At 36.7% G+C, this 57,671-nt stretch carries 47 protein-coding genes (2 of these 47 running past the window's edge); 21 read left to right on the plus strand and 26 right to left on the minus strand.

Features of this window, described 5'->3' with window-relative positions:
- The 5 genes from KEM10_RS06465 to KEM10_RS06485 form a co-directional block, all read left to right on the plus strand.
- Window positions 1–400 carry the end of a PD40 domain-containing protein gene (locus KEM10_RS06465; protein ID WP_212215022.1) on the plus strand. Its footprint begins 1,226 nt before the window's first position, so 400 of the gene's 1,626 nt are visible here — the last part of the coding sequence; its start codon lies beyond the left edge, outside the window; it ends in the stop codon at window positions 398–400.
- A gap of 114 nt (window positions 401–514) precedes the next feature.
- A complete protein-coding gene (locus KEM10_RS06470; protein WP_212215024.1) occupies window positions 515–2,425 on the plus strand; it encodes a PD40 domain-containing protein in 1,911 nt (636 codons plus the stop codon).
- Window positions 2,425–2,940, plus strand: a complete 516-nt coding sequence (locus tag KEM10_RS06475) for a GNAT family N-acetyltransferase (RefSeq protein WP_244825597.1) — start codon at window positions 2,425–2,427, stop codon at window positions 2,938–2,940. Before KEM10_RS06470 ends, KEM10_RS06475 begins: the two co-directional genes overlap by 1 nt.
- Window positions 2,941–3,146: 206 nt before the next feature.
- Window positions 3,147–3,590, plus strand: a complete 444-nt coding sequence (locus tag KEM10_RS06480; RefSeq protein ID WP_212215026.1) for a GNAT family N-acetyltransferase — start codon at window positions 3,147–3,149, stop codon at window positions 3,588–3,590.
- A 2-nt stretch (window positions 3,591–3,592) separates the two neighbouring features.
- Window positions 3,593–4,672 (plus strand): alanine racemase, encoded by a 1,080-nt coding sequence (locus KEM10_RS06485; protein ID WP_212215028.1) that lies wholly within the window; start codon window positions 3,593–3,595, stop codon window positions 4,670–4,672.
- A gap of 66 nt (window positions 4,673–4,738) precedes the next feature.
- On the opposite strand, the gene alaS is transcribed toward KEM10_RS06485, so the two are convergent.
- The gene (alaS, locus tag KEM10_RS06490) at window positions 4,739–7,378 is read right to left on the minus strand and encodes an alanine--tRNA ligase (protein WP_244825599.1); all 2,640 of its coding nucleotides are present in this window, start codon (window positions 7,376–7,378) and stop codon (window positions 4,739–4,741) included.
- A gap of 211 nt (window positions 7,379–7,589) precedes the next feature.
- Between alaS and KEM10_RS06495 the strand changes: the two genes are divergently transcribed.
- On the plus strand, window positions 7,590–8,564 hold the full coding sequence (locus KEM10_RS06495) for a M23 family metallopeptidase (protein ID WP_212215030.1): 975 nt from the start codon (window positions 7,590–7,592) through the stop codon (window positions 8,562–8,564).
- 54 nt (window positions 8,565–8,618) lie between these two features.
- Here the strand turns inward: KEM10_RS06495 and KEM10_RS06500 are convergent, their stop codons facing one another.
- Window positions 8,619–9,803, minus strand: coding sequence for a CapA family protein (locus KEM10_RS06500; RefSeq protein WP_212215032.1), 1,185 nt, complete (start codon window positions 9,801–9,803; stop codon window positions 8,619–8,621).
- A gap of 206 nt (window positions 9,804–10,009) precedes the next feature.
- Here KEM10_RS06500 and KEM10_RS06505 point away from each other — a divergent pair, with 206 nt between their 5' ends.
- The 5 genes from KEM10_RS06505 (at window position 10,010) to KEM10_RS06525 (ending at window position 15,446) form a co-directional block, all read left to right on the plus strand.
- Window positions 10,010–10,354 (plus strand): MerR family transcriptional regulator, encoded by a 345-nt coding sequence (locus tag KEM10_RS06505; RefSeq protein WP_212215034.1) that lies wholly within the window; start codon window positions 10,010–10,012, stop codon window positions 10,352–10,354.
- Window positions 10,354–11,451, plus strand: coding sequence for a Nif3-like dinuclear metal center hexameric protein (locus tag KEM10_RS06510; RefSeq protein WP_212215044.1), 1,098 nt, complete (start codon window positions 10,354–10,356; stop codon window positions 11,449–11,451). Before KEM10_RS06505 ends, KEM10_RS06510 begins: the two co-directional genes overlap by 1 nt.
- 3 nt (window positions 11,452–11,454) lie before the next feature.
- Complete coding sequence (locus KEM10_RS06515; RefSeq protein WP_212215046.1) at window positions 11,455–12,231, plus strand: zinc ribbon domain-containing protein; 777 nt, start codon at window positions 11,455–11,457, stop codon at window positions 12,229–12,231.
- A gap of 77 nt (window positions 12,232–12,308) precedes the next feature.
- Entirely contained in the window at window positions 12,309–13,736 is a 1,428-nt protein-coding gene (locus KEM10_RS06520; RefSeq protein WP_212215048.1) for a tetratricopeptide repeat protein, read from the plus strand.
- 156 nt (window positions 13,737–13,892) lie between these two features.
- Window positions 13,893–15,446, plus strand: coding sequence for a T9SS-dependent choice-of-anchor J family protein (locus tag KEM10_RS06525; RefSeq protein ID WP_212215050.1), 1,554 nt, complete (start codon window positions 13,893–13,895; stop codon window positions 15,444–15,446).
- Window positions 15,447–15,726: 280 nt separating this feature from the next.
- Here KEM10_RS06525 and KEM10_RS06530 read toward each other — a convergent pair whose 3' ends face one another.
- From KEM10_RS06530 to KEM10_RS06545, 4 genes are all read right to left on the minus strand, one after another.
- On the minus strand, window positions 15,727–17,736 hold the full coding sequence (locus tag KEM10_RS06530) for a urocanate hydratase (protein ID WP_212215051.1): 2,010 nt from the start codon (window positions 17,734–17,736) through the stop codon (window positions 15,727–15,729).
- Between the two features lie 114 nt (window positions 17,737–17,850).
- The gene (locus KEM10_RS06535) at window positions 17,851–18,471 is read right to left on the minus strand and encodes a DUF4294 domain-containing protein (protein WP_212215053.1); all 621 of its coding nucleotides are present in this window, start codon (window positions 18,469–18,471) and stop codon (window positions 17,851–17,853) included.
- 111 nt (window positions 18,472–18,582) lie between these two features.
- The gene (locus KEM10_RS06540) at window positions 18,583–21,393 is read right to left on the minus strand and encodes a M16 family metallopeptidase (protein ID WP_212215055.1); all 2,811 of its coding nucleotides are present in this window, start codon (window positions 21,391–21,393) and stop codon (window positions 18,583–18,585) included.
- A 102-nt stretch (window positions 21,394–21,495) separates the two neighbouring features.
- Window positions 21,496–22,221 (minus strand): DUF2490 domain-containing protein, encoded by a 726-nt coding sequence (locus KEM10_RS06545; RefSeq protein ID WP_212215057.1) that lies wholly within the window; start codon window positions 22,219–22,221, stop codon window positions 21,496–21,498.
- 70 nt (window positions 22,222–22,291) lie between these two features.
- Between KEM10_RS06545 and KEM10_RS06550 the strand changes: the two genes are divergently transcribed.
- Entirely contained in the window at window positions 22,292–23,512 is a 1,221-nt protein-coding gene (locus tag KEM10_RS06550; protein WP_212215059.1) for an NAD(P)/FAD-dependent oxidoreductase, read from the plus strand.
- A 104-nt stretch (window positions 23,513–23,616) separates the two neighbouring features.
- A complete protein-coding gene (locus tag KEM10_RS06555; RefSeq protein WP_212215061.1) occupies window positions 23,617–24,879 on the plus strand; it encodes an arginine deiminase in 1,263 nt (420 codons plus the stop codon).
- Between the two features lie 94 nt (window positions 24,880–24,973).
- Here KEM10_RS06555 and sucC read toward each other — a convergent pair whose 3' ends face one another.
- Window positions 24,974–26,164, minus strand: a complete 1,191-nt coding sequence (gene sucC, locus KEM10_RS06560; RefSeq protein WP_212215063.1) for an ADP-forming succinate--CoA ligase subunit beta — start codon at window positions 26,162–26,164, stop codon at window positions 24,974–24,976.
- Window positions 26,165–26,274: 110 nt separating this feature from the next.
- Between sucC and KEM10_RS06565 the strand changes: the two genes are divergently transcribed.
- Complete coding sequence (locus KEM10_RS06565) at window positions 26,275–26,805, plus strand: RNA methyltransferase (RefSeq protein WP_212215064.1); 531 nt, start codon at window positions 26,275–26,277, stop codon at window positions 26,803–26,805.
- A gap of 106 nt (window positions 26,806–26,911) precedes the next feature.
- Here the strand turns inward: KEM10_RS06565 and KEM10_RS06570 are convergent, their stop codons facing one another.
- From KEM10_RS06570 to KEM10_RS06605, 8 genes are all read right to left on the minus strand, one after another.
- Complete coding sequence (locus tag KEM10_RS06570) at window positions 26,912–28,636, minus strand: tetratricopeptide repeat protein (RefSeq protein WP_212215065.1); 1,725 nt, start codon at window positions 28,634–28,636, stop codon at window positions 26,912–26,914.
- Between the two features lie 195 nt (window positions 28,637–28,831).
- Entirely contained in the window at window positions 28,832–29,488 is a 657-nt protein-coding gene (locus KEM10_RS06575) for a deoxynucleoside kinase (protein WP_212215066.1), read from the minus strand.
- 136 nt (window positions 29,489–29,624) lie between these two features.
- Complete coding sequence (locus tag KEM10_RS06580; RefSeq protein ID WP_212215067.1) at window positions 29,625–30,101, minus strand: hypothetical protein; 477 nt, start codon at window positions 30,099–30,101, stop codon at window positions 29,625–29,627.
- 107 nt (window positions 30,102–30,208) lie between these two features.
- Window positions 30,209–32,353 (minus strand): polyribonucleotide nucleotidyltransferase, encoded by a 2,145-nt coding sequence (pnp, locus tag KEM10_RS06585; RefSeq protein WP_212215068.1) that lies wholly within the window; start codon window positions 32,351–32,353, stop codon window positions 30,209–30,211.
- A 207-nt stretch (window positions 32,354–32,560) separates the two neighbouring features.
- Entirely contained in the window at window positions 32,561–32,830 is a 270-nt protein-coding gene (rpsO, locus tag KEM10_RS06590) for a 30S ribosomal protein S15 (protein ID WP_212215069.1), read from the minus strand.
- Between the two features lie 158 nt (window positions 32,831–32,988).
- On the minus strand, window positions 32,989–33,576 hold the full coding sequence (locus KEM10_RS06595) for a hypothetical protein (RefSeq protein ID WP_212215070.1): 588 nt from the start codon (window positions 33,574–33,576) through the stop codon (window positions 32,989–32,991).
- Between the two features lie 161 nt (window positions 33,577–33,737).
- Complete coding sequence (locus tag KEM10_RS06600) at window positions 33,738–34,805, minus strand: potassium channel family protein (RefSeq protein WP_212215076.1); 1,068 nt, start codon at window positions 34,803–34,805, stop codon at window positions 33,738–33,740.
- Window positions 34,802–36,076, minus strand: a complete 1,275-nt coding sequence (locus KEM10_RS06605) for a DUF2851 family protein (RefSeq protein WP_212215078.1) — start codon at window positions 36,074–36,076, stop codon at window positions 34,802–34,804. The genes KEM10_RS06600 and KEM10_RS06605 overlap by 4 nt, the downstream gene beginning before the upstream one ends.
- Before the next feature lie 138 nt (window positions 36,077–36,214).
- Between KEM10_RS06605 and KEM10_RS06610 the strand changes: the two genes are divergently transcribed.
- Window positions 36,215–37,459, plus strand: coding sequence for an ABC transporter permease (locus tag KEM10_RS06610; RefSeq protein ID WP_212215080.1), 1,245 nt, complete (start codon window positions 36,215–36,217; stop codon window positions 37,457–37,459).
- A 340-nt stretch (window positions 37,460–37,799) separates the two neighbouring features.
- The gene (locus tag KEM10_RS06615) at window positions 37,800–38,474 is read left to right on the plus strand and encodes an NUDIX hydrolase (RefSeq protein WP_212215082.1); all 675 of its coding nucleotides are present in this window, start codon (window positions 37,800–37,802) and stop codon (window positions 38,472–38,474) included.
- On the opposite strand, the gene KEM10_RS06620 is transcribed toward KEM10_RS06615, so the two are convergent.
- From KEM10_RS06620 to era, 4 genes are all read right to left on the minus strand, one after another.
- Window positions 38,422–39,846: an MltF family protein gene (locus KEM10_RS06620; RefSeq protein WP_212215084.1), complete on the minus strand. Its 1,425-nt coding sequence runs from the start codon at window positions 39,844–39,846 to the stop codon at window positions 38,422–38,424. The genes KEM10_RS06615 and KEM10_RS06620 overlap by 53 nt on opposite strands.
- A gap of 69 nt (window positions 39,847–39,915) precedes the next feature.
- Complete coding sequence (locus KEM10_RS06625) at window positions 39,916–41,937, minus strand: putative porin (protein WP_212215085.1); 2,022 nt, start codon at window positions 41,935–41,937, stop codon at window positions 39,916–39,918.
- Between the two features lie 128 nt (window positions 41,938–42,065).
- Window positions 42,066–43,373, minus strand: a complete 1,308-nt coding sequence (gene der, locus KEM10_RS06630; RefSeq protein WP_212215087.1) for a ribosome biogenesis GTPase Der — start codon at window positions 43,371–43,373, stop codon at window positions 42,066–42,068.
- An 89-nt stretch (window positions 43,374–43,462) separates the two neighbouring features.
- Window positions 43,463–44,347 (minus strand): GTPase Era, encoded by an 885-nt coding sequence (gene era / locus KEM10_RS06635; RefSeq protein WP_212215089.1) that lies wholly within the window; start codon window positions 44,345–44,347, stop codon window positions 43,463–43,465.
- Window positions 44,348–44,489: 142 nt separating this feature from the next.
- On the opposite strand from era, the gene KEM10_RS06640 reads away from it, so the two are divergent.
- Window positions 44,490–46,769 carry a family 20 glycosylhydrolase gene (locus KEM10_RS06640; protein WP_212215091.1) on the plus strand — a complete coding sequence of 760 codons (2,280 nt, stop codon included), beginning with the start codon at window positions 44,490–44,492 and terminating at the stop codon, window positions 46,767–46,769.
- On the opposite strand, the gene KEM10_RS06645 is transcribed toward KEM10_RS06640, so the two are convergent.
- Both KEM10_RS06645 and KEM10_RS06650 read right to left on the minus strand, forming a co-directional pair.
- A complete protein-coding gene (locus tag KEM10_RS06645) occupies window positions 46,770–47,054 on the minus strand; it encodes a hypothetical protein (RefSeq protein ID WP_212215093.1) in 285 nt (94 codons plus the stop codon).
- A 225-nt stretch (window positions 47,055–47,279) separates the two neighbouring features.
- Entirely contained in the window at window positions 47,280–48,884 is a 1,605-nt protein-coding gene (locus KEM10_RS06650) for a MutS-related protein (RefSeq protein WP_212215095.1), read from the minus strand.
- 296 nt (window positions 48,885–49,180) lie between these two features.
- Between KEM10_RS06650 and KEM10_RS06655 the strand changes: the two genes are divergently transcribed.
- From KEM10_RS06655 to KEM10_RS06665, 3 genes are all read left to right on the plus strand, one after another.
- Complete coding sequence (locus KEM10_RS06655; protein ID WP_212215097.1) at window positions 49,181–49,765, plus strand: FKBP-type peptidyl-prolyl cis-trans isomerase; 585 nt, start codon at window positions 49,181–49,183, stop codon at window positions 49,763–49,765.
- Between the two features lie 69 nt (window positions 49,766–49,834).
- Window positions 49,835–50,659 (plus strand): FKBP-type peptidyl-prolyl cis-trans isomerase, encoded by an 825-nt coding sequence (locus tag KEM10_RS06660; RefSeq protein ID WP_212215099.1) that lies wholly within the window; start codon window positions 49,835–49,837, stop codon window positions 50,657–50,659.
- Window positions 50,660–50,807: 148 nt separating this feature from the next.
- Window positions 50,808–51,539, plus strand: coding sequence for a hypothetical protein (locus KEM10_RS06665; protein ID WP_212215101.1), 732 nt, complete (start codon window positions 50,808–50,810; stop codon window positions 51,537–51,539).
- Between the two features lie 487 nt (window positions 51,540–52,026).
- Here the strand turns inward: KEM10_RS06665 and mnmD are convergent, their stop codons facing one another.
- Together mnmD and KEM10_RS06675 are read right to left on the minus strand one after the other, a co-directional pair.
- Window positions 52,027–52,689 (minus strand): tRNA (5-methylaminomethyl-2-thiouridine)(34)-methyltransferase MnmD, encoded by a 663-nt coding sequence (gene mnmD, locus KEM10_RS06670; protein ID WP_212215103.1) that lies wholly within the window; start codon window positions 52,687–52,689, stop codon window positions 52,027–52,029.
- Window positions 52,676–54,118, minus strand: a complete 1,443-nt coding sequence (locus KEM10_RS06675; RefSeq protein WP_212215105.1) for an MATE family efflux transporter — start codon at window positions 54,116–54,118, stop codon at window positions 52,676–52,678. Before KEM10_RS06675 ends, mnmD begins: the two co-directional genes overlap by 14 nt.
- 244 nt (window positions 54,119–54,362) lie before the next feature.
- Here KEM10_RS06675 and dinB point away from each other — a divergent pair, with 244 nt between their 5' ends.
- Window positions 54,363–55,436 (plus strand): DNA polymerase IV, encoded by a 1,074-nt coding sequence (dinB, locus tag KEM10_RS06680; protein ID WP_212215107.1) that lies wholly within the window; start codon window positions 54,363–54,365, stop codon window positions 55,434–55,436.
- On the opposite strand, the gene KEM10_RS06685 is transcribed toward dinB, so the two are convergent.
- The 3 genes from KEM10_RS06685 to KEM10_RS06695 form a co-directional block, all read right to left on the minus strand.
- Window positions 55,423–55,995 carry an FMN-binding protein gene (locus tag KEM10_RS06685; protein WP_212215113.1) on the minus strand — a complete coding sequence of 191 codons (573 nt, stop codon included), beginning with the start codon at window positions 55,993–55,995 and terminating at the stop codon, window positions 55,423–55,425. The two genes, dinB and KEM10_RS06685, sit on opposite strands and share 14 nt — an antisense overlap.
- Before the next feature lie 10 nt (window positions 55,996–56,005).
- On the minus strand, window positions 56,006–57,211 hold the full coding sequence (locus KEM10_RS06690; protein WP_212215115.1) for a hypothetical protein: 1,206 nt from the start codon (window positions 57,209–57,211) through the stop codon (window positions 56,006–56,008).
- A gap of 240 nt (window positions 57,212–57,451) precedes the next feature.
- Window positions 57,452–57,671 carry the 3' portion of a hypothetical protein gene (locus KEM10_RS06695; RefSeq protein WP_212215117.1) on the minus strand. The gene runs 59 nt beyond the window's last position, so 220 of the gene's 279 nt are visible here — the last part of the coding sequence; its start codon lies off the right edge, out of view; its stop codon occupies window positions 57,452–57,454.

A 57,671-nucleotide genomic window follows, 5' to 3' on the forward strand; every position in this document is an offset into this window, starting at 1 on the left:
GATTGATGGCCAGAGGGTTTATTATGCATCAGAGAGGCCCGGTGGTTTAGGGCGATCGGACATATGGTTGATTGAATATCCGGAAACTCATGAAAAAGCCATGGCTGTGGTAGGTGGTTTTATTTTTACTGAAGATGGATTACCCTCATACGAATCATTGGTAACTGTTACAAAGAAAGATACTGGTGAAGAAATGGGTGAATATAGACCGCATCCGCAAACGGGGAAATACATTATGATTTTACCAACAGGAGTAGAGTTTACAATGACTGTGCGCACCTTCGGTAAAACAACCGTTGAGAAAAATTTTAGCCTTAAAGGGAGACAAGATTTTTCAACACGTGGAAATGCATCTTACCTGGATCCAATAGTAGTTGAAGACATAAAACAAGCACAATAAGGAGTTATTTAGACCATTAGTCAAAATAAATGCCTACAAATATATGTCAACAGGTGTTAATTTGTTATTTTGCACTAGATTAATTTAATAGGTTAAAATTAAGCCAACCCAAATATGATACAACGATTTCTTTTGGTAACTATTACCATTGTACTATCAGCTTCGTTTCTGAGTGCTCAAACTCGTGATAATAAAAAATTCAAAGATGCCGTCTATCTGATGGATAATGAAGCTTATGAAGAAGCGAAAGACCTTTTTGCGGAGTTATTGAATGAAGATGAGAATGATGTTGAGGTTTTGTATAATTTAGGTTATTGCGAAATGAGCCTGGGTGCTCATGAAAAATCAATCGCACATTTTGAGAAATTATACTCGGTATTGCCACCTGAAGAATTAACAGGATCGGTAGGGATTGATGTGCAAAGCTTTATTGGTATGAATTATCAATTGATGTTAAAGCCTGAAAAAGCAATTGATTTGTACGTAAAGGTGTTGGAAGATGTAGATCCTTCAAATGAAATTGTTGTTAATAATTTGCGTCGCCAGATAGAACATTGCGAAAATGCTATAGAATTGATGGCTAAGCCGGTTAAATTGGAGGTTACTAATTTAGGGCCTGAAGTGAATTCGAAGTACGATGATCACAGTCCGCTTATTTCAGCTGATGAATCATTGTTGTTTCTTACTTCACGTCGTGCATCAAGTTATAGTGATTTATTGCCTGATGGACAATATGCTGAAAGAATATATTTTTCAGATAAAGAAGAAGATGGTAAATGGGATAAAGCAAAATCACTAAAAGAGCTTTTTCGTAAAAAAGGACACGAAGCTGGGGTGTGTTTGTCAATTGATGGTACCGAACTTTATATCTTCCGAAATGATATTGGTGGATCAAATTTATACCATAGTACATTTGATGGTGAAGACTGGACGGAACCGGTTAAGTTACCTGAACCAATCAATTCACGCTATAATGAGACTCATGCTTCTATCTCTCCCGATAACTCAACCCTGTATTTTACAAGTAATCGTGAAGGTGGAGTAGGAGGATTGGATATTTACCGTGTGCGTAGATTGCCAAATGGGGAGTGGGCCAAGCCAGAGAATATGTCCGTTTTAAATACTCCTTACGATGAAGAAACTCCTATGATACACCCTGATGGGAAAACTTTGTATTTTAGTTCCGAAGGGCATAATAGTATGGGTAAGTTTGATATTTTTTATTCTCAACTACAGGAGGATGGTGAGTGGAGTGCTCCTCAGAATATTGGTTACCCAATTAATACTCCTGATGATGATTTCTTTTTTGTACCCACTGCAACCCAAAATATTGCCTATTATGCTTCTTCAAAATACGAAGGAAGCCTAGGTGGATCTGATATTTACCTGGTTGAATATGAAGAGCCGGAAATCAATCGTTTGGCTGTTTTTAAGGGTACGATACAAACAGGTGATGGTCCTCTTGAAAATGTACGTATTTACGTTAGTGATGCCGAAACAAACGCTGAAGTGGGAGCTTATAAGCCACATCCGGGAACAGGTAAATATGTTTTAATTCTTGAAGCTGAGAAGAAATATAAAATTTTGTATGCAGGAGAAGGATACGAAGAAGAACAAGCTTTAGTTGATGTTGAGCGAGAGATGGCATACAAAAAAAGTACTCAAACAATGACATTGAACGATACCCAAATGAAATATATAGTGCCAGTTGCGACAGAAAGCGAAATGGCAGCAGTTCAAATGGATGAATCAGATGGAATACCCTATTACACTATTCAGTTTGTATCGTTGAAAGAGCCTTTGAAATCGTATGACAAGTTTGTTGAAAATGGACTTGATACGGAGTTGATCAAAGTGTATGAGTGTAAAGATGGTTGGTTCCGTTATGCCTATGGTGCATTTAAAGGATACAAGGCTACACTAAAGGCTAAAAGTACTACCTTTGGCAATATTAAAATCTGGGATGATGCGTTTGTTCGCGAAATCAAGCAGTATGATAATTTAGTCAAAGAAAAAACAGAATAATGGAAAAAGAAGAGCTGATATTAAGAGCTCTGGAACCCACAGATGTTGATTTACTTTATAAGTGGGAAAATGATATGAAGATATGGGAGGTGAGCAATACGCTCACCCCTTTTTCTAGGCACCAATTGAAGCTATATGTCGAGCAGGCTCAACTAGATATTTATCAAACCAAACAATTGCGTTTGATTATCGAGCTTGAACCATCACAGACCCCTGTAGGGATGATTGATCTTTTCGACTTTGATGGCTTTCATCAGCGCGGAGGCATTGGTATAATAATTCATGAAGACTACAGAAAACTAGGATATGCTTCCGAAGCATTGGATATGTTTGCAGAATACTGTTTCGGTACTTTGGGATTAAAGCAGCTGTATGCAAATATCACTATTAATAATACCGGAAGTATAAATTTGTTTGAAAAGGCTGGTTTTAATATAATAGGAACTAAAAAAGCCTGGATTAAAACAAAAGATGGCTTTGTTGATGAGTTAATGTATCAGAAATTGAATAGATAACCAGTAATCCTACTTATTTAATATTTTTTATTTCAGAACAATAATTACTTCTGTTTGTGTTCTATATGTAATCTTATTCACATCAATCATTCTAAGCAATTTTTAATAGATAAACACATCGGATAATTGTGTCTAATGTGTCTATTTTTTCTATGAGTTAGTTTGTGTGATGTGAAAATATATTCATAAAAGGAGAACACATATTTATGTTTGAAACAAAAGTATTTGACGCTAAAAACAAACCAAGTTTAGAAGAGAAAAACAGAATTATTGATTTTTTATTTACCCATCTTGATGAATATGGAGACCCAAAGTCTGATATTGAAAAGTCAATTCAATATGCGCTGAAAGAAACAGAATCGTTTGGGGGCTTTGTATTATGTGCAGAAAAAAATAACACATTAATTGGAGCTGTGGTTGTAAACCAAACAGGCATGAAAGATTATATTCCTGAAAATATCCTGGTTTACATTGCTATTCATAATAAAGAAAGGGGTAATGGTTATGGAAAAGAATTGCTTGAAGAGGCCCTTAAGATAGCAGAAGGTAATGTTGCTCTTCATGTTGAACCAGATAACCCGGCCCGATTTTTATATCAGAAAGTGGGATTTAGTAGTAAATATGTTGAAATGAGATATTTGAAGAATTAGACATGGCTTTTATTACTTTAGATTCCCAAAAGCTGAAAACAAACTTCGATTATCTGTATAAGCTTTTTAAAAAGAAAAACATCGATTGGGCAGTCGTTACTAAAATGTTGAGTGGAAATAGACTCTTTTTAAATGAGTTGCTTAAGCTAGATATTAAGCAGGTGGCTGATTCAAGAGTGTCTAACCTGAAGACTATAAAGTCGATTAATCCGAATGTTGAAACAATTTATATTAAACCTCCGGCAAAAAGATCCATTTCCAGTATCGTAAAATATGCTGATATCAGTTTAAATACTGAAATAGAAACCATTAAACGATTATCGGAAGAGGCACAAAAGCAAAATAAAACACACAAGGTTATTATAATGATTGAACTTGGTGAGTTGCGCGAAGGTGTAATGGGAGATGACTTTATGTCGTTTTACGAACGTGTATTTAAACTGAATAATATCAAAGTGGTTGGTGTTGGTACCAACCTAACATGTTTATACGGTGTTTTACCTAATCAGGATAAACTTATTCAGCTTTGTTTGTATGAGCAATTAGTTGAGTCAAGGTTCAACCAACAGATATCCTATGTATCGGGAGGAACATCAGTAACGATCCCACTTATTTTTCAGAATATGTTACCAAAGGGAATTAATCATTTTAGAGTGGGAGAAACCTTGTTTTTAGGCACTGATGTGTATAGTGATGGAAAGATTAATGAAATGCAAAACGATGCTTTTAGTTTGTATTCTGAAATTATTGAACTGATAGAGAAACCGATTGTTCCGAATGGTGATTTGGGAACGAATCTGGAAGGACATAGTCTTGATTTTGATGAAGAGAATATAGGTAAAACTTCTTATCGGGCAATAATTGATTTAGGATTATTGGATGCCGATGTGAATCATTTATCATTAAAAGATAAGTCGCTTAAGATTTCGGGGGCCAGTTCAGATGTAACTGTATTGGATCTGGGGGATAACCGAAACAACTATAAGGTTGGTGATTTGGTGGAATTTGAGATGGATTACATGGGGACATTAAGAATAATGAACTCCAATTATATTGATAAAAAAGTGATTAACGAATTATAATGAATGCAAATAAATAGCCCGGTCATTTACGAATGTACCTGGCTATTTATTTAAGGTTAATTTCTTTTATGCTTCTATCTTACTTTTAATAATAGCAACAGCCTCTTCAATGGCAGTATCTAATCCATCCAGGTTTTTACCACCGGCAGTAGCAAAAAATGGTTGACCGCCACCTCCGCCTTGCATGCGTTTAGCAGCTTCTCTCACAATATTGCCTGCATTCAAATCGAATTCTTTTATAATTTTCTCTGAAAAAAGAATAGCTAGCTGTGGTTTGCCATTTACTTCACCACCAAGCACTAATGCAATATCCTGATCAGTTTCGTTATTGATGCTATGAGCTAAGTCCTTAAGTTGGTCAGCAATAACTGGTTTTACTCTGCATGCCATCAAACTAATTCCATTTAAATCTTTAGCCGAGTCCATGATGTTTCTTTTTTCGATGGTTAAAGCACTTTTCTTCATGCCTTGAACTTCCTTGCTCATCATGATATTCTCTTCCATCAAATGCTCGATGTTTTTCTTAAGGTTGGCAGGGTTTTTAAACATATTCTGCAATTCCTTAATCAAGCCAAATTGTTGGTTGATGAATTCTTCTGCTTTGGGGCCGGTTACAGCTTCAATGCGTCTGATTCCGGCTGCAATAGATGATTCGCTAATAATTCTGAAAATACCTATTTCACCTGTTGCCTGTACGTGTGTACCACCACAAAGCTCAACTGAGTCGTTGAATTTAATGGTTCGTACCAAATCACCGTATTTTTCGCCAAACAATGCCATAGCACCCATTTCAAGAGCTTTCGGATATGGAATCTCGCGATTCTCTTCAAGGCCGATATTTTGACGTATTTTACTGTTAACAATAGAGGAAACTTTATCTAATTCTTCATTAGTTAACTTTTGAAAATGGGCAAAGTCGAAGCGTAAATATTCCGGGTGTACCAATGAACCTTTTTGCTCAACATGATCACCCAATACTTCGCGTAAGGCATGATGTAAAAGGTGAGTGGCAGTATGATTATTAGCTGTATTTTGTCGTGAAACAGTATTAACAACAGCTTTAAAATTGCCGTTTAGGTTTTGAGGTAGCTTTTTAGTAAGGTGAACAATCAGGTTATTCTCCTTCTTGGTGTCGATAATTGAAATTTTCTCATCGCCTTGCTGAATATAACCCGTATCACCTACCTGACCACCGCTTTCGGCATAAAACGGAGTGATATTAAACACCAATTGATAAAGCTCTTTGTTTTTAGCTTTAATTTTTCTGTATCGTGTAATGAAAATTTCAGTTTCTAAATAATCGTAACCAATAAATTCTTCTCTGTCGTCTTGTTGAAGAATTTGCCAGTCATCAGTTTCAATGGCGGTAGCGTTACGAGCACGTTGCTTTTGTTTTTCCATCTCAGCCTGAAACTCTTCCCGGTTTACAACCAAATCATTCTCTTTAAGAATAAGTTCGGTAAGATCAAGAGGAAAACCAAAGGTATCGTAAAGTTCGAAGGCTACAGCGCCATGTACAACGTTAAAGTTCTTTGATTTAGTATCAGCAATAATCTTATCAAGCATGCTGATGCCGGTAGATAAAGTTCTTAAGAATGATTCTTCTTCTTCTTTAATTACTTTTCCAACCAGTGTTTTCTGAGCTTCTAATTCAGGATATGCATCACCCATGGTCTCAATCAATGCATCAATAAGTTGGTACATGAAAGCTTCCTTGGCATTTAGGAATGTATAGCTGTAACGAACAGCACGACGTAAAATACGACGTATTACATAGCCTGCTTTGTTGTTTGATGGAAGTTGGCCATCAGTGATTGAAAATGCAATAGTTCTTACATGGTCGGCAACCACACGCATGGCGATATCTACCTCTTCTGTATTTCCATAGCTAAAGCCTGTTAGTTCAGCTATTTTATTTAAGATAGGTTGAAAAATATCGGTATCGTAGTTGGAAGTTTTTCCTTGTAAAGCACGGCAAAGACGTTCAAAACCCATTCCCGTATCAACGTGTTTTTTCGGAAGAGGTACTAATTCTCCGTTGGCTTTGCGATTAAACTGAATGAATACCAAGTTCCAGATTTCAATTACCTGTGGATGATCCTGATTTACCAACGATTTGCCATCTACCTTGGCTCTTTCTTCGTCCGGGCGCATGTCGATATGGATTTCAGAACAGGGACCACAAGGACCTGTATCACCCATTTCCCAGAAGTTATCTTTTTTATTGCCGTTTATAATGCGATCTTCTGCAATCCACTTTTTCCAATTGTCTGCAGCTTCATTATCACGGTCAACGTTATCTTCTTTGTTTCCTTCAAAAACGGTTACATACAATCGGTCTTTATCTATTTTTAAAACCTCAGTCAGGTATTCCCATGCCCAATCAATTACTTCTTTTTTAAAGTAATCGCCAAAAGACCAGTTACCTAACATTTCAAACATAGTATGATGGTAGGTGTCGTGTCCAACTTCTTCCAGATCGTTGTGCTTACCTGATACTCTAAGGCATTTTTGCGAATTAGCCACGCGAGGTGCTACCGGATTATTGTTTCCTAGGAAAATATCCTTAAACTGATTCATTCCAGCGTTGGTAAACATCAATGTAGGATCGTTTTTTACTACCATTGGGGCAGATGGAACGATTTTGTGCTGTTTTGATCTGAAAAATTCCCAATAACTCTTTCTGATTTCAGATGCCGTCATCATATTATGCTACTTTTATTGTCTGTTACTTGAATTAAAATTGAAGCTCAACCTGATAATTGAGCTAGTTTTTTGATTTTTCGGAGAATAAAATACTTAATAGTATCTATCCGTCTTAATCAAACAAAAAAATTTCTTGCAAAGTTAGATTATTTACCTAATTTTGGGCGATTCACGGATAAATTTTTAATTTTAAAATAAAACTGAGCTAGACATGTCTAAGGTTAAATACAGATACAATCCTGAAACACTTAGTTATGATCGTATTCAGAAAGGATTTAATTACTATTTTACCCGAGTTTCAATCTATCTTACCTCTTTACTTTTATTGGGTTTTGTATTGTATTTTATCTATCCTTATGTTTTCGAGAGTCCTAAAGAAAAACGTCAGGCAAGAGAAATTCAACAATTATTATCTCAATATGATATAATGAACAAAAAACTGGCTCAGGTAGAGTCGGTGTTGGAAGATATTGAACTGAGGGATGAAAATATTTACCGCACCATTTTTCAGGCCGACAGTATACCCAAAAGTATCCGACGTGCAGGTTTTGGTGGAGTAAACCGCTATCAGCACCTTGAGGATATGAATAATAAGGAGTTAGTGGTTGAAACTGCTCGCAGGCTGGATATTGTAATGAAACAATTATACGTTCAGTCAACTTCTTTTGATGAGGTTGTTGAATTAGCAAAACGAAAAGACGAAATGCTTCGTTCAGTGCCAGCTATAATGCCTATTTCTAATAAAGATCTGCGAAGAACCGCTTCCGGTTGGGGGTATCGAATTCATCCGATTCATAAAATTCGTAAGTTTCATTATGGTATGGATTTTACTGCTACTGAAGGAACCGAGATTTATGCAACTGGTGAAGGAGTAGTATCGCGAATTACAAATGAAGTTAGGGGTTACGGTAAACGAATAGAAATTGATCATGGATTTGGTTATAAAACATTATATGCTCATATGAGTAAGTTTAATGTGAAAAAAGGCCAAAAAGTGAAAAGGGGTGATGTAATTGGTTTTGTTGGTAATACTGGAACAAGTACCGCGCCACATTTGCATTACGAAGTAATAGAAAAAGGTAGGAAAGTAAATCCTCAACACTATTATTTTAAAGAAGAATTAACGGCTGAGCAATATGATAAGATGATTCAGATTTCGTCTAATTCAAACCAGACTTTTGATTAAAAGATATAAGATGAAATAAAAATGGCTGTCTTCGCAAAGGCAGCCATTTTTATTTTATTTCCTTTTTCTCCGTTTCTTTTCCTGCTTTTGAACGATAGGAGCTTCTATAGGAGTTAAATAATTGGGGGTAGTAATTCTGCTGTTGCTTGAATATATTCCTTTACTCTTAAGTGGGTTTTCGAATGGCATAAAAAAGTTACCACTGTCGTCAATTATTAATCGATCATTCAACTCCGGAAAATCAATATGCGTTAAGTCTTTCATTTTATACAAAACTTGATTGGATGGATCGGGAAAAGTACCAGCACCTTTAATTTGATGGAACGAGTGTATTTTACCCTTTACGAATGTGCCATCAGGGTTTGTCCAAATTTGTATAACAGGAGTAAGTCCATTGGCTCCGGAAAGGTTAAAACGGCTGTATGTACAGAAGTTACCCAGGCTATATGCAATAAAGCGGTTGTTGTATATTTCAATAGATCTTGGTACGTGAGGCCCATGACCAAAAATAATATCTGCACCCGCATCTACCATTGCATGTGCAAATTCATAAACATTACCTCGGTTTTCACCATAAAATATCTCTGTTTCCCGGGTTACATGCTGATGTTTTTTACCTTCTGCTCCACCGTGAAAAGAAACAACCACATAATCGCATTTTTCCTTCAGCTCTTTTACTATCCGAATGGCATTATCTATATCGCCTATTTGTACAGTTCCGGAGTTGGGAGCAAAGCCGCATAATCCAATTTTTAATCCATCGTATTCTAAAATATCAGTCGGTTTGGTTATGAGACCAGCATAAGGGATTTCAAGGCTATCTAAAATGTGTGTTGTCGATCTTAAACCATCCGGGCCAAAATCGCGAATGTGGTTATTGGCAATGTTAAGTAGGTTAAATCCCACTTTTTTAAGAGCAGGAGCATAAGATGTTGGTGTTTTAAAGGCATAACATTTAGTTGTGTCTTTGCAACGCTTAAATACAGCCCCTTCATCCAAAAAAGCCCCTTCCAGATTGCCAAATACAATATCAGCTTCAGCAAATACAGGTTGAACCTCTTTTAGCAAAGGCCATGGATCATTATTTGGAGGAAGATATTGAGGAGAAGGGAAGTGGGTGCCCAGCATCATATCTCCAACACCTATAAAGGATAAACCGCTAGGAGTATCTTGTGTTTGCGCAGAAAAGGGAGTTATATAAGCAATTATCAAAGCAAAAAGTAAAACTACTTTCTTCATATTAAGATGTTTTGTTCAAAGATAATACTATTCAAACAGTGTTTTGTGTTCATTGTTAATTTTGTAATGGTCGATATTACGGATAGTTCTGGTTTGGCATTTAGTTAAAATACCACTATTATTGTATTACTATCGTTTACTTGATTAAAAGGTATAGGTGAAGTATTGATAAATCAGGGCTTCAGCTAATTAACAAACAGATAAACATGCCTTATAAAGAAAAGAAGGTCGAGAAGTTATATTACTCAATCGGCGAAGTTGCTGAAATGTTTGATGTAAACACTTCCCTTATTCGATTTTGGGAGAAGGAGTTTGATGTGATAAAGCCGCATAAAAACAAAAAGGGAAACCGTATGTTTACTCCCAAAGACATCGAAAACTTTCATTTAATCTATCATTTGGTGAAAGAAAAAGGGATGACTTTGAAAGGAGCTCAAAAAAAACTGAAGGAGAACAGAGATGATACTATTCATGATTTTGAGGTTGTTTCGAAATTAAAAGAGATTAGAGGATTATTGATTGAAGTGAGAGATAATATCGATAGTGAATAATGAGTACTGTTAGGGATGTAATGAATGAGATGGAGCGGTTTGCACCATCGGCCTTGAAAGAAGATTTTGATAATGTTGGGCTGCTATTAGGAGATGCTAATGCTGAAGTTAAAGGGGTTTTAGTAACGCTTGATATTACCGAAAAAGTAATTGATGAGGCTATTCAGAATGAATGTAATATGATTGTTTCACATCATCCTATTATGCTTTCCGGGCTAAAAAAAATAACCGGAAAGAATGATATGGAGCGAGTAGTGTTAAAATCAATCAAAAATGATATAGCTATTTACGCCTCACATACGAATGCCGATTCTGTAATGAATGGTGTAAGTGGGAGAATGTGCAAAAAGCTGAAATTAAAAAAATGTAAAATTTTATCTCCTAAAAAAGAAAGCCTGGTTAAGTTGGTTGTTTTTGTACCGGTTAATCATGCTGAAGAATTAAGAAAAGCCATTTTTGAGGCCGGAGCCGGAGTAATTGGAGAATATGATTCTTGTAGTTTTAATGTAATAGGGCAAGGGACCTTTAAGGCTGGAGAGACGACTGATCCCTTTGTAGGTAAAAAGGGGGAGTTACATCGCGAGGAGGAAGTGCGAATTGAAACAATAATGCCTTCGTTTATTGAAAAAAAGGTAGTAGGGGAGATGATAAAAGCACATCCATACGAAGAGGTTGCCTATGATATTTACCCGTTAAGGAATCAGTGGGCTACTGCAGGAATTGGAATGATTGGTGAATTAGAATATCCTGTTGATGAGCTTGATTTTCTAAATAAAGTAAAAGAAGAGTTTAAAGTTGGATGTATACGACATACCAATTTATTAAATAAAAAAGTAAAGAAAGTCGCGGTGTGTGGTGGTTCTGGTAGCTTTTTACTAGGTGCCGCAATAGCTCAAAACGCCGATGTATTCATTACCGGAGACTTTAAATATCACCAGTTTTTTGATGCCGAAGAGCAAATTATTATAGCCGATATTGGACATTTTGAGAGTGAACAATACACTAAAGAAGTTTTTTTTGAGTTACTTACAAAAAAATTCTCTAATTTTGCAGTCCGTTTATCGAAAGAGAATACCAATCCAGTAAATTATTTATAAAGAATGGCAACAATAGATCCGAAAGCAAAAGAAAAAGAGATGTCAGTAGAAGAAAGACTGAAAGCTCTTTACGACCTTCAAACTGTGGAATCGTCGATTGATAAGATTCGTACGCTTAGAGGAGAGCTTCCATTGGAGGTTCAGGATTTGGAAGATGAGATTGAAGGGTTGGAAACCCGAATGGGTAACCTTGACGGGGAAATTAAAAGTTTGAACGACGCCATCCTGGGTAAAAAGAACGAAATTAAGGAAGCTGGTTTGCTTATTAAGAAATACGAAGCACAGCAAAATAATGTGCGTAACAATCGTGAGTTCGATTCTTTATCAAAGGAGATTGAGTTTCAGAAACTTGAAATTGAGTTGTGCGAGAAACGCATTAAAGAGTTTACTGCTGAATTAAAAAGCAAGAAGGAAGTTGGTGAATCTTCAAAACAATTGTTGGAAGACCGTAAAGCTGATTTAGCAGCTAAGAAAAAGGAACTTGATGAGATTGTTGGAGAAACACAGGTTGAAGAAGGAAGAATGATTGAGAAATCAGAAGAGATTGCTCAAAGTGTTCCTGAGCGTTTGTTAACAGCTTTTAGACGAATTCGTAAAAATGCTCGCAACGGTTTAGCAGTGGTTACTGTAGAGCGTGATGCATGTGGAGGTTGTTTTAACAAAATTCCACCTCAGCGTCAGTTGGATATTGCTTCTCATAAAAAAGTAATTGTATGTGAGTACTGTGGACGTATTTTAGTTGACAGAGCGATTGGTGGTGAAGAAGCAGCTGCAGAATAAATTCTGCTAATAAAAAATATTAAATTGCAGCCGGACATATTGTCCGGCTGTTTTTGTTTATGAACTTTTCCTTTTTCATGAAAGCTTATCTATCGGTATTAATACTCTTATTTCCTACCATCATTTATTCGCAAAGTAAGAAGTGGTTGAGCGATGAGGCACAAAGCTGCCTTAGCAACGAATATCAATACGGTAATTCTATTCTCAGATCCCTTGATGAAGACGAAGTATATTACTTAAGTGCTTACAGATACTTTTTGCAATACATAAAAAATGAGAATAAGGAACAATTAAAAGACTTTGAGAAAGAAAAGGGGCGATTAGAAAGAATAGCTAAGACAAATAACCTTAAAATATCTATGATGCTTATCAATCTAGATATTCAATATGGGTTGATGAAATTAATAAGAGGTGATGAAATAAGCGGGATATATTCTATTTACACTGCATATAAAGCCTTTTTGTCCCTGGATAAGGATAAGTGTCATAACTTGGAATATCAGAAGCTAAATGGCTTGTTTTTGATATTTGCAGATCAGGTGCAAGCTCAAAATAGTTTTGTGTCGTGGTTGTTTGGAATCGAAGGGGATGAGCAATTGGGATTTCAATTGTTACGATCCTACCTGACTCAGACTAAATATCAATCAGGCCTGCATAAGGAAGGCCTTTTGATATTGGCATATTGTGGACTTCAGTTTTCAGAGTTGGATCAAAATGAATTGCTTCAATTGAAAGAGGAAGCAGAGCGTTATCAATCTCCTTTGTTGAATTTTGTTATTGGGATGAATGCCATTAAAACAAATCAAACAGAATTGCTTTACAACTGTATAAATTCCTGGAACAACGCTCAATTGGATAGCTTCCCCTATTTACGATACGTTAAAGGGCGTTTATTGTTGAATAAACTGGAAGATAGAGGCGAAAAGGAATTAGAGAGTTATATTGAGTTAAGTGAGGCTAATAGTTTTAAGGCAGACGCAATGTTTCGAATAGCTCGTTTTAATCATGCACTAGGTGATTATTCAAGAAGAGATGTGTTTATTAGAAAAGTTCAGAATCAAGATATTTATACAACCAATTTCGATAAGCAGGCATTGGCTGAGGTTGACTACTTAAGAGGTCGTCCAGCAGCTTTATCAAAAGCACGTTTTTTATTCGACGCAGGAGATTACTTAACGACCATAAGTGTTTTAAATACGGATTCGATACATAATTATAGTTCCTTTTATCAAGTAGAATGGTGGTATAGATTGGCAAGAACTGAGCAGAGTCTTAAAAGACCTGATAAGGCAATTTATGCATACAATAAGGTGATTGAATTAGCTGTTGATGATAGTCGTTATTACGGACCTTACTCAGCATTATTTACCGCTCAAATCTATCTGGAAAAAAATAATAAGGAGAAGGTGCTTTATTATTTGAAAAAAGCTGAAAGTTTAAACTCAGGAGAATATAAGAATGATATTTCTTTACGGATAGAGGCTTTGTCACAACAAATGCAATAAGCAATTTGTTGTAATAAACTACTGATTTACCTACCGACCGTACGGTTTAGATAAAATTTACATCTATTTAAAATTTAGATAGTCTAAATGGTTTATTGATTGACTATTTTTGTTTAAATTGTGATTTTAATTATTTATTTACTTAACCGTATTATTATGAAAAAAAGTTTACTTTTTGTTTTTCTTTTATCGTTTGTTGCCTTTGCTGGTGTAAATGGGCAAAATTTAGTTGTCAATCCTGACTTTGAAAATTGGGATGATGCAAATACTCCAACAGGTTGGGAAAAAGCAGAAGATGTGACTCAAGAATCAACAATCGTTCATGCAGGTACTTATTCTGCAATGCATGTTGGAGGAACTAAAGATCTTGCACAAACATTTGATGTAGAATCAGGGAAATCCTATATGTTTTCTATTTGGTATTATGTTGTACCAGGAGATGGGACTGATGCCAGACTTTGGTGCGTGTTACAAGATGAAACTGGCACTGCAGATTATGATAATACTCCAGGTGCTATTAGAGGTCCAGATGGAGGTTATCTTGATAACGGAAATGATGGAGCTGGCGAGGTATGGATGAATTTCACAACAACAGTAACTATTCCTGATGGTTTAAGTAAAGTCTATTTTGAGTTGAGAACCTATTCCGGAGCAACTGTTTATTGGGATGATTTATCAGTTGAGGAATATACACCGTCAGGTAGCCTTGAGCTAACAACACCAAATGGTGGCGAAACTTATTCTGCAGGAGAGACTGTTCAACTGGCATGGAATTCAACAGATGTATCTAATGTTTATTTTGAAGTATTGGATGAAGATGGTACTTGGGAACAGATATCTGACGAAATAGCATCTGTAGATGGTGCCAATACTTATGATTTTACAATACCAGCTAACGCATGGTCGTGGGATGGATATAAGTTAAAAGTGGTTGATGCATCCGCATCTTCAATAAATGATGAGTCTGATGCAACCTTCATTATAAATGGACATGATACCGAATTGCTTTGGGAAGATTTTAGTTCTGGTACCATTAATAACTTTGCAGTTGCATCTTCAGGTACGGTAGCATGGGAAATTGATAATTATGGAGATGATTACTATGCAAAAGCCTCGGGTTACAATGCCGGAGCTAATGAAACCTGGTTAATCTCTCCATCGATTGATCTAGATAACACAACAGATGAAATTTTAGAGTTTATTACAGCCAGTAATTATAGCGGTCCAGATATGGTTGTTAAATACTCTACTGATTATGATGGACTAGGTGATCCATCGACTGCCACTTGGACTGAATTTTCTTCGTACGTATTATCAGCAGGAAATTGGGAGTGGATAAGTTCAGGATACATTGATATGAGTTCTATTAATGGAACTGTTAATATTGCATTTATTTACACAAGTACTGAATCAGAAGCAAAAACCTGGGAGGTGACAGATATTGAATTAACCGGAGTTGGTTCTTCAACTGGTGTGAATAAAACAAAAGAAAACGCTGTAAAAATTATTCCAAATCCATTTACAACAGAGTTTAGAATTGATGGTGATGCTGTTAGTGTAACTCTATACAATGCAGCCGGTCAGTTAGTGAAAAATGTTCCTGCTGTTTCGGGTGTTGTGTCAACTTCCGATTTGAGTAAAGGAATGTATATCCTTCAGGTAAAATTAGCTGATGGTTCGGTAACTACTCAAAAAGTGATTAAAAAATAAATAGACAACCTAAATAAATATAACCGCAGTTCATTGAGCTGCGGTTTTTTTATTTGGTAATATTTTCACAAGACGAAAAATAAATTTGTTCTAGGAGTAAATTTATTTTCCTCTTGATAAAAAAATATTTTCTCCTTGATACAAATTTATTTACATCAAGAAGAAAATAACCTTTGTATAAGGTTATAGGTTCTGCTTTGGGGAAATAAATAAAAAAGCACCGTGATCAATGATATACCACGGTGCTTGCTATTTGTATTTGTTGATTGGATATGAAGGGTTAACTAAATAATTTATCAATCATATCAGTATTGGTCATATTAGGTATTGTTACTTTTAAGTCAGGGTTAGTTTTCATGGCTCTTTTGATGGCAAAAACAGCCCCTTCGTTGCGAGCCCAGCTTCTTCGGGATATGCCATTGTTTACATCCCAGAAAAGCATATTTTCTAAGCGCTTCTGAGCCTCGTTTGTACCGTCAAGTATCATGCCGAAGCCACCGTTAATTACTTCGCCCCAGCCAACACCTCCACCATTGTGAATGCTTACCCATGAGGCTCCGCGGAAAGAGTCGCCAATTACATTTTGTATGGCCATGTCGGCAGTATAGCGCGATCCGTCGTAAATATTTGAAGTTTCGCGGTAAGGACTATCAGTTCCGGAAACATCGTGGTGATCACGTCCCAGAATTACGGGAGCTGAAATAGTGCCTTCTGCAATAGCTTTATTAAAGGCTTCAGCTATTCGTATCCGCCCTTCGGCATCGGCATATAATATGCGAGCCTGAGAGCCCACAACCAGCTTATTTCGGCCTGCTTCTTTAATCCAGTGTATATTATCAGCCATCTGTTGTTGTATCTCAATAGGAGAATCCTGTCGTAGCTCCTCCAATACTTCAGAAGCGATACGGTCGGTTGTTTGGAGGTCTTTAGGATCGTTACTGGAACATACCCATCGGAATGGACCAAAGCCATAATCAAAACACATTGGCCCCATAATATCCTGTACGTACGAAGGATATTTAAAATCGCCGTTTTCTTTTAATATATCAGCACCGGCACGACTTGATTCCAACAAAAAGGCATTTCCATAATCAAAGAAATACATTCCTTGATCAGCCAGTTGATTTATGGCAGCAACATGTCGGCGTAAACTCTCCTGAACTTTTTCTTTAAATAATTCAGGTTGTTCAGCCATCAGGGTATTGGCTTCTTCAAAACTTACTCCTGCCGGGTAGTATCCTCCGGCCCAAGGATTATGCAATGATGTTTGATCAGAGCCTAAATCGACTTTTATTTTTTCAGTAGCAAATTTTTCCCAAACATCAACTATATTACCATGATAAGCGATAGAAACAACCTCGTTGTGTGCTTTGGCAATTTGAATTCTCTCACATAACTCATCTAAGTCTTCAATAACTTCATCTACCCATCCTTGTGAATGGCGGGTATGAATGGCTTTACCATTTACTTCAGCTATCACACTAATACATCCGGCAATATTTCCTGCTTTGGGTTGAGCACCCGACATGCCACCTAAACCAGCCGAAACAAATAATTTACCCGACAAATCAGCTTTGCCATTTGATATTTTTCTACCGGCATTTAAAACAGTTATGGTGGTTCCGTGCACAATGCCTTGTGGCCCAATGTACATAAATGAACCGGCTGTCATCTGGCCATATTGGGTTACTCCCAATGCATTAAATCGCTCCCAATCATCCGGTTTCGAATAATTAGGAATCATCATACCATTGGTAACAACAACACGAGGTGCATCTTTATGAGATGGATATAATCCCATTGGATGGCCCGAATACATAGACAATGTTTGTTCATCGGTCATCTCAGCCAGATATTTCATGGTAAGACGGTATTGTGCCCAGTTTTGAAAAACGGCTCCATTACCTCCGTATGTAATTAACTCATGAGGATGTTGAGCAACGGCATAATCCAGATTGTTTTGTATCATTAACATGATAGCGGCCGCTTGTTTGGATTGATGCGGAAAATCATCAATATGACGGGCTTTTATCTCGTAATCGGGGCGATAACGGTACATGTATATCCTGCCATACGTATTTAATTCGTACAAAAACTCAGGAGCCAACTCAGTATGTTGTTCTGATGGAAAATAGCGTAAAGCATTCTGTAGTGCTAACTTTTTTTCATCATCACTTAATATATCTTTTCTTTTGGGAGCATGATTAATATTGGGGTCATACTCTTTTTTAGGAGGAATTACAGACGGTATACCTTCCAGTATGGCTGCTTTAAACTGTTCAGAGTTCATGTGTTTTTATTTTGTCAATGCTGTTGTCTGGGTACAAATGTCCGTTTTTTTGGAGAAATGTTTTATGACATTGCGCAATTGACTGCTGGTGAAAAGCTGAGATTCATCAATCGGTCAGATCAAGCCATTATCGATCATTAGGATGATATGCTCAATCATTACATCATCACCTTCGCGGTCGAATTCTGATTTAAGGTTGGAACCAAACAAGCGGGCAATTCCCTGCCAGAAAACGGCAGAAACACCTCCTTTGTATTCTTTTATCAATTGATAGGTAGTGTCGCCTGTTTCGCGATTGATGAGCTTAATTAAAAGTCGCCCCTGCGAAAAAGAAAGCTTTTTTAGTGGTGTTTCAAATTCGGCAAACAGTTCTTTTTCTCTCTTCTTCAAATAGGCTTTCCGTTCCTTGGTATCTGATATTAAAGAGAGATTTGTATTAATATCGTTTATGGTTGCACTGGCTTTTCGGGCATAGGGAAGTGTTACCTTTATGTTACGTACCAATTTTGAGTAACGCCTTTTTTGACGTTTGTTTTTAAATTTGAAAGGAGATAACACCGGTACTTCCTTAAGAGTGATATGTGGTAGTGTGTCGTTTTCTATGATTTGATGCTGAAGTATAATGTCTTGCTTTCTAATGGTGTCGTTTTGAGCAGATATAGCAATGCCAGTGCTTAAAAGAATGATAATAAGCAGAGGTTTTATGTAGTTGATATTTGACTTAATCTGCAACATATTGGTTATACCTAAACAAATAATGGTATGTTTCGTTGATACAAAATTACAAACAAAAAAACGGAGTAGCTATGAACTACTCCGTTTAAAATTTGATAGCATATCTGCTATTTATTCTTTTTCATTTACAAAAACAATCTGCATCTTATCCGCTTTTTTAAAGAAAGATTTAGCAATTTTCTGCACTTTCTTCGATGTCATATTTGTAACAATATCTTCGTAGTTTTCAGGCAAGTCATTATTAATTCCTTGTATATAGTAAGCACGTATAATATTCATCCAATAGTTATTGCTTTCTTTTTGTTCTTTTCTGTTTTTTAAGAAATTTAAGCGTGCTTTATTTAAATCTTCTTCCGTAACGCCATTCTTTATAATTTTCTCAATCTCGGCATATACCAAAGGAATTAAATTTTCATATCGTTCCGGATCGGTATCAAATCCTATCGCTAACGTTGCCTCTTGTTGGGGTATGCGATCATTCGACGCTCGTACTCCCACTCCATAGGTTCCACCTTCTTTTTCTCTGATCTCTTCAGTGTAGCGGAGTTCGAGAATGGATTGGATAAATGACATTCCTATTCTGTTTTCCGGTGTGTACTTCATTTCATTGTCAAAATAGATTTTAACGGTGGCTTTGGGATCAGTAAAGTTGATTGGAATTCGTTTAATGGTTTCTCCTTTAGGAGCTGACACATTATTATCTTTCCAGTTCTCTTTATTCTCATTACTAGAGATTGCGCCCAGATATTTTGCCGAAATGCTTTTAGCTGTTTCTTTATCTATATCACCCACTATAAAGAATGTGAAATCGGAAGCGTTATGAATTCGTTCAGCGTAAACTTCTTTCATTCGATCAAACGATACCCTATGTAAATATTCTTCGCCAAATAATAATGTACGATCACTGTAGTTGGTGCGCAAAAGAGTAAGGCTATCGCTTAATATTTTATTTGGATTATCATTAATGTTGGCTATGTAGGCAAGGTTACGTTCCAAAAAGGTGTTGAAAGCTTCTTTATCAAAACGAGGTTGCTCAAATTGTAAATAGGCCAGTTGCATCATTGTTTCAAAATCCTCAGTACGGCAACCGCCAACAACCGATTCTGATAATTCATTAACCGAGAAACCAACGGATGCAGATTTGCCTGTCAGAGCCTTTTTTAAATCACTGGCACTTAAGCTACCTATTCCAAACAACGACATAAAGTCGGGCATAACTCCAATAGTAGGCAAGTCCTCAGTGTCGTATAACGATGAACCACCTTTACTGTAGCTTTGTAGTGCAACTTTGTTTTTATTGTAGTCGGCAAAACGATAAACTACCTTTGTGTTATTACTTAAGGTCCATTCTACAGCATTCAATTCCGGAATTTCTTTTTCAGCAATTACGGTTCCTTCTGTAGGTAAAGATTCAATAAGATTCGTATTTACTACTTCATCTTCATAGGGTTCAATATCTTTTTGTGCTACCTTATCGATAATGGCAAAGCTTTCTTCTTTACTTAAGTGTTTAATGCCTTCTTTTTCAGGACCGGTAATGATAACTACCCTATTATCCTCAGAATAAGCTTTTCTAAAAAGCTCTGAAAGTTCCTCTGCTGAAATAGTTGGAATAACAGCTTTCGCAAATTCAAATTCATATTCAATGCCTGGCATTGGAGCGTTGTTCAGATAAAGCTCTTTAAACTCGCGACAATAGCTGTCGTGCGATATTTTATCTCGCCCTTTATAGTAATTTTCATAGCTTAAAAGAAATGAAGTTTTAGCACGGTCTAATTCGCTTTCGTTAAACCCATATCGTTTAATTCGTTCAGCCTCGGTTAAAATGGCTTCAAATGCTGTGTCTTCTTCGTTGTCCTTTGCTGTAGCTGAGATATATAAAATATCCTTTGTTCTGGTTAATTCAGAAAAACCTATGCTACCGGTAATGAAAGGTGGTGTTCCTGTTTCAAGTAGTTCTGAAATGCGGGAACGAATCATCATGGAAATCAGTGATTCCATGTGTGATTTACGCAAAGTAGCATGGTTTTTATCAACAGGTTTAACAGCATCATGTCTGATGTATAGTGAGATGTTTGATTGGTTGGCTTCTTTATCCGTTGCCAAAGTATAGTCCATCTCTTCTTTGTTTTCGATATCAACAATGTATCGTTCCTTGGGATTTTTAACTGCAGGAATTTTTGAGAATAAAGATTTTACTTTTTCTTCCATCTCATCTACATCAATATCACCAACAATGGCTATTGCCTGTAGATCGGTTCTGTACCAATCGTGATAGAAACTTCGTAGCTCATCGTACTTAAAACCGTTGATTACCTCTAAATCGCCAATTACATCTCTTTTGCTGTACTTTGCACCATTGTATAAGGCAGGAGTGAATTGAGCCCGTAAGCGAAAACCGGCATTTCGACGTGTTCTCCATTCTTCAGAAATTACGCCTCTTTCATCATCAATTTCTTGTTCATCCAATGTCAGGTTGTCCGACCAATCATGAAGAATTAGTAAGCAAGTATCCATTAAACCTTCCGGACCAACCGGCACATTACTTAAATTGTAAACGGTTTCGTCTTGAGCAGTATAGGCATTAATATTTCTTCCAAAAGCAACACCATGTTTTTCTAATGTATTGATGATGCCTTTATCCGGAAAATTTTCAGTTCCGTTAAAGGCCATATGTTCTAAAAAATGAGCCAATCCATTTTGATTGTCCTCTTCTAAAATGGCTCCAACATTCTGGATAATATAAAAACTGGCTCTTTCTTTGGGTTCTTCGTTATGCCTAATATAATAAGTCATGCCATTCTCTAACACGCCTGTTCTAATAACCGGATCTAACGGCACCGGTGTATTCAAATCTAACTGGGCCAGAGCAGAGATAATGACTGCATAAAGCGAAAAAATACTAATTATAAATCGTTTCATTCTTATTAAGTTTTGACCAAAAATAAGAATTAAACATCTTAAATAATATATATAAACAATGTTTAACAGGTGATTTTTATCAAATCAAACGGCTAGTGCATACTAGTTTAAACGTATCGAATGGCGCAGTGTTATCTGAAATATATGAATGATATTATGATGGTTATTGTCCTGTTGTGCATCGTGCTGAAAATAATAAGTTGCATCAGCTGTGTATCTGGAATTAAACTGATACCCATAACCAATTCCATATCGGCCTCTCAATAAAAAGGCACCTTCAATTTCGTTGTAGATATTAAAATTCCACTCGGCCGATAATCGATAAAAAAAGCTTTTAGGAGCAACTGGTTTACTTTTTAAGGTTCCCGAGTTATTTATTCTGTATCTAATACGAGAACGGGTTGTTCTTTCTTCATTTATATCATCAATGAAAAAACGTTCTTCCAACCTTAAACGATGTTGAATAGCAGAGTTGGCAAGGGTAGGATAATTCACCATTACTGATTGGTGGGGTCTGAATTCCTGACTTATTTTATGATCAAAAGTAACATGGTTATACATAAAACCAACATCAACAGATGTTCTGGAATTTACTATTCTTATCAGACCACCTCTTATTCCCCAACGTGTCCATACATTATTTCCTATTCCTAAATACGAGCCGGCATCAAGCGAAGATCTATACTTTTCGTTGAAAATAATTTTTTGATGATAGATAGAACGTATTTCACCGGAATTCATTTCTAAAGCACTGATATGCACTTGTGCTACAGTTTTATAAAAAGAAAATGATAGTAGTATGACTATCAGATAAAGTAATTTATGCATAAGTCAGTCAACTCTATTTCAAGTGATTTGTTATGAATTTAAGAATTAAAAAGAAAAAAATAACATTAAAATGAATATTCATAAATATCCAATCATAATTGTCGGTGGAAGTATTGCTTCGATAAGCTTTATAAGAACACTTCGAGAAGAGGGTAACGCAGAAAAAATACTGTTGATTTATGGCGAAGATCGCCTTCCGTATAAACGAACCAAAATCAACAAAAATATGGTACGTGGCTTTAATAAAGATGAGTTTATTATTGCTGATAAGGCTTGGTATACAAATAATAATGTTGAGTTGTTAAATGTCTGGGCCAAGTCGGTTGATGCAGAACAAAAACGCATTTATTTTAACAATGATGAAAGTGTGGAATATGGAAAGTTATTGCTGGCAACTGGGGTAACGTCTGTTGTGCCACGTTTATCGGGGATTGAACCGGAAGAGATGCATTCAGTTCAGAATGCTTCTGACGTTGAACGGTTATTGGAAGCTGCTAAAGACAAAAAGCGATTTTTAATTATTGGCGGAGGGGTTGAAGGAGTAGAAACAGCTGATCAGTTAGTTAGAAAAGGTAAAGAGGTTATTTTGGCCAGCCGATTGAAGTATCCTCTACAAAAACTATTTCCCTATGAGTTTATTCAGCCACTTGAAGAATCAATGTTGAAGCGCGGAGTTGAATTGTATTCCGGTGTTTCGGTTGCTACTATCGAAAGGGTTGGAGATAAATATAAAACTCATTTAAAAGGTCAGGAATTGGTGTTTGATGAGGTTGTTGCCAGTACTGGTACCATGCCTAATATTCAACTGGCTATAAGTGCTGGAATTAAAACGGAAAGAGGAATTATGGTGGATGAATGGATGCACACATCAGACCCTGATATTATAGCAGCTGGTGATGTGGCTCAGCATAAAAATGGTGTAATTACAGGTCTATGGCATGCTGCTGAACATCAGGGAAAATTAGCTGCGATAAATATATATTCAAAAAAGGAGGCTCATACTCAACCGCCATATCGATTGAAAACAGAGGTGTTTAATCAATTTTTGTTTTCTGCTGAATATGAAAAAATAGTTACTTCTGAATATGACGTGCTTAAAGAAGATGAAAAGGCCGTAAAACGTTGGATGTATTTTAAAGATGATAAATTAAAAGCGGCATTAATGCTGAACGATGGATTGCGGGCAAAACAATATCAACAAGCTTTAATGGAGGAATGGAGTAAAAGCAAAGTGAAAAAAGAGTTGCCTTTACAAGCTCCTTTGTCATTTAACTTTTCTCCTTCGTTGTAAATAAATACATAAAGTTGGTCGTTATCATTTTTTAACTAGCTAATGGTTTATATTTTTGCGATTAGAAAGAAGAGACCTTTAATAAAAATTTAAACTATTTTGCCATGATGAAGGCCATTGATTCAGGTGTTTATTCAGAAATAGGCGAATTGGAAGGAGTGATATTGCATACCCCTGGTAAAGAGGTTGAAAATATGACTCCTACCAATGCAGAGCGAGCATTGTACAGCGATATTCTTAACCTGTCTGTTGCGGTTGAAGAATATAAGCAGTTGGCTGGTGTTTTAGAAAAAATTACTCCAACCTATCAGGTAAAGGATTTGCTTACTGGTATTTTGGAACAGCCAACCATTAAATCAGGATTAATAGAGAAGATATGTACTTATGAGCAGGCTTTGAGTATGAAAGATCTGTTATTGGATCTTCCTGCTGATGAGTTAGCAAGGCAATTGATAGAAGGTGTTGATCTTCAAAAAAACTCTTTAACCACTTTCTTGTCTGATGAGCGATATGCTTTGCGTCCGTTACATAATTTTTTCTTTACGCGTGATGCCAGTGTGAGTGTTTATGATAACGTCCTTATATCAAAAATGGCCAATAAGGTTAGAGAGCGTGAAGCCATTATTATGGAGGCTATTTTTCATTACTCTGATTACATTAAATCCAACACAATTAATCCGAACAGTTATTACAATGTTGGAGCAGAAACAACTATTGAAGGAGGCGATGTGTTGATAGCCCGTGATGATGTTTTAATTATTGGTAATAGTGCCCGAACAACAACGCAAGGAGTTGATTTTATTATCAATCAGTTAAAACAGAAAAAAGATAAACGTTATGTTGTGGTTCAGCAATTACCCGGCGAGCCAGAGTCATTTATCCACCTTGATATGGTTTTTACACTTTTAAATAAAGATGCCTGCATGGTGTACGAACCATTAATCATGAAGTTAAATCGGTACAGTACAATTCTCATCAGTCTTGATAATGGAGAAGTAGTATCTATTGAAAAGAAAGATAATCTTATCTCTTGTCTGAAAGAATTGGGAATGGATCTTAAACCAATTCCATGTGGAGGATCATCTGATATTTGGACTCAGGAAAGGGAACAATGGCACAGTGGTGCTAATTTCTTTGCCATTGCGCCTGGTAAGGTTATGGGATATGCCCGTAATGTATATACCATGGAAGAGATGAATAACAATGGCTATGAAATTATCAAAGCTAATGATGTAATTGATAATAAAGTGAACCTGGCTGATTATGAGAAATATGTAATTGCCATCGGAGGTTCGGAATTGGCTCGCGGTGGAGGTGGGGCACGATGTATGACAATGCCTGTAAAACGAAAAGCAGTCAACTGGTAAAACTAGTTTTCAGCAAGAATAGAATACTGATAAAAATAAAGGTCGTCAATAATAATATTGAACGACCTTTATTCTATTTATGAAAGTGTATACGTTAAGCCATAATCTCCTGAACCAGATCAGATGCTTCTTTTAAAGTGATAGCAGAAAATACCTTTAATCCTGATTCATCAATAATTTTCTTCCCACCTTCGGCATTGGTTCCTTGTAAACGAACAATAATAGGAATGTTTATTTCGCCTATTTTCTTGTATGCCTCCACTACGCCTTGGGCAACTCTGTCGCAACGCACAATGCCGCCAAAAATATTAATTAAGATGGCTTTTACATTAGGATCATTTAATATGATTTTTAAGCCTGCCTCAACAGTTTCAGCATTGGCTCCTCCACCAACGTCCAGAAAGTTTGCAGGCTCGCCACCCGATAATTTGATAATATCCATGGTTGCCATGGCTAAACCGGCACCGTTTACCATACAGCCCACATTACCATCTAATTTAACAAAGTTAAGGTTGCTTTTAGAGGCTTCTGTTTCAGCCGGATCTTCTTCATTTAAATCACGCATGGCTTCGTAATCTTTATGACGGAATAAGGCATTGTCATCCAAATTAACTTTAGAATCAACGGCTAATATCAGATTGTCGGATGTTTTCAGTACCGGATTAATTTCAAACATAGAAGAATCCGTACCTACATAAGCATTGTAAAGAGCAGTCACAAATTTGGTCATTTCTTTAAACGCTTTACCTGATAATCCCAGGTTGAAAGCAATTTTTCGAGCCTGAAAGGCTTGTAATCCAATTCCAGGTTCTACCTCTTCTTTAAATATTAGTTCGGGTGTTTTGTCTGCTACTTCTTCAATATCCATACCTCCTTCGGTTGAATACATGATGATATTTCTTCCGGTTTGACGATTTAATAATACACTCATATAAAATTCAGAGGTATCAGTTTCGCCGGGATAATATACATCTTGAGCAATTAAAACTTTGTGTACTACTTTTCCTTCAGGGCCTGTTTGGTGAGTAACTAAAGTCATACCCAGAATTTCTTCTGCTTTCTCTTTTACTTCTTCCAGTGACTTGGCTAGTTTTACACCTCCGCCTTTACCTCTTCCACCCGCATGAATCTGGGCTTTCACAACCCACCATCCGGTTCCGGTTTGAGCTTGTAGGTCTTTAGCGGCTTCAACAGCTTGTTCAGGTGTTGATGCAACAATGCCTTCCTGAATAGATACTCCAAATGATTTTAAGATTTCTTTTCCTTGATATTCGTGAATGTTCATGTAAAGGGATTTAGTATCTGAATTATTGTTCTTTATATTTTACGCATATGTTTTTGCGATTACTATTAAAAACAGGAATAGTGCTATTTTTGTTGTCAAAATTCTGATTAATGAGAAAATTAAAGAATATAGAACTTAACAGGTTAAGTGTTGAGGAATTCAAAAAGGCAGATAAGATGCCCGTTATTGTGGTGTTGGATAACATCAGAAGCCTGAATAATGTTGGATCGGTATTTCGTACCTCGGATGCATTAAAGGTTGAAAAAATAATGCTCTGTGGAATAACGGCAACTCCTCCGCACACTGATATTCATAAAACTGCTTTAGGAGCAGAAGATGCTGTTGAATGGGAGTATTATGAGAATACATTGGATGCTATAAAAGAATTAAAGAAGCAAGGTGTAATGGTTTGCAGTATCGAACAGGTTGAGAATAGCATTTCATTGCCGGATTATACTCCCGAATCTAACATGAAGTATGCACTGGTATTGGGAAATGAGGTAAAAGGGGTTCAGCAAACGGTGGTGAATGAAAGTGATGTGTGTATTGAAATTCCTCAATACGGAACAAAGCATTCTTTTAATGTTTCTGTCACAACGGGAATTGTATTATGGGAGTTCTTTCGAAAAATTGGTTTGTAGGGATACTTGAAATATGAAGGTGCAAATTATATAAGGTTCGATTAAGATATCTAAACAAAAAAAGGGTGACCATTGGTCACCCTTTTTATATGTTGTAATTTATTAATTACTGTACGATTGATTTGAATGTAGCATCTTCAAAATATTTAGCGAATTCAAGATCTTTCACTGCATATTCTTTGAATTTACCATCCAACTCAGTAGACTTACGTAATGCATCAAACATTAAGTCTTCCTCACCAGTTCTTGCACCAACAATAGCTTTTAAGTAGTATTTGAAACCAACTTCCATAGTGTTAGCATTGATAGTTGACAAAGCAGCATCGTAATCTTTAGCTAAGATTTTAGCTAAAGCAGCGTTGCAGTTTGTGCTGTTACCAAAGTAACGGATAGCATTGTCATATTCTCCTTTGTGGATAGCAACAATACCTAAGTTATTGTCAAGCTCAGCACCTGCACCGGCAGCTGATCCGAAATATTCTTCAGCTTTTGCAACATCACCTTCGCGAAGAGCAATAACACCTAAGTTGTTGTTGATTTCAGCAACACCACCTTTAATGCTGTTAGCTTTTTCGAAAGCTGATTTAGCACCAGATAAGTCACCTTTAGCATAAAGAGTAACACCAATGTTGTTAGCAGCTCTCCAGCATTTAGGATATTTTTCAGCAGCAGCTTTGTAAATAGCTAATTGAGCATCTACATCCTCAGTTAAAGTAGCAGCGTAAAGCAATTCTTCGATGTTTAACTCAGCAGGAGTGCTGGCAGCTAATTCCGAAATTTCTTCATCTGACTTACCAATAACGTCAACGTTAACAGTCATTTTAGAACGACGTAATTTAGGAAGAATCTCATCAGCAACTACTTTGAAAGTTTCTGACATATTCTTGATTTCACGCTCACGTACTTCAGGATCGCTGTACATTGAAAGAACACGTAAGATTAATTCTTTGTCTTGGATGTCTGATTTTTCCATTAAAGCTTTAAAACCTTCCCAGTCTTCAGGAGTGTTTTTCAAAGTGTAGAAATCATCTTCTTTAGCTCCTTCTACTTTAGCTCTCTTCAACTCACGAGATAAATAGTTTTTAGCAACTTTCTCACGTTTAGAAGCCAAACTTGTATTCAAATCAGTTGGTCCGTCAGGAGAAGCATAAGCAGAAATTTGAACGCCTTTGAATTCTTTGTTTTCAGCAGCTTCAGCTTCTTTGATGAAATCTTTTAAAGCAGCAATTTCTTCTTTACGTAATTCAGTTCCGCGAATACTAGCTTGTTGAATCAAGAAATAGATATCAGCTAATTTTTCTTCTGGAATGATACGTTGGAAGTTATCTGCTCCAATTGCAGCCTGTGCTCCTTGATCAGCAACTAATTCAGAAGTAGCAATTACACCATCAGCGATTTTGTAATCGTCAAAAGTAGTTGTGTTGCTTCCTTTTGTAGCTGTGATACGAACAACAAGGTCAGAAACTTTCATGCCATCAGTATACTCAACAGAGTTGGTATAAGTGAAAGAACCACCATTTGTGTACGAAATAACTTTTTCGTTACCTTCAACGCTTTCTCCTTGCAATTTGTATGATGGGAAAGCAGTTTCGCCTCCTTCATAAACCAAAACAGGAGTAGCTTCCAATGCTACCTTCTTGTCGAAATATTTTTCAGGAATCTGAACTTTAATTTCAACATCTACTTTACCTGCATGAGCTTCCAAAACTTCAGGAGTTACGGTATACTTAACTTCAGGTGCTCCTTTTTTCATCTTATCCAACCCAGCACAGCTAGCTAAAAGTGCTGCAAGAGCTAGAGTTGCAAATAGGTTGATTCTAGTTTTTTTCATAATGTTTACCCAATTATTTGTTTTTGAACTTAATTCATAGATGAACTCTACAAATTTAAGAATGTTTTTAAAATATAAAAGATCAGTGTAAGATTTATTGCAAATATAGATATTATCTGAATTTAATACAATTCAATGAGGTGACCAAATTGGTTTTATATCTAAGTAATCCTTCAATGTTGTAAAGAATTGTTTTTAACCTAATATTGTCTTTACGTTAACTCGGGTGATTCCTTTGGGGTATTCCTTGCTTATCAGTGTTATAAGTGAGTTGTAAACAGACTTATCTGTTTCGAAATTGATATCATCAAGGTTAATTAATAAAACAGGAAGTTCGGGGTGTTCTTTGAAAAATTGAAAATACCCTTCTTGAATACTCTTCAAATAGTCAGTATCTATACTTTTTTCGTACTCGCGCCCCCTTTTTTTTATTTGCTGTATGAGAATTTCAACAGGTCGATGAAGATAAACGTATAAATCAGGCACCGGAGTCATCCCATAGATGATGTCGAAAATTTGCCGATATAACCTGTATTCGTCTTCGGGTAGGGTTTTGGCAGCAAAAATAAGTGACTTGAAAAAGTGATAATCGGCCAATGTCAACTCATGAAAGAGGTCGGCAGTATCAAAATCTTTTTTAAGTTGTTTATATCTTTCAGCTAAAAAAGAAAGCTCCAGAGGGAAAGCATATCTTTCCTGGTCATTGTAAAATTTGGGTAAGAAAGGATTATCAGCAAAAGTCTCCATCACCAGTCTGGCATCAAAATCTTTACTGATCATTTGGGCTAAAGTGGATTTGCCGGTGCCTATGTTGCCTTCAATTACCAGATATTTTTTATTGAGTTTATTCATTCAGTTAAGATGCCTTACTATGTTATTCATTTCTGCAATGTATTTACTTCAAATTAATTATTGAAGTGAAGAATTTGATAGTCAAAAATAAAGAGAGATATGTTTTAACGATAATAGTGAAGCAAGATAAGATTGTTTAGTATAACTTATTCTCTTTGCTCAAGCGTCTTTCAACTATTTTGCCAGCGACATAGCCAGTTGTCAGGCCAATCAACCAGCCAACACTAACAAATCCCATATAGTTGGTTTCGGATGATAGCCATACATACATTGCTGGAAGAAGTATACCGGCAAGCATACCAACAGTAGAATAGGTGGCTCCAATTCTTCCCTTCACATGTAAATGATGCTCTTGTTTTAAGTGTTGTTGAGATTGTTCAACCCAGTTTTCAAAGGGTTTCAAAGCTCTAGGATCATTAAAAAGATCCTGTATATTATTTACATACTTTTCTCCTTCATCGTTAAACTTCTCACAGTGATGGCACTTTTCTTTTTGATTATCGATAGCACCCATCAAACGAGGCAGAACTGCCAAGCTTAAAGAACGAATTTGTGCTTTGGGTATCTTTTCAAGTTGGTCATTAAGCTTGTTGTATGTTGTCAGTCTATCCATATTTAATCTGAAAGTTGTTTAATTGAACCATTAAGATTGGGAAAAGTTTGTATGTATTAAAAAAGGCCAACTCATTGAGTCGGCCTTGATATATATTACTCAAATGCTTATTCTGCTTTTGGTTTTGGCTTGCGTTCCGGGCGAGGAAGAAGTACTTTTCTTGATAATTTTAATTTGCCAGATCTCTGGTCAACCTCAATTAATTTTACTTCTACTTCTTCACCTTCTTTCAAAGCGTCTTCCACTTTTTCAAGTCGTTTCCACTCAATTTCAGAAATATGAAGTAAGCCATCTTTACCAGGAAGAATTTCAACAAATGCTCCGAAAGGAACAATTGATTTTACTTTTCCTTTGTACACTTCACCAACCTCAGGAACAGCAACAATACCTTTAACACGAGCAACGGCTGCATCAATCGATTCTTTATTGCTTGCTGAAATGGCTACTTTACCAATATTACCTTCTTCCTCAATAGTAATAACAGTTTCAGTAACCGCTTGAATTTCCTGAATGATTTTTCCACCAGGTCCGATAACAGATCCAATCATGTCCTTAGGAATATCGAATGATACGATACGAGGAGCATGAGGTTTGTAATCTTCGCGTGGCTCAGTGATAGTCTCGGCAATCTTATCTAAAATGTGCATACGTCCCGCTTTCGCCTGGTTTAATGCTTTTTCCAGAATTTCGTAAGATAATCCGTCTACTTTAATATCCATCTGAGTAGCGGTAATACCTTCGCGAGTACCTGTTACTTTAAAGTCCATGTCACCCAAGTGATCTTCATCACCTAAGATATCAGACAATACAGCAAATTTACCAGATTCAGTATCGGTAATTAATCCCATTGCAATACCTGAAACTGGCTTTTTAACAGGCACGCCGGCATCCATTAACGCCAATGTTCCGGCACATACTGTTGCCATTGAAGATGATCCGTTTGATTCCAAAATATCAGAAACAATACGAACAGTGTATGCATAATCCTCAGGCATCATACCTTTAAGAGCACGGTAAGCCAGGTTGCCATGTCCAATTTCACGACGGCTGATACCACGTGCCGGACGAGCATCACCTGTTGAGAAAGGAGGGAAGTTGTAATGTAACAAGAAGCGATCGTAGCTCTTATTCATTACATCATCAACTAATTTCTCATCCATTTTAGTACCCAATGTAACGGTTGTTAACGATTGAGTTTCACCACGTGTAAATACGGCTGATCCGTGAGGTCCAGGTAAGTAGTCGATTTCACTCCAGATAGGTCTGATTTCGTCAGTCTTACGACCATCTAAACGAACCTTTTCTTCTAAAACTACTTTGCGAACAGCTTCTTTCTCTACATCGTGATAGTATTTTTTGATTAATCCTGTTGGGATTTCATCTTCTTCTTCGTTGTAGTTTTCTGCAATAAATTCATCGCAGATAGCGCCAAAGGCATCAATACGCTCGTGTTTGTTTGGATTGGCTGATTTAGCAACTTCGTATGCTTTGTCGTAAGTAGCTTTCCAAACTTTTTCACGTAATTCTTCGTCGTTATCTTCGTGACAGTATTCGCGTTTTTCGGTTTTACCCAACGCTTCCATCATTTCAATCTGAGCCTGGCATTGAACTTTAATAGCATCGTGGGCTACTTTCATTCCTTCCAATAATTCAGCTTCAGATACTTCATCCATTTCACCTTCAACCATCATAATGTTATCCATGGTTGCTGCAACGATGATGTCCATATCTGAATTTGCCATTTCTGATACGGTAGGATTGATTTTCATTTCACCGTTAATACGACCCACTCGCACTTCTGAAATAGGTCCGTGGAAAGGAATGTCTGAAACAGCCAATGCAGCCGAAGCAGCTAATCCTGCCAATGCATCAGGAGCAATTTCTTCGTCTCCCGAAATTAAATTAACAGTAACAAATGTGTCAGCATGATAATCTTCAGGGAAAAGTGGACGTAACGCTCGGTCAATTAAGCGAGATACTAATATTTCATAATCCGACGGACGAGCTTCTCTTTTCTGGAATCCACCAGGGAAACGTCCGACAGCAGCATATTTTTCTTTGTATTCAACAGTTAGGGGCATGAAGTCTACATCAGGTTTTGCTTCCTTTGCAGATGTAACTGCCGCCAATAAATAGGTATTACCCATTTTAACGACTACCGAGCCGTCAGCTTGCTTAGCTAATTTACCAGTCTCAATGGTAATTGTTCTGCCATCACCTAGTTCAATAACTTTTTCAAATGGTTTAATCATGACAATTTTCTTATTCTTTTTTTATCCTTCTATATTCCCGCCAAAGATATGCAATATCCTAAGATAATGTGTAAAAACTGTTTATTTTTTAACTTATAGCATCTTGACATCATCAATTTTTATTCAAAGCTCACTTGTTTGGCAATTCAGAGCACAAAAAAAGCAGCTTTCTTTCGAAAACTGCTTTCTGTTCTTTTAGCGTATTGCTTACTTACGAATTCCAAGTTCTGCAATAATAGCACGATATCTTGAGATATCTTTTTTCTTTAAGTAATCAAGTAAACTACGACGTTTACCTACCATTTTTCTCAAAGCGTGCTCTGTGCTATAATCTTTACGATTTGACTTTAAGTGCTCAGTCAAATGCGAGATACGGAAAGAAAATAATGCTATCTGGCTTTCTGGTGAACCAGTATCAGAATTCGATTTTCCGTACTTCTCGAAGATTTCTTGCTTCTTTTCTGCTGATAAGTACATAACAAAAATGTTTAATATATAATTTGAGGGTGCAAAGATAGATATTAATATTGAGATGACAAGTTGTTTGTCTTTAATTTTTTACGAGTATGTAAAAATAAAAAAATCCTGAAGCTTTTTACAACTTCAGGATTTTAAATGTTCTTTTTAGGTTTGCTCTAGTAACCTTGCTCTTCGGCTAGCTTCTGCATTTCCTGATTGAAAATTTCTTCAAACTTCTTTTTGTCGTAATCAACCTGAAGTTTCTGGTTTTGTGAAAGTTTATTGTTAATGCCATTCATGATATCTTCCTTGCTAACTTCAATAGCAACAAATCCACGGTATTTACCGTTGTCAAGAACACTGGCTTTTTCACAGGCAACCACAATGTTTGAGATGGTTTCGTCAGCTACTTCGCGGGTAAGGTTCTCAAATTTTTGTTCAAATTCAGAAGCGTCACCAAATTCACGTTCGTTTACATAACGGTCGGTAACCGATTTTGTGTTTGAATTAATTAGAGTTACCAAACGTTGCTTGGCATTTAACAAGGCTTTTTCTTTGGCAAGGCTTAAGTCTGAGCTGGTAGCCATAGCGCTGGCACGATAATAGTTTTTATCAGAGCGACCTTTATCTTCACAAGGCATGTCTTCTAAAATGGTTCCAACTTCACTGTTGGTGCTAACCTTCTCTTTTGATTTACAACTAACCATACTTGCAGCCAAAGCAAGTGAGAAGATTCCTATTCCTAAAATCTTTTTTGTATTCATGTTTTAAGTATTTGGGTTTTAAAACTGGTTATCATCTATCAAAAAGCGAACCAAAAATTAATTTGCATTCACATTTATTTAGAAAATTCAACAATTAGTGCTTATACTTCAACTTTGTAAAAAGGTTTGGTTGGGAATGTAAATTATTAGTTAATTTATTTCTATATCACATTGTCAATGGTAGTGTTTTCAATGTGGTCGGTATCGTTTAACAGGTCTTCAAATTTAGTTAATTGACCGGGCGCTCCTAATACAAATAATTTATCGGCAGGTGTTATTTCAATATCGGGTGATGGATTAAAAATATAAGCTCCTTCACCCGTTTTTATTCCCACCAGATTAGCTCCTGACTTTTCTCTTAGCTTTAATTCTCGTATTGTTTTCTTATAATTGGCAACCGCCAATTTTGAACAGCTTATTTCTTTTAACTGAACATCTTTAGAACGTTGCAGAAGTATGTATTCAATAAATTCAACCACATCGGGCTGAGTAACCAGTTTGGCCATCCGCTGACCACCAATTCTATCGGGCATAATAACATTGGTTGCTCCGGCACGACGCAGTTTTGTATCCGATCTAAAGTCACTAGCGCGACTAATTATTTTTAAAGTCGGGTTCATCTCGCTGGCCGTTAATACAACAAACATATTATCGGCATCATTGGGTAATGCGGTAATTAAGGCTTTGGCTTTTCTAATCTGCGCAGCATCCAATACTTCTTCCGAACTGGCATCACCCTGGACGTACAGGTTGTCGGGTTCTTCCAATATACGCGTTACTACATGATCTCTTTTCTCAATAATCACAAATTGTTCGCCGTGTTCAGCCAACTCAACACATGCCTGATAGCCGTTTCTACCGTAACCGCAAACAATAATATGATCCTCTAATTTGACTATCTTCTTTCTCAACTGATAAGCTTTATATGATTGATGTAAAACGCCTTCAAAAATAACACGTGTTATTTGTGTAATAACATAACCAAATATTCCTAAGCTAAAAATAATAAGAAAAATGGTAAAAATCTTTCCGGTGTCGGATAAAGGTACTACTTCACTAAAGCCAACGGTGGCCATAGTAATGACTGTCATGTAAATAGCATCAAGTAGACGATATCCTTCGAGTAGGGTAAAACCAGCTGACCCGGCCGAAATAGTTAAAACTAATAATCCGGCAGAGATTAGTAAAGCTCTTATGGTCTCGTGATATAATGATTGTTGGTTTTTCAATTTCTGCTAAGTACTTTATGTCCGATGCGGCAATTTAAACACTTTTTGTGATTGCAGTAGCGGTTTTTTAGAAAAATCAATGACTGTGCTTGTGCTTCATTCTCAATTTTAACGCCTGCCTTCTCCCAATTGATAGTAATGGAATTTTTTTCAGTAGTCTGTTTATAAAGTGATTCCACCAGAATTTCTTTTCTGTTTTGAAGGTTGTTTTTATGGAAATAAACAAATAAATAAGGATAAACAGTATTGTATAATATTCTTTGAGCAGAAGATGTTCCTAAATGCTTTGGAGCTTCTTTTTTACTTGGATTGCCCAGTTGATAATGATTGTTCCAATAGTCAGAAGCCTTTATGTTTAATAGGTTGACAAAAGTTTTTGCATTGATATCACTTAATATTTTTTCAAAAGATCCTTTATTTTGATGCAATAACATTGCCAGCTGGGCTAATCTTACAGTAGGGAAATTAGAAGGTCGCATTTTGGCAAATTTCCATATATGACCTTCGATTGGCTTTAGGTTATATTTATGTTTTAAAAACTCGTATTCTTTTTGAAGGTTGGTTGTATACTCATCTTTTGACTGAATATTTAACAGAAAGCCAGCCTGACCAAAGAGCAATGCTTCTGTTTGTTTAATATTATCAGAGTGCTTCAGGATAAATTTTAATGGAGTTTGCTTTGCCATCATTTCAAATGGAAGACCATTGACTCCAAAGCCAAAACTTCGTGACAACAATATAAAAAATACCTGATCCCAATTATTCTTATGGGTTTTTAGAAGTTGATTAATCAATTCATTTTTTTCTTCCAGGCGCTCAACAAGAATGCGGTCGATCCATTGCGATAATACCATTGGATCAATGGTTGATAATTGATCTTCGCAGGCAATCCATTTATCGTTAAAAAATAATGACTGATATTTTGCTGTCAGCTGATCAGATAGAGTCATTTGCCAAACAGGCACCTCTCTTCCTGAAGAGGTAAGGGTGTTTCCATTGCCTGATTGTACAACATGTAAAATAACATTATTGTACGCTCCGTCAGTATGGTGTTTGTGATTGTACCAATCTGTTTCGGCACTGTGAATTTCAACATTACCTGCCCATAAGGTATTGTTAATTTTAATTTTTGCATTGAAGAAATCTGGTCCGGCATCTTTGTTTATTATTCCCGGATGTATTATTTCCAGTTTTTGTCCATCAGTCGTTAGTAAATTACCCGGCTGAAATAGTTTGTTTTGCCAAACAAAATGCAGAAAGTCTTCATTCATAATGATGAGGATTGGTTTCGTAAAATATAAATCATTTTACATATAATTCCAAATAGTCAATTGAAGGATTGGTTTGAAATAGATTTTTATATGTGGTAGTTTATTTGCTTTTTCTACCTTTGCTCAAAATCTTGCACCTTGAATTTCGAATTATTTGTCGCACGAAAAATAAAATCAGGAGGAATAACCGGTAAGAAACTCTCAGGTCCGGTTATTAAAGTTGCCACCTTGGGTGTTATACTCGGTATGGTGGTCATGATTTTGTCACTCTCTATCGGTTTGGGATTTAAGCGCGAGGTTCGTCAGAAAATTATTGGTTTTGGATCTCATCTTCAGGTAATGAGTTATGACTATAATAACTCGTACGAAAGTAATCCAATTACTAATGACAGTGATTTGGTTTCGGAGTTAAAGACCATTGATGGGGTTAATCAGGTACAGGTTTTTGCTACCAAACCAGGTATTATAAAGACTTCAGAAGCCATTCAAGGTATTATTCTAAAAGGGGTAGGGGCTGATTTCGATTGGGAGTTTATGGAAGAGGTATGCGTTGATGGACAAATACCTAACTTTAAAGATTCTGTAAGGTCCAATGAAATATACATATCGGAAGAAATTGCAAACATGTTGCGGTTAAAGGTGAATGATCCTCTTCGAATGTATTTTGTGCAAGATCAGGTTCGAATGCGAAGGTTTACGGTCAGTGGTATTTATAATTCTCATTTTCCGGAATTTGATAAAACTTTTGCTTTCGTAGATATTCGTCATGTTCAGAAACTTAATAACTGGGATGATACCAAAGTCTCGGGTTATGAGATAATAATTGATGATTTTAAGCAGTTGGACCAAATACATCAGGAAGTTTACTATGTAACCAGTTCAAAAGTTGAAGAGAACGGTACCATGTTAAGAGCCAAAACAATTCGTCAGGTACAACCACAAATATTTACCTGGTTGGATATGTTGGATATGAATCTTTTAGTTATTCTGGTTTTGATTCTTTTGGTAGCTGGATTTAACATGGTGAGCGGACTGCTTATTTTAATTATCGAACGAACCAATATGATTGGTATATTCAAAGCTTTAGGAGCGGAGAACTGGAGTTTGCGTAAGGTTTTTCTCTACCTGGCTTTATATATTGTTGGGAAGGGATTAATCTGGGGAAATTTAATAGGAGTAGGTTTAGCTTTGTTGCAAAAGTATACTCAATTAATAAAATTGGATGCAGCCAATTACTACCTTGAAACGGTGCCCGTATATCTTCAGGCATCACATCTTATCATGTTAAATGTCGGTGTTGCTATTATTACTCTTCTTATGTTGTTAGGTCCCTCATACCTCGTAGCCCGAATTTTACCTGTTAAAGCTATCCGATTTAATTAACCGATTTGTAAGATCGTACATTTAGTGTACGATTATGAACACTTTATCGATTTAGTATTCCTTGATTAAATTATTCCTTAATTTTTAAATCGTCATTTAATCAGGTGTTTATAATTAAAGTCTTGTGATCTTCCTGTAATGTGCATCTTTTGGTATGGAGTTTGATTTGTTATTGGTGTAAATCTTAAAAGGTTTAAGTTAATAAATGGGACAAATGGTCGGGAACGCCCGACCTTTTTTTATGGTCATAAGTGAAGTGAATCGATGAATTTTAAAAACAATTTCTTAACTTTTAAGAAACCTTTTAAAGAATTCAGCAGTTATATTTGAAAGAAACAAAATGACCAGGCAAACACAAATATTAATTGAAGCATTTCAAAGGCCCTTACCAGGTGAAAAGGCACAGCTTATCATGTCTCCTTCTGTGAGGTTTACAGGTAAAGTTACGCCCCAACCTGATAAAGCAAGGGAAAGTAGTGTTTTAATTGTGTTGTATCTGAAAGACGGAGTGTGGCATATACCTCTAATGAAACGTTCGGTTTACAAAGGAGCGCATAGTGGACAGGTTAGTTTTCCGGGGGGCAAAACAGAAGAGGGGGATGCCAGTTACTTTGCAACTGCCATTAGAGAGGCAGAAGAAGAAATTGGTATTATTGGAAAAGATGTTGCCTTTATTGGTGAGCTGACTTCCTTATATATTCCTAATTCAAACTTTGTGGTATATCCACAAGTAGGAGTTCTGCCTTATGAACCTAAATTTAAACCAGATCCAAGAGAGGTTGATACCTTAATTGAAGTTCCGCTTGCAGAATTGACCAAACCCGGTAATATCAGATCTTTCTCAAGAAAAATTAATGATATATTAATTGAAGCGCCATTTTTTGCCTACCATAATTTTGAAATATGGGGAGCAACGGCTATGATATTAAGTGAGTTTCTTCAGGTTTTAAAAATAAACGAACTTAATCCATTATTACATTCTTATAGTGATCATAACGCTCCAGAATATCAGTAACATAGTGATAAGGTTCTTCACCTCGGCAATAACCATATTTAACCACCGGATCGTTATAAAATTCAGGTTTTGATTTATTAAGAAGGTAATAATCAACATTGTCTTTCCAAATCAATGGATTTTTTCCATTTTTTTCAGCCAGTCGCATAGCATCCTGTACATGCCCCAAGCCAACATTATAGGCGGCTAAAACAAATTTGATACGTTCTTCCGGATCTTCTATCGTTTTCTTTAATCGCCCATCAAGCCATGTTAAAAATTTTAACCCGCCCTTAATATTCTCAGAAGGTGATGTTATTTCTTTAACACCAAAATAATCGGCAGTTTCCGGCATTAATTGCATCAATCCTTTTGCTCCAGCCCAACTTTCTATCTCCGGATGGAATCGTGATTCCTGATAAATAAGTGAAGCAATCAAGCGCCAGTCTAAATCGTATTTTTTACTTTCCTTTTTAATGATGGCATCATAAATAGACACCTTACCACCTCTGATGGAATGAAAGCCTGCATCTACCAAATGTTTTGATCTTTCGTTGATAAAGTATTTTCGATAAATGCGTTTGTATTGCTTTGTTTTCTTAAAGTTGATAAGCCAATTATTAACTACATCTAGCAGGTCGTTTGAGGTTGGCCGAACAGCCCATGCTATTTTTTGAGGAAAACTAATAGCTGTTTCAACGTCAATATTATCATAGAAATTGGTGTTGATTCGAGCCATGTTTTCATCGCATACGGTATAGGGTATTTCGCCATTGGCTACCAAGTCAATTAACTGTTCTACTTCGTAATCCGGAATTTCAACAATATTGATACTATCACCTATTTCATTGCTTAAATTACGCAGACGTTCAACAAACGATGAGTTCTCCTGTACGTAAATAGTTTTTCCGGCAAGATCCAGTTGGTTTCTAATGACTTCGTTAAAAATAGTTGGTTCAGATCCGGTTGAATTTCGGTATTTCTGTTGCACCAAAACCTGACGTGTAACACAATGAGGTTCGGTAAATGCTATTTTATTACTTCGGTTACGGGTAACGGTGAAATTAGTGGCGATTAAGTCAATATCACCATTTAATAGATTATTTATATTCTCTTCAACGTTGTTTGAAACAGTAATTTCCAGTTTAAGTCCCAGTTGATTGCTCATCGCTTTCAGCAATTCAAACTGATAACCCAAAGGACGACCTTTATAAACGAAGTAGTTGGTAGAATTATAATCAGTTACTACTTTAATTTTTCCACGCTTAACAATGTCGTCAAGGTCTATATCAACTTCTTTGTTAGCGCGGTTGAATAGAGTTGGTTTTTTATCTGTTTTACATGATGCAAACAGACTTGCTATAACCAGTATTAGTATGTAGCTATGTCGCATAGTACCTTCTCGTTAATTCGGAGCAAATATAATTAAAATGAATTCAGCCAGCAATTTAAGGCGTTGCTGTTAGTCATAGAAATTCCATGATACGCCAAATTTGAGTGCTCTTGGATTGCCCGGATAATTGTAAGTTGTATAATATGGTTGATCAGGATATCCTTGATTGACGTGATCGTATTTTACGTAAATTCGAGCTCTTTTCAACTGAAAATTTAAGAAAACATCTACCCAGGGATAATCGCCCACTTTTTCATCATTTTGCACAGTAAACTGTCCGGTTGCAGGCATGTAAAAAGGTGCGTAATATTTAGTGAAATATCTAAAATCAAAACCGATTTGAAAGTGTAATACTTTAAACAGTGTATTTTGGTAATAAGTGGAATTGTAATACGCAAATAATGGCAATGGAATAACGGTTTCACTACTGCTGTATTGAAGTGCAGCATCATTATTAATCCGGAAATTACCTAGTTTAAATAGCTTCTTTACGTTAGCATTAAACACTTGAATTACTCCGTTAGTTTGACTTGGGGTGCCATCATAATTCCAATATATATAGTTGTTCATTAAAGAACCTCCGGCGCTTATTTCCAGTTGTTTGGTAGGTATTCTAATTCCTCCTTTAAACTGAATGGTTCGTTTTTGTCCAAAATTATTATCCCATTCAAGATGATTAGAGTAATATTTGGTTTCAAATAATTCGGGTGTTGTAAGGTAGATTCCTCCGTTAGCAAAAAATCCTGCTGTATCTTTTAAAACTCTGAAACTTGAGCTCATAGCTCCGGTAATTTCTGAATCGCCGGCACGGTATCCTTGAAAATAAATTTTTACGCCCGCATTCCACCAGAAATTTTCACCCAAATTTTTAAATATCTGTCCTCCTAAGGCTGTTGTTACTAATGTAGTATCTGTATTGACATAGTGAGGAGTTAAGAAATCATCACCTTCATCAAATTCCGTTGGTCTTTTAGGGAAGCGGTAAAAAGAAGCTTCGTTGGTTATAAAGGCTCTTAATCCAAATTTTAATAAAGAGTTAGCTTCTTCGTTAAATTTTATCTGAAAAGTATTTCGTAGTGAGTTTACTCTTACACTGTCTCTTGTTTGCAGCGTATCGCTGTTGATTATTGGATAGAACGGTGCTGTGGTTGAGGAAGCGTAGTAAGACGGCAAATTGGATATATTATATTCCATTTGATTTTGCTCAAACTCAAAAGTGTGAAAGGCAGTACCTACAGGTAAAACAGTTTCAACTGAATCTTTATCGGTAAAAGTAATATTACCAATATCTAGCGATTGATTAAAAAATAGTTTTCTTTTGGTAAGGATCTTTTCGGCAGTCGTAAATCGCATGATTACCTCTTCGGGCTCCAGATTGTTAAAATCATTACCAGTAGCATTTCTGTCAATTCCTCCATTCTCAAGAGATTTAAGTTTTGAGTACAAAAAGGCACCTTGAAAACTATATTTTTCTCCATCGTAGCTCGAAAAGAATTTTGCATTATCAACTTCTGCTTTCTGTGATGAATATTGCCCCAGTGATGACGAAAGGGAATAACTGGCTCCTACATTCAAATTCTTATTTACGTTTTGAGTAAATAAAGCACTAATGTTTTCCTCTGATCTACGTTTGGGCCCTCCAAAATTGTAGGTTAAGTTAATGTATGGAGTTTTGGTATTATAAAAATACAAATCGTCAATATCAGGCATATAAGCTAAAAATGAATTGAAAAACAGAAAGCCATATTTATTCTCTCTATCTTCAAATATCATTGATTGATAAGCGGTATTCATATTGCCCAGATAGGCATTGGCAATGCTTTTATTATATATGGGATTGAATATTTGGAAACCGGTTGAAATGGTGTCGACAACAGTTGTATCCGCAAACGTATATCCGTCTTTCAGGTGCCATGCTCTTACATCGGGCTTGATTGAAGCACCACTCTGTTGTTGCTGGTCAGGGCGGTCATTATCTCCCAATTGAGGTCTTCCTCCTTCAGCTCCGCCAAGTGTTCGCTGCCCATAGGATAGCACAGTTATAAATAGCGACAGAAGTAAGATTGGGTATTTTGGCTGAAAACGTTGCATATTACGATGTGTGATAATGGGCTTAAAAAATCAAAAAGGTTAAGTTGATACAAAAGCAAATATATGCATTTCTTTTAGTGCAATATTTGCTTTCGATCTTCTATTTCTTCTAGTATGACAACTGAACCTTATTTTTTACGCATAAAAATCTGCACCTGCAATCCATTAAAGTTCCAATGTTCACGAATTTTATTCTCAAGGAACCGTTTATATGGCTCTTTTACATATTGAGGTAAATTGCAGAAAAATGCAAAAGCAGGAGATTGCGTTGGTAACTGCGTTACGTATTTTATTCTAATGAATTTTCCTTTGATAGATGGTGGAGGATTTTTTTCAATCTCAGCCAGCATTACTTCATTTAGTTGTGAAGTAGTAATTTTTAAATTACGGTTATTGTATACTTCAATTGACTTTTCAATAGCTTTATGGATTCGTTGCTTCGTTAAAGCTGAGGTAAATACAATTGGGAAATCAGTAAAAGGTGCCATTGCACTTCTAATTTGTTCCTCAAACTTTTTAGTTGTGGTATGATCTTTATCTATCAAATCCCACTTATTAACCAATACCACGATCCCTTTTTTGTTTCGTTGTACCAATTGAAATATTTTCTGATCCTGACCTTCGAAACCTCTTGTAGCATCAATCATCAGCATACAAACGTCGGCATTTTCAATGGCGCGGATAGCACGCATTACAGAATAGAATTCTAAATCTTCGTGAACACGATTTTTCTTTCTTACACCAGCTGTATCAACCAGATAAAAATCGTGACCAAACTTATTATAGCGGGTGTAAATAGAGTCGCGTGTAGTACCCGAAATTGGAGTTACAATATTACGTTCTTCTCCAATAAAAGCGTTTAGTATTGATGATTTACCGGCATTAGGTCTGCCAATAATGGTGAAGCGAGGTAAATCAACATCTTCTTCCGGTGTATTTTCTTTTGGGAAAACTTCAACCAAACGATCGAGAAATTCTCCTGTCCCAGCACCGTTAATGGAAGAAATTGGGAAGAGATCTTCCAGACCCATTGAATAAAAATAGCTTGCTTCAGGTATGCGATCATGGTTGTCTACCTTATTAACCAATACCAATACTGGCTTATTAGTGCGACGTAATAATTCGGCAACACCTTCATCATAGTCGGTTACCCCGGTGATTACATCAACCACAAATACGATTACATCGGCCTCCTCAATGGCAATGAGTACCTGCTTACGAATTTCTTCTTCAAAAATATCATCTGAATTGGTGGCATATCCTCCGGTATCTACCACCGAAAATTCCACACCATTCCAGAAGGCTTTGCCATATAAACGGTCGCGGGTTACACCTGCTTCTTCGTTTACGATCGCCTGACGTGTACCTGTTAATCTATTGAAAAGCGTTGATTTACCTACGTTTGGTCTACCAACTATTGCAACTAAATTTCCCATGATATTTTTGTTTTATTCAAATTGGGGCTGCAAAAGTAGTGAAAATCAGCCCACACACCAATAAAATTAAGAAAGCTTAAGGTTTTAAATTACTTCAGATCGTAACCATGTCCTCTTAAAAAGTTTTCTTTATTCCTCCAGTCTTTCGATACCTTAACGTAAGTAGTCAGCATCACTTTTTTCTTAAGGAACGCTTCTAAATCTTTTCGGGCCTCAATACCAACCCATTTTAGCTTCACACCTTTATGGCCAATAATAATGCCTTTTTGCGAATCGCGGGCTACATGAATTACCGCACGAATATCCACTCTGTCAGGGCCTTCTTTAAACTCTTCCACTTCAACCTCTACCGAGTAAGGAATTTCTTTTTTGTACTGCAACAATATTTTTTCACGAATAATTTCAGTCACAAAAAACTTCTCGGGTTTATCTGTCAAGGCTTCTTTATCGAAGAAAGGAGGAGAATCGGGTAATAACTCAATAATGCGATCAAACAGATTTTGAACATTAAATTTATGTAATGCCGACATTGGGAAAATCTCAGCGCCAGGCAATTGTTCTTTCCAGAATGTCACAATATCATCCAGTTTCTCCTGATCAACTAAATCAATTTTGTTGATAACGAGCAACACAGGAATATTGGTTTTTTGCACCGACCCTAAGAAATCATCATTCTTATCAGGCTTTTCAAAGGTATCTGTTACGTATAAAATAATGTCAGCATCAGCCAATGCCGATTTCGAAAATCGCAACATCGATTCTTGTAACTTATAATTGGGCTTTAGTACACCCGGGGTATCAGAAAATACTATTTGGTATTCGGGTTGATTTACAATCCCAAAAATACGATGACGTGTGGTTTGAGCCTTAGATGTAATAATCGATAAGCGTTCGCCCACTAATTCATTCGACAAAGTAGATTTTCCAACATTTGGGTTTCCAACAATATTTACGAAGCCTGCTTTATGTGACATGATGTTCAACTTGAAAATTTGCTGCGAAGATACGACAATTTCCAACAGTTTTAGGTATTTACCAGAAAGATGAACGAGTGTTATTAATTACCTTTTGTTACATTTGGTAACTGATAGAATGAAAACCTAAAAAACACACTTCATGCTTAAGAACTATTGTGTGCTGTTCTTACTGATTAGCACTTTGTTTGCTTGTTCTGATGAGGATAAAAATACATTGATGATTGTTCCACTCCCTCAGTATGTGGAAGAACTTCCCGGGCAGTTTGAAATTACCAAAAAAACTCAATTGTTTGTTCATGATCAAATAGTGAAATACATTGCCCAAACGCTATCCGATAAAATAGAAAGTACTTCCCATTTTAAATTGTCATTCTCAGAGCTGTATCCAGAGAATAATTATGTGACTTTCCTTGTTGACACAACGCTTCAATTAACAGATGAAGGCTATGTGCTGGAGGTTAGTGAGTCGGGAGTTGAGATAAAGGGTAAAGATATGGCAGGTGTTTTTTATGGGCTTCAAACATTATTGCAATTGCTGCCAACTGAGGTTGAAAGCCCGAAATTTGTTCAACGCATGAAGTGGGTTGTTCCTTTTGTGAAGATAAAAGATGAACCACGTTTTAAATGGCGAGGCATGCATTTGGATGTGTGTCGTCATTTTGTGCCGGTGGAAAATATAAAAAAGCATTTGGATATGATGGCCATGGTGAAGTTAAATACCTTCCATTGGCACCTGACTGAAGATCAGGGGTGGAGAATTGAAATCAAACAATATCCTAAACTGACTGAAATTGGTTCCAGAAGAATAGAAGGCGATGGATCAGAATATGGAGGTTTTTATACGCAGGAGCAAATTAAAGAGATTGTTGCATATGCAACGGAACGAAATATTACAGTAGTTCCTGAAATAGAATTGCCAGGTCATGCTTTGGCGGCATTAGCTGCGTATCCTGAATATTCTTGTACGGGTGGCCCATTTAAAGTGCGCAATACATGGGGTGTTGAATCAAATGTATACTGTGCAGGTAAGGAAGCAACTTTTACTTTTCTCGAAAATATTATTGAAGAAGTAGTAGAATTGTTTCCATCGCCTTATTTTCATATTGGGGGTGATGAATGTCCCAAAGATCGTTGGAAAGAATGCTCTTTATGTCAGAAAAGAATAAAGGATGAAGGTTTAAAAGATGAGCATGAGTTGCAAAGTTACTTTGTAAAGCGTATTGAAAAGGTGCTGTTAAAGCATGGTAAGAAGATGATTGGCTGGGATGAGATTCTCGAGGGAGGGTTGGCCGAATCAGCAGCAGTAATGTCGTGGCGTGGAGAAGAAGGAGGAATAGAAGCAGCCAATCAGGGGCATGATGTGGTGATGACTCCGGGTAATTGGTGTTACCTAGATCATTATCAAGGTGATCATCGGGTAGAGCCGGTGGCTATTGGTGGCTATACTCCTTTGGAAGAAGTGTATAGTTATGATCCGGTTCCGGATCATTTGAGGGAAGATAAAAAACATCATATTTTAGGAACTCAAGGTAATGTATGGACTGAATATATGTATACTCCCGAGTTGGTTGAGTATCGTGTTTATCCGCGTATTTTGGCTTTAGCAGAAGTAAACTGGACAGCTAAAGAGCAGCGCGATTATGATAGTTTTATTTATAGATTGGATAACCTGCATCGAAGAATGGATATGCACAATGTTAATTACCACATTCCATTGCCGGAAGGTCCGGTTGATAAAATGGTATTTGTTGATAATATCAGAATAGAATTTTCGAATACCTGGAACTTAAGAATGTATTACACAACAGATGGTTCCAAGCCCACAGAAGCTTCTAACTTATATCAAAAGCCTTTGATTTTTGCAACTAATAAAACCATTAAAATTGCAACCGTGCTGAATACAGGAAAGCTGAGTCCTGCTAGAACCATTCGCCTGGTAAAGTCAGAGTATATTGATGCAGCTAAATCAGAGACTACAAAACCTGGTTTGGTTGAAAATTACACAGTTGGACATTTCAAATCATCAGAAGAACTGGATAGTATCAGTGATTGGACAGAAAGAATTAATCCAATGAAGCCTATAAAAGGTATGAAACGGGATGGGCATGAAGGTGAATCGGCATCAGTGTTTACTGGTTATCTGGAAGTGCCTGAAGACGGTATTTATGAGTTTTCAACTAATTTGGATCAGTTTTATATTACTAATCAACTGTTGATTGATAATAATGGGGAGGTCAAACGATTTTCACGTAACAATTCAACCATTGCCTTACGAAAAGGAAAGCACCCTGTAAAGTTGGTTTATATCAAAACAATAAAAGGAGGTTGGCCGCAAGCGTGGAATGGGCCACAAGTTCAATTCCGACTTTGGGGAGATGATGAATTTACCACCACATCAGAGGAAATGTATAGTCATTAATTATGCTGATAACCTAATAAGTAGGACGAATGCTAAGAAAATACCAATTGAAATAATTAGGATGATTAATTGTTTAAATAACACTCTTCTATTATTCCTTTTAGTATCTAGTATAATTTTATCAAGGACTAGTTTATTTGCTTTTGCTACTGGTTTATTGGGAGGAACGAATTTGCTCGCTTTTTTTATAACTCTAAAGTGTTTGTCTTTAATGTTATCTCGTAGTCGCCTATTATTGCGGCTTGTGTTCATTGAATCTTTAACAAAACCAGCTCCACCTGTCATGAATAGTATACTTTAAAAATGAGGTCATTAAATTTAATAAATAAATCTTTGTGATAATTAATTGTATTCTTAATTAATAGTATTGATGAAAATGGTTGTTCGTAAATACAATGTAAAAAGGCGATGATACCAGAGTCCCGCAGGGACGTTTGTAGCAGCATAGTACGTAAGTGCTGTGTTAAAAGTCAAAATGTATTAGAGTCCCAAAGGGACGACTATGTTCGCTTATAAATCACTCATCATCTTGACCTGTCTCATGTCTGCATCTCGCGAAATGGCAATAGCATCCTCAATAATCGATTTGGGATAATCGTTCATCTCCAATATTCGAATGGCATTTCTGTTCTTCAATGGGCCTTTCTTGAGTTGATAATCAAAATCAATAGAACTATTGTCAACCGTTTCGCAGAAATGATATAATTCATATTCGTCTTTGAGTAGTTCTGCCAATTCAATATCATGGGTTGAAACAAATACCAGGTTGTTGTTTTTTGCCAGATATGATAGCACGGCTTTACCCGATGCAATGCGCTCAATTGTATTGGTACCCTTAAAAATTTCATCTAACAGAAAAAGATTATACCTCTCAGTACTTTTCTTAATCATCGAATGGATGGTTTGTACTTCTTCAAGATAATAGCTTTTGCTGTTTAGTAAATCGTCGCTGATGCGAATAGCCGATTCAATCGCGAAGTATGAAAAACTTGCTTCTTTGGCAAAACAGGTATTAATGGTTAACCCGGTTAGAATATTAATTCCAACGGTTCGGATAAAAGTAGTTTTGCCTGACATATTAGAACCTGTTAGTAATATTGATCTACCATGAGTCGAAAGGTTATTGGGAATGCAATCCGGTATTAGAGGATGATACATTTCCTGTGCTTCAATTTCAGCTTCTGTTGTTATCTGAGGTTGGCAATACGAATAAAGACCATGGCGAAGAGAAGCTATAGATAGTAAAGCATCGGTTTTTCCAACAAAGTCAAATATCTTTTCAATTTCCCTGCCCTTTGATCTAAGTTGTTTTGATACACTAAAAAGAATGATGGGTTCCAACAGAAAAAGGATTTTATAAAGCTCTATAATAAACCAGAATAATGCCTGAAACTCACCTTGAACTTTAGCTTCCAATTGAAATAGTAACATCTTATTTTTGATGCTGTCAATAACTTTGGTTGATTGTAAGAGTTCTTTGTTAATTGCTTTTAAGGCGTGATATTTATACAAGTGTTTGGCAATTTCTTTCAATTTTATCAATTGTGGGATAGATGCTGAATAATGGATTAGATTCTTCTTGTTCCAATAATGTACTATTAGATTGAAAACAATCAATCCCATAAGTACAAAAAGAAATTGCGGTATATACGGAAACAAAATCAGGCTGGCAATGACTAGCAATGGAGAATAGCGAGCCAGTTTAAACCAAGTGGGTGCCTCAGGCTGCTTTTCCTGAAACAGCGAAGCAATATAATAGCCGTCATCATGCTTTAGTTTGCTTAGCAGGTATTGAATTTCAAATATCGAATGATCATTTATTAACTGAGAAATGATTTTTTCATCTTGTTCAAAATTATGTGATGACTGTGTGTTTCTTAGTTGATTATATAAGTATTGCTGACCGGGTTTGGAATGAGTTCGATCTAGGAACATGAAAAGTTCTTCAAAATCCAGATCGGCACATGTACGATCAGAAATGACAGTAGTAGCTGAATTCCTCTTTTTATTTTTGAAATATAATTTGATCAGATCAAAATTGTATTCTTCTTTTTTGAAGTCGCCAAATGAACTCTTGAGCTGTTCGATTTTTTTCTTGCGGTATTGAAAAATCATAGGTAAAGGTTGAGATTCTACTCGTAAAAGTAAGTCTTAAATTTCTTAACACGAACCTTACCTTTTAGATTTCTCAATACAATTGAATGATTATTTGTTAATGATAAATTTATGCTAGTCCCGCAGGGACGTTTGTAGCAGCATAGTACGTAAGTGCTGTGTTAAAAAGTCAATTCAATCTAAGTCCTGTAGGGACGACTTTATCATTAAATCTCAATATCATTATCATATGATTTTGATTGTAGTACTAAAAATGTAATTTCGTGGCTTGTTTATAAATCGATAAGACATTTTAAATGGAAAAAGTAAGTTACGCCTTGGGAATGAGCCTGGCAAATAATCTAAGACAGTCGGGTATTGAGAGTTTAGACTTTGCTAAATTAGCAAGTGGGTTAGAGGCTGCCTTTGATGCTAAAGAAACAGAAATGACAGCTGAAGAAGCTAACGAAATATTGCAGAAATTCTTTGGTGAGTTGCAACAAAAACAGCATGCTGCTACTATTCAAGCAGGTAAAGATTATTTAGCTGAGAATGCTAAAAAAGAAGGTGTTGTAACTCTTGAGAGTGGATTGCAATACGAAGTAATTAAAGAAGGTGACGGAGCAAAGCCATCAGCTACTGATCAGGTTGAGTGTCATTACCATGGTACTTTAATTGACGGAAGTATTTTTGATAGCTCAGTACAACGTGGCGAGCCTGCTACATTCCCTGTTAACGGTGTAATTCAAGGATGGGTAGAAGCGCTTCAGTTGATGCCTGTAGGAAGTAAGTGGCGTTTGGTTGTGCCTTCTGATTTGGCTTACGGTGAGCGTGGTGCAGGTCAGGCTATCGGACCTCATACAACACTTATCTTCGAAGTTGAGCTTTTGGCAATTAAATAATTGAATAAGTAATAATCACCAACTGTTAACCAAGTTGGTAATAGTTTTTAATCAGTAAAAAGAAAAAGTATGAAATTATCAAATCTACTTGTTGCAGCTCTTGCATTAGTGGTGGTGCTTTCATCATGTTCAAGAGTGCCACGCACGGGTAAAATGGATTTTAAAAATCAGACCGACAGTGTGAGTTATGCATTGGGTTTTGTTATGGCTAATAACATGAAGAAGGAATGGGAAAGACTTCCTTTTGAAATGGATTCTTTGGCTTACATTGATATGGCAAAAGCTATATCGAAACGTAAGTTAGATGAGAATTTTAAAAATTACCAGGTAAAGCAGTTCGAAGACTTGAACGAAGAAGCGTTTTTTAAAGGCTTCTTAAACCAAATGGCATATGGTAAATCTTATTTTACTGATATGAATGCCGATATAATTCTTCGCAAAGCTTATCAGGAGGTGAAGACGAAAAGAGATGAGGAACGTAAAGAAGAAGCTGCTAAAAACCTTGAAGAGGGTAAAAAGTTTCTGGAAGAAAATAAAAAGCGTTCTGAAGTAGTTGAAACTGAAAGCGGTTTGCAATACGAGATTATTCGTGAAGGTAATGGCCCTGTTGCTGAGAAAATGGATAAGGTAAGATGTACTTATCATGGGACCTTGCTTGACGGAACGGTATTCGACAGCTCTATTGAGAAAGGAGATACAACTCAATTTAGAGTAATGGGTGTTATTAAAGGCTGGACCGAGGCACTGCAATTGATGCCCGAAGGTTCGAAATGGCGACTGTATGTACCATCTGAATTAGCATACGGAGATAAAGGTTCCGGACAAAAAATCGGTCCGAACGAAACGCTTATTTTCGATATCGACCTGGTTGAGGTTGAGAAAGAAAAGAAGTAAAGTATTTTACAATATTGATATAGAGGCTGTCCCTTTTTTAGCATTCGGACAGCCTTTTTTATTTAGTTATACTTAGTGTTTTGTTAAATAATGTGTAGTTTAAAGGTGGTATTTACTTTTTAATAAAGAGCTAAAATCTACGGTTACTATGAAATATCCCAAAGAACTCACAAAATCCATTGACATATCATCAATTACCACTAAAAAATCAAGTAAACCTACTCAGCCTATTGCAGTGTTGGTTCAGGAGGCCAGTAATCTGTATGAATGGTGCCTCGATGATCGGGAGCAACTTCAATCAGTAGGATTAACGAAAGAGAAGATAAATGATTTACTTCCGCGCATTGAGAACTGTAGAAAAATTCAGGCACTTTGGACAAAGCAGGTTCAGACAATTAAAGAATCAAGGTTAAAGTGGAGGGAAGAACTTCCAAAAGCAATGCATTTGCGTAAAGAAGTGTTGGCAACCATGCGTTTCGCCTTTCGGAATCATGGAGAGTTAATTAATCGCCTTCCGGTTACTACAAAGGGAAAAGGGTATGCCTTTCTGATTCAAGCATTGAATGATCTTGCTTTTCTTGCGAAGAACAATACATCACTTCTAATATCCATCAATTTTGATTTAGCATTGATTGATAAGCTGGAAGAGACTTCTGATATGCTGGCAGAGTTGTGGGCTATTGTTAAAGTAGAAGAGAATTCAAATAATGACTTTAAGTTATTAAGAAATCGTTCGTTTTGGCACCTTTATCAATTGGTAACTGAAATACGAGAAGCAGGAAGATATGTATTCCGAAACAATCAAAGTCGCTATGTGGGTTATATAAGTCCGTTTTGGAAGCAAAAACGCAAGAAAAAGTCCAATAATTCCGCTTTGTAATTAACGGCATACCAATTATTATTTATAGAAATGTATTTATTTATATTGGCGAGCTAGTATTTTAATAGGGCGAGCCATTAATATTATTAAGCGAGCCGCTTCATTGCACAGGAGAGCTTGGCTCGCCTAAGTAAAGAAGCGGCTCGCCTTACTATAAAGGCAGCTCGCCAACCTAATAATATGGCTCGCCAAGCTATATTTATTACTTTCCTGTATTGAACTTCATCACTCCTCGTGAAAAATTGAATTTCTTAGCATAGTAATAAGAGTTATGAACCCAAAATTTCACTTCGAACTCAGGTAAATAAATCCAAGTCCCGGTAGGGACATTTGTAACTGAATAGTACGAAAGTGCTGTGTGTTTTAAACGAAATGTATAAGAGTCCCGTCAGGGACGACTGTGCAGACCGATGATTTTAGATAATTTAATAGATTATTTCAATCAAGCAGTAAATAAACTACTGACTATTAACTACTGACTAATCAACTATTTTACCGCTCTCAACATCTCGCGTTTTCCTTTGGGGCCGGGCAGTCGTTCAACAGTAAAGCCACATGCCTGCATGGTTCTTCGTACCACTCCTTTGGCACAATAGGTTGTAAGAATACCGCCCTCATTCATGGCATCATAAATCTTTTGGAAGATATCGCGAGACCACATCTCAGGTTGCTTCTCCGGTGCAAAGGCATCGAAATAAACCAGATCATACATACGGTTAAAGCCTGTTGAAAGTAGATCGGTTTCCTCCTTCAGCAGTGTGAATTGTTGGTTGATGCTAGTTTCTTTTTGCCATTCTGCCTGATGCATCTTTTCAAATAGTTGCTGTTCTTCGGCATTTTGGCAATAATTCAATTGTTGGGCAAGTGATATTTCAATAGGATATTTTTCTAACGAATGATAAAAGACTGATTTTTTCCCTTGATGGATGGCTGTAAGTAATGCATTTAAACCGGTGCCAAAACCTATTTCCAGCACTGATATTTGGGGTAGTGTACAGTATTGTAAGTTGGGTTCGATGAATACATGCATCGATTCGTTGATGGCTCCGTTTACCGAATGATAATGTTCCTCAAGCTCGGGCACATACAATGTGTGCGAACCATCGGCCGATACTTTCAACTCAATTTCTCTATTGCTATTTTTTATCATTAGTCATGTTGTTTCTAACCCATATGTTTTGACGTATACGGGTTGGTAAAAAGGCAAAAATAGATTTTACTTTAGGCGAAGTTGTTTTACCATGATTAGCCATTACAAAGATATACCATAATGATAAAACTGTACCCTTTACTACACTCGAAAGACTAATGGCCCACCAAATACCAAACATACCCAATACGCTTTCGGCCGAAAGAAGCATAGCCGCCGGCACACGAGCTCCGGTAAAAGTGATTCCAACAATAGAAGGAGGGATGGTTCTGCCAATACCATTAAATGCTCCTCGGGTAACAATCTCAATAATCATAAAAACCTGCGACACTGCAAGAATTTTCAGGTAGGTGGTTCCCATTGCCAAAGGTTCCGGTTCGTTTAAAAAGAGCGAGAAGAGCTGTTCGCCAAAAATGATGAAGCAGATAGTTACCAGCGTTCCTAAAAATATGCCAATGCCTAAAGTGGTAAAATAGCCTTGCCGGATGCGACTCCAGTTATTGGCTCCGTAATTTTGTCCGGTAAAACTACCCAGTGCAGTTGCAAAACCCGATGAGGTCATCCACGAGATGGCTTCTATTTGAGCACCTACACTTTGCACAGCTATAGGAATATCACCCCACTTGGTGATCATACGTGCCAGTATAAGGGCAAAAACAGCAAATAAACTACTTTCGGTTGCCACTGGTGTTCCCAGCTTAAATATTTTGATAGAGATATCTTTACTCAATCGGAAGCGTTTTAAATCGGGATCCATAATTTCTTTCATCCACACAAAACGGATGATGAAAATTAGAAATACCACCAATTGCGAAATGAAAGTAGCCCAAGCAGCTCCATTCACTCCCAAAGCAGGAATGCCTCCAAAGCCAAAGATCATAATGGGGTCTAGTAACATATTCAATCCCAGACCCACTAGTAAATAGTAGAAAGGTAGTTTGCTGTTACCCATTCCATTGTAAATACCCTGAAAAGTTGGATTGGTAAATGTGAATACAAAACCCAGTGAAACAATTCTGAGGTACGAGATAGCACCTTCTTCAACAACGCCTTCAGATAAACGGAAGATGCTCACCAGCTGTGGAGTAAATATTAAAACAATGGCCCCGATTACAATAGCCAGAAGAATAGCCCAGAATAACGAGTGACGCGCAAAACGCGCAGCTGTATCAGGATCTTTCCTTCCCAATGCCTGCGATACACCCACTTCAGCACCCACTCTGGTTACCAATAATAAAGACATGCCCAGCCAAATGTAAAAGCCTGCTGCACCCACCGATGCTACGGCATTACTTCCCACTTGTCCCAGCCAGATCATATCCGTTAAGTTATACGCCATCTGCATTAGGGAGGTACCAATAATAGGTAACGCCAATTTAATCAGTTGACTAAAAATGGGGCCTTGTGTTAAATCAACAGATTTCTTCATCTGCGTTGTTTTGTTTTTGTTGATGGTTATTCAGATGAATAATTAACCCATCTGATTACTTTTTGTTGCAGCCGCGAAGATAAGGGAAATTAATATAGATGTTAAAACGGATGATTGTATTGAGCCGAATTCAATGTGGCGATGCATTGTTATTGATGATTGAATGCCAGTCGTGTTAGAGATGTTTGTAACAGATAGTACGTAAGTGCTATGTGAAAAATGAAATCCCTGTTACCTTTGCATCGTGGTTCGGAAGATAATACATATTGATATGGATGCTTTTTTTGCATCTATTGAGCAGCGCGACTTTCCTGAGTTAAAAGGTAAACCGGTTGTGGTGGGTGGAAGTAGTGAAAGGGGCGTAATAGCTGCCGCCAGTTACGAAGCACGTAAATATGGTATTCATTCGGCCATGCCTTCACGAACGGCTCTTAAACGCTGTCCTCATCTTATTTTTCAACGCCACCGCTTTGATGTGTATAAAGAGGTTTCGCGACAAATAATGAGTGTTTTTTATGAGTACACCGATTTGGTAGAGCCTTTATCTTTGGATGAGGCTTTTTTAGATGTTACGGAGAATAAGAAAGGAATGGCTTCGGCAACGCATATTGCCCGTGATATTAAAAAGCGAATTAAAGAAGAAACTAACCTCACTGCTTCGGCCGGTGTGAGTGTAAATAAGTTTTTGGCTAAAATTGCCAGTGATCAGCGGAAACCGGATGGATTATTTGTGATTAAGCCGGATGAAATAAGTGACTTTGTTGATCAATTGCCCATTAAGAAGTTTTTTGGGGTGGGTAAAAAAACGGCTGAGAAGATGTATGCGCTGGATATTCATAATGGCAAAGACCTTCAGAAGTTTGAACTGAGTAGGTTGGTGCATCATTTTGGTAAGGCGGGTATTTATTTTTATCATGTATGTCGGGGAGAAGACGATCGCCCAGTGCATCCGCATCGCGAAAGGAAATCAGTAGGGATAGAAAATACTTTTCATAAAGACCTGCATGATTCTCAGCAAATCAAACATGAGATTGACACATTACAAGTAGGATTGTTAAAGCGCCTAGCCCGCTCCGAAAAATCGGGCAAGACTCTTACACTGAAAGTTAAGTTCGATAATTTTGAACAGATGACCCGATCCAAAACAGTTGAATACTTAATTAAGAACGAAAAGCAGTTAAACGAGCTGGTGCAAATGCTTTTAAGAGAAGCTCCCATTAATCGGCCCGTTCGTCTGTTGGGTCTCTCTGTTTCAAATTTTCCTGATGATCGTCAGGTGGATGCAATGCAGCTGAAAATTGATTTTAAAGAGCTGTAGTATTTATAATAGCTGCCATTAGCTCTGTTTTCTCTTCAATATCTTTTGAGATGCCGTTCACCGAGATGGTGGCTCCCGAAATGGAATCAATATTCCTTCCAACTTCAATGTTTCCATTCGCATTATGTCCTACAAATTGTTTCAGCCATCCTTTGGCAGTTACTTCATGACCATGGGTTGCCTGGTAATTAAAAACTTTAACCAATACCACCGATGCTGCCTTATCAAAACATACCATGTAATCGAAATATTCAGAAGTTCCACCTGTATTGTTATTATTGATTGAACAGCCACCTGCACGGCAGCTGTTCACTCTTCCAATGTATATTGTTTTAATGGCACTTTCGTTACTGTCGGCTACCTTAAAAAATTTACCTTGTAATGCGCAGGTATCTTCTATAGATTTCGGAAGAACCAATTCACTCAAGGATGGATTGGTCATTTTTCCATTCTTAATAAGGGTTTTAATTACAGCTTTATGGTTGTACTCAATTTCATCTATAGGAACCGTAAAAGCAACTGAGACTAATAAAACGACAGAAACAAATAATGCTTTCATAATGCAAATTTTAAAACATAATACCTACTCCGGCATTAAATACTTTATTGTACTCACTATTGGCTTTTGATTTGATAAACTGCATGTCAGCTTTAACTACCGCACCTTGCGTAATGCGCCATGATAATCCAGTAGTAATGGCTGTTTTGTTGTAGGCATCATTCTTTGTAATACTTGAATGAACCGTGTTGTGAGTATCAAATTGCTCGTAACGTACAAATGGAAGTAACTGAGAAGATGTATTCTGATTTCCTTTCAGAACATTGTATGCAGCTTCAACATAGTAGCCCATTAATGAACTGCCTAAATCATTTAAGTCTCCTGATTCAGAACCGTAAGCATTGTATTTGTCAGTATTAGAAAGAGCAGAATAATAATACTGACCTCTTAACTCTAAGCCACCCAGTGAATAACGGGCATCAAGGCCTAACATGGCTATGCCAACATAGGTAGAATCAGCAGATGCCTGAGCGCTATCATCATTTTTATCAAGACCATCGTAAGCCATGCTTTGCGAACGGCCAAAATATCCAGATAGTCCAACATTCAGTCCTCTGGCCCCAAAATATTCAACTTTTGCTGTGAAATTAGGTGAACTCATATAGGATTCAGCTCCTTTTTGTCGGCCTTTACGCAGTCCGTTGGCACCGTTAAATTTTAATGAGCCATCATAACCGTTAAAACCATTCACAATATATGCCTGATAGCGAATGGAGGCAGGCAGTATATTACCGGTAATACCAACTCCCACTTCGCGCCATGTGGTTGGAGCAATATACTTGTCAACTAAAGGTCGTTCCACACCATTAAATGTTGTAGGTTCGTGGTATTCGTTGATAATACCCATGGGGATAAGCATTAGCCCTCCGCGGAAATTAATTGAATTATTGAGTTTGTATTGTAAAAATGCCTGCTCGATATATACTTCGCTGACATGCTCATATTCCACTTCGGATACAAACTGAGTACGCTCATTAAAGTTATATCCAATTAGTATAACTACCCTGTGGACATCCAATGTCCCGTTACTTCTTACATCTGAGCTCAAAGGTTGGTTGTAATGAACTTCACCATAACCACCAATGGTTAATCCGGTATTAGACTGTAATAGTCGTTGAGCAGTGTTTAGGTTAAATCCATTGTTGTCTGTAACCTGCTGGGCATTAAGTTGCAAAAAAGCAACAGCCAGCAAGCATGTTAGCAAGATTTTTTTCATTGAAAAATGTATTAGATCAAAAAAGTGTTTTCGATGCAAATTTACTTCAATGAAAAAGTGCTTGAAATCCCCAAATGTGGTTAAACTATTCTGCTATAAAATTCGAATAGTTTGTTTTGAGAGAGGAAATTGTTGTTAATAGGAGGGAATACGAGGTTGTTCGAATGGTAAGAGTATAATCTATACCCCTATTTGTAGGGATAAAAAAAACTTCCGCTCAATTGGCGGAAGTTTAATAATTTAAATCTCGTTGATAGATTCTGAAATGGAAACAAATTTTTCCATCATATCTTTTCTAAGCTTTTTGTAGTAAGCTTTTACCATTTTCGGATTGTCTTTACCATCGGGATGGTTAGTACGAGCAATCAATTCATTTTGGTAAGTAATGGCATCAACCATTGTCTGGGCAATTTTTTCTTGATCAACGTCTTCAATCAGAAGTTGTTTTACATATGCTTCT

The organism is Carboxylicivirga linearis (assembly GCF_018271995.1).
Classification (GTDB): Bacteria; Bacteroidota; Bacteroidia; order Bacteroidales; family Marinilabiliaceae; genus Carboxylicivirga; species Carboxylicivirga linearis.

Coding starts and splice junctions, on each gene's coding strand:
- der (WP_212215087.1), bottom strand. CDS start 43,373: ATGGGAAATTTAGTTGCAATAGTTGGTAGACCAAACGTAGGTAAATCA.
- era (WP_212215089.1), bottom strand. CDS start 44,347: ATGTCACATAAAGCAGGCTTCGTAAATATTGTTGGAAACCCAAATGTT.
- KEM10_RS06530 (WP_212215051.1), bottom strand. CDS start 17,736: ATGAACTCTGAACAGTTTAAAGCAGCCATACTGGAAGGTATACCGTCT.
- KEM10_RS06640 (WP_212215091.1), top strand. CDS start 44,490: ATGCTTAAGAACTATTGTGTGCTGTTCTTACTGATTAGCACTTTGTTT.
- KEM10_RS06665 (WP_212215101.1), top strand. CDS start 50,808: ATGAAATATCCCAAAGAACTCACAAAATCCATTGACATATCATCAATT.
- KEM10_RS06475 (WP_244825597.1), top strand. CDS start 2,425: ATGGAAAAAGAAGAGCTGATATTAAGAGCTCTGGAACCCACAGATGTT.
- KEM10_RS06480 (WP_212215026.1), top strand. CDS start 3,147: ATGTTTGAAACAAAAGTATTTGACGCTAAAAACAAACCAAGTTTAGAA.
- KEM10_RS06495 (WP_212215030.1), top strand. CDS start 7,590: ATGTCTAAGGTTAAATACAGATACAATCCTGAAACACTTAGTTATGAT.
- mnmD (WP_212215103.1), bottom strand. CDS start 52,689: ATGATAAAAAATAGCAATAGAGAAATTGAGTTGAAAGTATCGGCCGAT.
- KEM10_RS06675 (WP_212215105.1), bottom strand. CDS start 54,118: ATGAAGAAATCTGTTGATTTAACACAAGGCCCCATTTTTAGTCAACTG.
- KEM10_RS06650 (WP_212215095.1), bottom strand. CDS start 48,884: ATGATTTTTCAATACCGCAAGAAAAAAATCGAACAGCTCAAGAGTTCA.
- alaS (WP_244825599.1), bottom strand. CDS start 7,378: ATGATGACGGCATCTGAAATCAGAAAGAGTTATTGGGAATTTTTCAGA.
- KEM10_RS06625 (WP_212215085.1), bottom strand. CDS start 41,937: ATGCAACGTTTTCAGCCAAAATACCCAATCTTACTTCTGTCGCTATTT.
- KEM10_RS06615 (WP_212215082.1), top strand. CDS start 37,800: ATGACCAGGCAAACACAAATATTAATTGAAGCATTTCAAAGGCCCTTA.
- KEM10_RS06540 (WP_212215055.1), bottom strand. CDS start 21,393: ATGAAACGATTTATAATTAGTATTTTTTCGCTTTATGCAGTCATTATC.
- KEM10_RS06645 (WP_212215093.1), bottom strand. CDS start 47,054: ATGACAGGTGGAGCTGGTTTTGTTAAAGATTCAATGAACACAAGCCGC.
- KEM10_RS06520 (WP_212215048.1), top strand. CDS start 12,309: ATGAAAGCTTATCTATCGGTATTAATACTCTTATTTCCTACCATCATT.
- KEM10_RS06570 (WP_212215065.1), bottom strand. CDS start 28,636: ATGAAAAAAACTAGAATCAACCTATTTGCAACTCTAGCTCTTGCAGCA.
- KEM10_RS06575 (WP_212215066.1), bottom strand. CDS start 29,488: ATGAATAAACTCAATAAAAAATATCTGGTAATTGAAGGCAACATAGGC.
- KEM10_RS06595 (WP_212215070.1), bottom strand. CDS start 33,576: ATGAATACAAAAAAGATTTTAGGAATAGGAATCTTCTCACTTGCTTTG.
- KEM10_RS06550 (WP_212215059.1), top strand. CDS start 22,292: ATGAATATTCATAAATATCCAATCATAATTGTCGGTGGAAGTATTGCT.
- KEM10_RS06535 (WP_212215053.1), bottom strand. CDS start 18,471: ATGTTGCAGATTAAGTCAAATATCAACTACATAAAACCTCTGCTTATT.
- KEM10_RS06580 (WP_212215067.1), bottom strand. CDS start 30,101: ATGGATAGACTGACAACATACAACAAGCTTAATGACCAACTTGAAAAG.
- KEM10_RS06470 (WP_212215024.1), top strand. CDS start 515: ATGATACAACGATTTCTTTTGGTAACTATTACCATTGTACTATCAGCT.
- KEM10_RS06685 (WP_212215113.1), bottom strand. CDS start 55,995: ATGAAAGCATTATTTGTTTCTGTCGTTTTATTAGTCTCAGTTGCTTTT.
- KEM10_RS06565 (WP_212215064.1), top strand. CDS start 26,275: ATGAGAAAATTAAAGAATATAGAACTTAACAGGTTAAGTGTTGAGGAA.
- KEM10_RS06525 (WP_212215050.1), top strand. CDS start 13,893: ATGAAAAAAAGTTTACTTTTTGTTTTTCTTTTATCGTTTGTTGCCTTT.
- KEM10_RS06500 (WP_212215032.1), bottom strand. CDS start 9,803: ATGAAGAAAGTAGTTTTACTTTTTGCTTTGATAATTGCTTATATAACT.
- KEM10_RS06510 (WP_212215044.1), top strand. CDS start 10,354: ATGAGTACTGTTAGGGATGTAATGAATGAGATGGAGCGGTTTGCACCA.
- KEM10_RS06690 (WP_212215115.1), bottom strand. CDS start 57,211: ATGAAAAAAATCTTGCTAACATGCTTGCTGGCTGTTGCTTTTTTGCAA.
- rpsO (WP_212215069.1), bottom strand. CDS start 32,830: ATGTACTTATCAGCAGAAAAGAAGCAAGAAATCTTCGAGAAGTACGGA.
- KEM10_RS06555 (WP_212215061.1), top strand. CDS start 23,617: ATGATGAAGGCCATTGATTCAGGTGTTTATTCAGAAATAGGCGAATTG.
- KEM10_RS06505 (WP_212215034.1), top strand. CDS start 10,010: ATGCCTTATAAAGAAAAGAAGGTCGAGAAGTTATATTACTCAATCGGC.
- KEM10_RS06660 (WP_212215099.1), top strand. CDS start 49,835: ATGAAATTATCAAATCTACTTGTTGCAGCTCTTGCATTAGTGGTGGTG.
- sucC (WP_212215063.1), bottom strand. CDS start 26,164: ATGAACATTCACGAATATCAAGGAAAAGAAATCTTAAAATCATTTGGA.
- KEM10_RS06605 (WP_212215078.1), bottom strand. CDS start 36,076: ATGAATGAAGACTTTCTGCATTTTGTTTGGCAAAACAAACTATTTCAG.
- KEM10_RS06545 (WP_212215057.1), bottom strand. CDS start 22,221: ATGCATAAATTACTTTATCTGATAGTCATACTACTATCATTTTCTTTT.
- pnp (WP_212215068.1), bottom strand. CDS start 32,353: ATGATTAAACCATTTGAAAAAGTTATTGAACTAGGTGATGGCAGAACA.
- KEM10_RS06515 (WP_212215046.1), top strand. CDS start 11,455: ATGGCAACAATAGATCCGAAAGCAAAAGAAAAAGAGATGTCAGTAGAA.
- KEM10_RS06485 (WP_212215028.1), top strand. CDS start 3,593: ATGGCTTTTATTACTTTAGATTCCCAAAAGCTGAAAACAAACTTCGAT.
- KEM10_RS06620 (WP_212215084.1), bottom strand. CDS start 39,846: ATGCGACATAGCTACATACTAATACTGGTTATAGCAAGTCTGTTTGCA.
- KEM10_RS06655 (WP_212215097.1), top strand. CDS start 49,181: ATGGAAAAAGTAAGTTACGCCTTGGGAATGAGCCTGGCAAATAATCTA.